Annotated in this window: 52 protein-coding genes (2 of these 52 running past the window's edge); 28 read left to right on the top strand and 24 right to left on the bottom strand. The window is 68.2% G+C overall.

Annotated features, from left to right (window positions below; all coding sequences use genetic code 11):
- Positions 1–769 carry the 3' portion of a DMT family transporter gene (locus BSY19_RS24505; protein ID WP_069056444.1) on the top strand. 149 nt of this gene lie to the left of the window's left edge, so 769 of the gene's 918 nt are visible here — the last part of the coding sequence; the start codon falls outside the window, past its left edge; its stop codon occupies positions 767–769.
- A 97-nt stretch (positions 770–866) separates the two neighbouring features.
- Here the strand turns inward: BSY19_RS24505 and BSY19_RS24500 are convergent, their stop codons facing one another.
- The 3 genes from BSY19_RS24500 to BSY19_RS24490 all read right to left on the bottom strand — a co-directional run bounded on the left by BSY19_RS24500 (position 867) and on the right by BSY19_RS24490 (position 4,829).
- The gene (locus BSY19_RS24500; protein WP_069057368.1) at positions 867–2,810 is read right to left on the bottom strand and encodes a potassium transporter Kup; all 1,944 of its coding nucleotides are present in this window, start codon (positions 2,808–2,810) and stop codon (positions 867–869) included.
- Positions 2,811–2,983: 173 nt separating this feature from the next.
- Entirely contained in the window at positions 2,984–4,258 is a 1,275-nt protein-coding gene (gene ispG / locus BSY19_RS24495) for a flavodoxin-dependent (E)-4-hydroxy-3-methylbut-2-enyl-diphosphate synthase (RefSeq protein ID WP_069056443.1), read from the bottom strand.
- Between the two features lie 28 nt (positions 4,259–4,286).
- Positions 4,287–4,829: a transcriptional repressor gene (locus BSY19_RS24490; RefSeq protein WP_236840445.1), complete on the bottom strand. Its 543-nt coding sequence runs from the start codon at positions 4,827–4,829 to the stop codon at positions 4,287–4,289.
- A gap of 128 nt (positions 4,830–4,957) precedes the next feature.
- On the opposite strand from BSY19_RS24490, the gene BSY19_RS24485 reads away from it, so the two are divergent.
- Together BSY19_RS24485 and BSY19_RS24480 are read left to right on the top strand one after the other, a co-directional pair.
- Complete coding sequence (locus tag BSY19_RS24485) at positions 4,958–5,743, top strand: 3-hydroxybutyrate dehydrogenase (protein WP_069056442.1); 786 nt, start codon at positions 4,958–4,960, stop codon at positions 5,741–5,743.
- Complete coding sequence (locus BSY19_RS24480) at positions 5,740–6,810, top strand: patatin-like phospholipase family protein (RefSeq protein ID WP_069056441.1); 1,071 nt, start codon at positions 5,740–5,742, stop codon at positions 6,808–6,810. The genes BSY19_RS24485 and BSY19_RS24480 overlap by 4 nt, the downstream gene beginning before the upstream one ends.
- 13 nt (positions 6,811–6,823) lie before the next feature.
- Here BSY19_RS24480 and BSY19_RS24475 read toward each other — a convergent pair whose 3' ends face one another.
- Both BSY19_RS24475 and BSY19_RS24470 read right to left on the bottom strand, forming a co-directional pair.
- Positions 6,824–7,114: a type II toxin-antitoxin system RelE/ParE family toxin gene (locus BSY19_RS24475; protein WP_069056440.1), complete on the bottom strand. Its 291-nt coding sequence runs from the start codon at positions 7,112–7,114 to the stop codon at positions 6,824–6,826.
- Positions 7,107–7,376, bottom strand: a complete 270-nt coding sequence (locus BSY19_RS24470) for a type II toxin-antitoxin system ParD family antitoxin (RefSeq protein WP_069056439.1) — start codon at positions 7,374–7,376, stop codon at positions 7,107–7,109. Before BSY19_RS24470 ends, BSY19_RS24475 begins: the two co-directional genes overlap by 8 nt.
- A gap of 131 nt (positions 7,377–7,507) precedes the next feature.
- On the opposite strand from BSY19_RS24470, the gene BSY19_RS24465 reads away from it, so the two are divergent.
- A complete protein-coding gene (locus BSY19_RS24465) occupies positions 7,508–7,921 on the top strand; it encodes a DUF3830 family protein (protein ID WP_069056438.1) in 414 nt (137 codons plus the stop codon).
- A 169-nt stretch (positions 7,922–8,090) separates the two neighbouring features.
- On the opposite strand, the gene BSY19_RS24460 is transcribed toward BSY19_RS24465, so the two are convergent.
- The 3 genes from BSY19_RS24460 to BSY19_RS24450 form a co-directional block, all read right to left on the bottom strand.
- On the bottom strand, positions 8,091–9,845 hold the full coding sequence (locus tag BSY19_RS24460) for a cation:proton antiporter domain-containing protein (RefSeq protein ID WP_069056437.1): 1,755 nt from the start codon (positions 9,843–9,845) through the stop codon (positions 8,091–8,093).
- 162 nt (positions 9,846–10,007) lie between these two features.
- The gene (locus BSY19_RS24455) at positions 10,008–10,328 is read right to left on the bottom strand and encodes a polyhydroxyalkanoic acid system family protein (RefSeq protein WP_069056436.1); all 321 of its coding nucleotides are present in this window, start codon (positions 10,326–10,328) and stop codon (positions 10,008–10,010) included.
- A 155-nt stretch (positions 10,329–10,483) separates the two neighbouring features.
- Positions 10,484–10,696, bottom strand: coding sequence for a hypothetical protein (locus tag BSY19_RS24450; protein ID WP_069056435.1), 213 nt, complete (start codon positions 10,694–10,696; stop codon positions 10,484–10,486).
- 252 nt (positions 10,697–10,948) lie between these two features.
- On the opposite strand from BSY19_RS24450, the gene BSY19_RS24445 reads away from it, so the two are divergent.
- Positions 10,949–11,596, top strand: coding sequence for a hypothetical protein (locus tag BSY19_RS24445; protein ID WP_069056434.1), 648 nt, complete (start codon positions 10,949–10,951; stop codon positions 11,594–11,596).
- A gap of 106 nt (positions 11,597–11,702) precedes the next feature.
- Here BSY19_RS24445 and BSY19_RS24440 read toward each other — a convergent pair whose 3' ends face one another.
- Both BSY19_RS24440 and BSY19_RS24435 read right to left on the bottom strand, forming a co-directional pair.
- On the bottom strand, positions 11,703–12,005 hold the full coding sequence (locus BSY19_RS24440) for a hypothetical protein (RefSeq protein ID WP_069056433.1): 303 nt from the start codon (positions 12,003–12,005) through the stop codon (positions 11,703–11,705).
- Between the two features lie 151 nt (positions 12,006–12,156).
- Positions 12,157–12,414 carry a hypothetical protein gene (locus BSY19_RS24435; protein ID WP_069056432.1) on the bottom strand — a complete coding sequence of 86 codons (258 nt, stop codon included), beginning with the start codon at positions 12,412–12,414 and terminating at the stop codon, positions 12,157–12,159.
- A gap of 314 nt (positions 12,415–12,728) precedes the next feature.
- On the opposite strand from BSY19_RS24435, the gene BSY19_RS24430 reads away from it, so the two are divergent.
- From BSY19_RS24430 to BSY19_RS24395, 8 genes are all read left to right on the top strand, one after another.
- Positions 12,729–13,718 carry an NAD-dependent epimerase/dehydratase family protein gene (locus BSY19_RS24430; protein WP_069056431.1) on the top strand — a complete coding sequence of 330 codons (990 nt, stop codon included), beginning with the start codon at positions 12,729–12,731 and terminating at the stop codon, positions 13,716–13,718.
- The gene (locus BSY19_RS24425; protein WP_069056430.1) at positions 13,715–14,476 is read left to right on the top strand and encodes an SDR family oxidoreductase; all 762 of its coding nucleotides are present in this window, start codon (positions 13,715–13,717) and stop codon (positions 14,474–14,476) included. The genes BSY19_RS24430 and BSY19_RS24425 overlap by 4 nt, the downstream gene beginning before the upstream one ends.
- Before the next feature lie 53 nt (positions 14,477–14,529).
- A complete protein-coding gene (locus BSY19_RS24420) occupies positions 14,530–15,954 on the top strand; it encodes an FAD/NAD(P)-binding protein (protein WP_069057366.1) in 1,425 nt (474 codons plus the stop codon).
- A gap of 86 nt (positions 15,955–16,040) precedes the next feature.
- The gene (locus tag BSY19_RS24415; RefSeq protein WP_069056429.1) at positions 16,041–17,648 is read left to right on the top strand and encodes an ABC transporter substrate-binding protein; all 1,608 of its coding nucleotides are present in this window, start codon (positions 16,041–16,043) and stop codon (positions 17,646–17,648) included.
- Between the two features lie 170 nt (positions 17,649–17,818).
- Entirely contained in the window at positions 17,819–18,850 is a 1,032-nt protein-coding gene (locus tag BSY19_RS24410; protein WP_069056428.1) for an ABC transporter permease, read from the top strand.
- A 247-nt stretch (positions 18,851–19,097) separates the two neighbouring features.
- Positions 19,098–19,946: an ABC transporter permease gene (locus BSY19_RS24405; RefSeq protein WP_069056427.1), complete on the top strand. Its 849-nt coding sequence runs from the start codon at positions 19,098–19,100 to the stop codon at positions 19,944–19,946.
- A gap of 157 nt (positions 19,947–20,103) precedes the next feature.
- Positions 20,104–21,843, top strand: coding sequence for a nickel ABC transporter ATP-binding protein NikE (gene nikE, locus BSY19_RS24400; RefSeq protein WP_069056426.1), 1,740 nt, complete (start codon positions 20,104–20,106; stop codon positions 21,841–21,843).
- An 82-nt stretch (positions 21,844–21,925) separates the two neighbouring features.
- The gene (locus BSY19_RS24395; protein WP_069056425.1) at positions 21,926–22,243 is read left to right on the top strand and encodes a hypothetical protein; all 318 of its coding nucleotides are present in this window, start codon (positions 21,926–21,928) and stop codon (positions 22,241–22,243) included.
- A 152-nt stretch (positions 22,244–22,395) separates the two neighbouring features.
- Here the strand turns inward: BSY19_RS24395 and iolB are convergent, their stop codons facing one another.
- From iolB to BSY19_RS24370, 5 genes are all read right to left on the bottom strand, one after another.
- The gene (gene iolB / locus BSY19_RS24390; protein WP_069056424.1) at positions 22,396–23,193 is read right to left on the bottom strand and encodes a 5-deoxy-glucuronate isomerase; all 798 of its coding nucleotides are present in this window, start codon (positions 23,191–23,193) and stop codon (positions 22,396–22,398) included.
- A 163-nt stretch (positions 23,194–23,356) separates the two neighbouring features.
- A complete protein-coding gene (gene iolE / locus BSY19_RS24385; protein WP_069056423.1) occupies positions 23,357–24,241 on the bottom strand; it encodes a myo-inosose-2 dehydratase in 885 nt (294 codons plus the stop codon).
- Between the two features lie 118 nt (positions 24,242–24,359).
- Entirely contained in the window at positions 24,360–26,207 is a 1,848-nt protein-coding gene (gene iolD, locus BSY19_RS24380; protein WP_069056422.1) for a 3D-(3,5/4)-trihydroxycyclohexane-1,2-dione acylhydrolase (decyclizing), read from the bottom strand.
- Positions 26,208–26,373: 166 nt separating this feature from the next.
- Positions 26,374–28,308, bottom strand: coding sequence for a bifunctional 5-dehydro-2-deoxygluconokinase/5-dehydro-2-deoxyphosphogluconate aldolase (locus BSY19_RS24375; RefSeq protein ID WP_069056421.1), 1,935 nt, complete (start codon positions 28,306–28,308; stop codon positions 26,374–26,376).
- A gap of 138 nt (positions 28,309–28,446) precedes the next feature.
- Positions 28,447–29,325: a MurR/RpiR family transcriptional regulator gene (locus BSY19_RS24370; protein ID WP_069056420.1), complete on the bottom strand. Its 879-nt coding sequence runs from the start codon at positions 29,323–29,325 to the stop codon at positions 28,447–28,449.
- 179 nt (positions 29,326–29,504) lie between these two features.
- On the opposite strand from BSY19_RS24370, the gene BSY19_RS24365 reads away from it, so the two are divergent.
- Positions 29,505–30,251, top strand: a complete 747-nt coding sequence (locus BSY19_RS24365) for an aspartate/glutamate racemase family protein (RefSeq protein WP_069056419.1) — start codon at positions 29,505–29,507, stop codon at positions 30,249–30,251.
- Between the two features lie 171 nt (positions 30,252–30,422).
- Here the strand turns inward: BSY19_RS24365 and BSY19_RS24360 are convergent, their stop codons facing one another.
- From BSY19_RS24360 to BSY19_RS24350, 3 genes are all read right to left on the bottom strand, one after another.
- Positions 30,423–31,226 (bottom strand): SDR family NAD(P)-dependent oxidoreductase, encoded by an 804-nt coding sequence (locus tag BSY19_RS24360; protein ID WP_069056418.1) that lies wholly within the window; start codon positions 31,224–31,226, stop codon positions 30,423–30,425.
- A 132-nt stretch (positions 31,227–31,358) separates the two neighbouring features.
- On the bottom strand, positions 31,359–32,378 hold the full coding sequence (locus BSY19_RS24355; protein ID WP_069056417.1) for a TRAP transporter substrate-binding protein: 1,020 nt from the start codon (positions 32,376–32,378) through the stop codon (positions 31,359–31,361).
- 69 nt (positions 32,379–32,447) lie between these two features.
- Positions 32,448–34,316 (bottom strand): TRAP transporter large permease, encoded by a 1,869-nt coding sequence (locus BSY19_RS24350; protein WP_083247811.1) that lies wholly within the window; start codon positions 34,314–34,316, stop codon positions 32,448–32,450.
- Positions 34,317–34,614: 298 nt separating this feature from the next.
- Between BSY19_RS24350 and BSY19_RS24345 the strand changes: the two genes are divergently transcribed.
- From BSY19_RS24345 to BSY19_RS24335, 3 genes are all read left to right on the top strand, one after another.
- Positions 34,615–35,478, top strand: a complete 864-nt coding sequence (locus tag BSY19_RS24345; RefSeq protein WP_335622313.1) for an IclR family transcriptional regulator — start codon at positions 34,615–34,617, stop codon at positions 35,476–35,478.
- A gap of 73 nt (positions 35,479–35,551) precedes the next feature.
- Positions 35,552–37,189, top strand: a complete 1,638-nt coding sequence (locus BSY19_RS24340; protein ID WP_083247980.1) for an acyl-CoA synthetase — start codon at positions 35,552–35,554, stop codon at positions 37,187–37,189.
- Positions 37,186–38,040: a PCC domain-containing protein gene (locus BSY19_RS24335; RefSeq protein WP_069056415.1), complete on the top strand. Its 855-nt coding sequence runs from the start codon at positions 37,186–37,188 to the stop codon at positions 38,038–38,040. Before BSY19_RS24340 ends, BSY19_RS24335 begins: the two co-directional genes overlap by 4 nt.
- Positions 38,041–38,125: 85 nt before the next feature.
- On the opposite strand, the gene BSY19_RS24330 is transcribed toward BSY19_RS24335, so the two are convergent.
- Positions 38,126–39,748 (bottom strand): acyl-CoA synthetase, encoded by a 1,623-nt coding sequence (locus BSY19_RS24330; protein WP_069056414.1) that lies wholly within the window; start codon positions 39,746–39,748, stop codon positions 38,126–38,128.
- Complete coding sequence (locus BSY19_RS27185; protein WP_171905201.1) at positions 39,742–40,212, bottom strand: MaoC/PaaZ C-terminal domain-containing protein; 471 nt, start codon at positions 40,210–40,212, stop codon at positions 39,742–39,744. Before BSY19_RS27185 ends, BSY19_RS24330 begins: the two co-directional genes overlap by 7 nt.
- Before the next feature lie 199 nt (positions 40,213–40,411).
- Here BSY19_RS27185 and BSY19_RS24320 point away from each other — a divergent pair, with 199 nt between their 5' ends.
- The 9 genes from BSY19_RS24320 (at position 40,412) to BSY19_RS24285 (ending at position 51,381) form a co-directional block, all read left to right on the top strand.
- On the top strand, positions 40,412–40,672 hold the full coding sequence (locus BSY19_RS24320; RefSeq protein ID WP_069057362.1) for an AbrB/MazE/SpoVT family DNA-binding domain-containing protein: 261 nt from the start codon (positions 40,412–40,414) through the stop codon (positions 40,670–40,672).
- A complete protein-coding gene (locus BSY19_RS24315; protein WP_069056413.1) occupies positions 40,669–41,073 on the top strand; it encodes a type II toxin-antitoxin system death-on-curing family toxin in 405 nt (134 codons plus the stop codon). Before BSY19_RS24320 ends, BSY19_RS24315 begins: the two co-directional genes overlap by 4 nt.
- Before the next feature lie 10 nt (positions 41,074–41,083).
- Positions 41,084–41,965, top strand: a complete 882-nt coding sequence (locus tag BSY19_RS24310; protein WP_069057361.1) for a beta-keto acid cleavage family enzyme — start codon at positions 41,084–41,086, stop codon at positions 41,963–41,965.
- 7 nt (positions 41,966–41,972) lie between these two features.
- Positions 41,973–43,577: a phytoene desaturase family protein gene (locus BSY19_RS24305; protein ID WP_069056412.1), complete on the top strand. Its 1,605-nt coding sequence runs from the start codon at positions 41,973–41,975 to the stop codon at positions 43,575–43,577.
- A 768-nt stretch (positions 43,578–44,345) separates the two neighbouring features.
- On the top strand, positions 44,346–46,763 hold the full coding sequence (locus BSY19_RS24300; RefSeq protein WP_083247809.1) for a methyl-accepting chemotaxis protein: 2,418 nt from the start codon (positions 44,346–44,348) through the stop codon (positions 46,761–46,763).
- Positions 46,764–46,879: 116 nt separating this feature from the next.
- Positions 46,880–47,671 (top strand): hypothetical protein, encoded by a 792-nt coding sequence (locus BSY19_RS27725; protein WP_150129718.1) that lies wholly within the window; start codon positions 46,880–46,882, stop codon positions 47,669–47,671.
- Between the two features lie 480 nt (positions 47,672–48,151).
- Positions 48,152–49,519 carry an ABC1 kinase family protein gene (locus BSY19_RS24295; protein ID WP_069056410.1) on the top strand — a complete coding sequence of 456 codons (1,368 nt, stop codon included), beginning with the start codon at positions 48,152–48,154 and terminating at the stop codon, positions 49,517–49,519.
- 258 nt (positions 49,520–49,777) lie between these two features.
- Positions 49,778–50,278 (top strand): 5-(carboxyamino)imidazole ribonucleotide mutase, encoded by a 501-nt coding sequence (gene purE, locus BSY19_RS24290; protein WP_069056409.1) that lies wholly within the window; start codon positions 49,778–49,780, stop codon positions 50,276–50,278.
- Positions 50,275–51,381: a 5-(carboxyamino)imidazole ribonucleotide synthase gene (locus BSY19_RS24285; protein ID WP_069056408.1), complete on the top strand. Its 1,107-nt coding sequence runs from the start codon at positions 50,275–50,277 to the stop codon at positions 51,379–51,381. Before purE ends, BSY19_RS24285 begins: the two co-directional genes overlap by 4 nt.
- A 6-nt stretch (positions 51,382–51,387) precedes the next feature.
- Here BSY19_RS24285 and BSY19_RS24280 read toward each other — a convergent pair whose 3' ends face one another.
- Positions 51,388–51,819: a hypothetical protein gene (locus BSY19_RS24280; RefSeq protein ID WP_069056407.1), complete on the bottom strand. Its 432-nt coding sequence runs from the start codon at positions 51,817–51,819 to the stop codon at positions 51,388–51,390.
- 129 nt (positions 51,820–51,948) lie between these two features.
- Between BSY19_RS24280 and rpsU the strand changes: the two genes are divergently transcribed.
- The gene (gene rpsU, locus BSY19_RS24275; RefSeq protein ID WP_054140900.1) at positions 51,949–52,182 is read left to right on the top strand and encodes a 30S ribosomal protein S21; all 234 of its coding nucleotides are present in this window, start codon (positions 51,949–51,951) and stop codon (positions 52,180–52,182) included.
- Between the two features lie 232 nt (positions 52,183–52,414).
- Positions 52,415–53,263, top strand: coding sequence for a tetratricopeptide repeat protein (locus tag BSY19_RS24270; RefSeq protein WP_236840444.1), 849 nt, complete (start codon positions 52,415–52,417; stop codon positions 53,261–53,263).
- Here BSY19_RS24270 and BSY19_RS24265 read toward each other — a convergent pair whose 3' ends face one another.
- From BSY19_RS24265 to BSY19_RS24255, 3 genes are all read right to left on the bottom strand, one after another.
- Entirely contained in the window at positions 53,264–54,109 is an 846-nt protein-coding gene (locus tag BSY19_RS24265; protein WP_069056405.1) for an alpha/beta hydrolase, read from the bottom strand.
- Positions 54,110–54,150: 41 nt separating this feature from the next.
- Positions 54,151–54,630, bottom strand: coding sequence for a GNAT family N-acetyltransferase (locus tag BSY19_RS24260; RefSeq protein WP_150129717.1), 480 nt, complete (start codon positions 54,628–54,630; stop codon positions 54,151–54,153).
- Between the two features lie 70 nt (positions 54,631–54,700).
- A protein-coding gene (locus BSY19_RS24255) for an NAD(P)(+) transhydrogenase (Re/Si-specific) subunit beta (RefSeq protein WP_069056403.1) crosses the window boundary here: on the bottom strand, positions 54,701–55,976 show its 3' portion. The gene runs 131 nt beyond the window's last position; the window shows 1,276 of its 1,407 coding nt (coding positions 132–1,407); its start codon lies off the right edge, out of view; the stop codon is at positions 54,701–54,703.

Raw genomic sequence — 55,976 nt, 5'->3', positions numbered from 1 at the left:
CGTGCGCTATGCCGGCAGCATGGTGCTGGTGCTGGTGCTGCTGAATCCGTGGAGCCGGCCGGGCGTGCTGCGGACGAAGCGGCCGGTGCTGCAGGGCGTGCGGTCGCTGCTGCTGCTCGGCTCGACCGTCCTCAACTTCATCGCGATCAAGTATCTCCAGCTCGCGGAGACCGTCTCGATCATGTTCGCGGGACCGCTGCTGGTGGCGCTGGTGGCGGGACCCCTGCTCGGCGAATGGCCGGGGCCGCGCCGCATGGCGGCAATCGCGGTCGGCTTCCTCGGCGTGCTGGTGATCACGCGGCCGGGCTTCGGCGGCATGCATCCGGCTGCGATCCTCAGCGTCTTCGGCTGCATCTGCTACAGCTTCTATGTGCTCGCGACGCGCCAGCTCGCCGCCCATGATCCGCCCGAGACGACGATGGTCTATTCCGGCGTCGCCGGGACGCTCGTCATGCTGCCGGTGATCCCCTTCGTCTGGTCGATGCCGCAGACGCCGCTTGCCTGGGCGATCCTGCTGGGGACCGGGCTGCTCGGCGGCTTCGGCCACTGGCTGCTGATCCTGGCGCACCGGCTCGCGCCGGCAACCGTGCTGGCGCCCTTCATCTATTCGCAGATCGTCTGGATGATCGTGCTGGGCTGGTTCGTCTTCGGCCAGTTCCCGGATGGCTGGACCTTCGCCGGCGCGACGATCGTCATCTCCTCCGGCCTCTACCTGCTCTATCGCGAGCGCGTGCGGAAGTTGCCGGAGACGGCGGCGCGGATTGATTGACTTTAGGCCGTCATTGCGAGCGTAGCGAAACAATCCAGGGGACGTCGAGCGCTGCGGCTCTGGATTGCTTCGCTACGCTCGCAATGACGGCGAGCTGTTACACCGTGACCTGAGTCCCGACCTCGACGACGCGGCCGGTCGGGATCTGGAAGAAGCTCGTGGCGTCGGTCGCGCTCTTGGTCAGCGAGATGTAGAGGTTGTCCTGCCAGACCGGCATGCCCGATTGCGGCGAGGCCTTGATCGAGCGGCGCGAGAGGAAGAACGAGGTCGACATGATGTCGAACTTGAAGCCCTGCTTGCGCAGCACGGCCAGCCCCTTGGGCACGTTCGGGCTCTCCATGTAGCCATAGACCAGATCGACCCGCCAGAAGTCGTCGGTGATGCGGGAGAGGCGCACGCGCTCCTCCTCGGCGACGCGCGGCGTGTCGGCCGAGCGCACGGTGAGGATGACGTTGCGCTCGTGCAGGACCTTGTTGTGCTTGAGGTTGTGCAGCAGCGAGGCCGGCGCGGTCTCGGGGTCGCTGGTCAGGAACACGGCCATGCCCTTGACCCGGTAGGGCGGGCTCTTGGAGAGCATGCCGACGAGCTCGAGCAGCGGCACGTCGGTCTTGCGGGTCTTGTCGAAGAGGATCTTGGTGCCGCGCACCCAGGTCCACATCAGGACGACGAGGATGACAGCCAGCAGCACCGGGACATAGCCGCCGCTGAAGAGCTTCAGCATGTTGGCCGAGAAGAAGGCCACGTCGATGATCAGGAAGGGCGCGACCACGGCGAGCGTCGCGGCCAGCGACCAGCGCCAGCCCTTCCAGATCACGATGAAGGCCAGCAGCGAATCCACCATCATCGCGCCGAAGACCGAGATGCCATAGGCGTGGGAGAGGTTCGACGAGGTCCGGAAGGTCCAGACCAGCAGCAGCACGACGACCAGCAGCATCATGTTGATGCGCGGGATGTAGATCTGCCCGGAGGTGGTCTCGGAGGTGTGGCGGATCTCGAGGCGCGGCAGCAGGCCGAGCTGGATCGCCTGGCGGGTCAGCGAGAAGGCGCCGGTGATCACCGCCTGGCTGGCGATGATGGTGGCGATCGTCGCCATGATCACGAGCGGCAGGATGAAGCCGTCCGGAGCCAGCTTGTAGAACGGGTTGTCGATCGCGGTCGGGTCGGACAGGATCAGCGCGCCCTGGCCGAGATAGTTCAGCCAGAGGGCGGGGAAGACCATCCAGATCCAGGCGCTGCGGATCGGCCCGCGGCCGAAATGGCCCATATCGGCATAGAGCGCCTCCGCCCCGGTGACCGCCAGACAGACCGAGCCGAGCACGGCCAGCGAGACGCCGGGATGGTCGTAGAAGAAGCGGAAGCCCCAATAGGGGTTGATCGAGGCGAAGACGCCGACATCGTCGGCGATGTGGTAGATGCCCAGCCCCGCCAGGGTCAGGAACCAGATCATCATCAGCGGGCCGAAGAAATTCGCCACCTTCGCCGTGCCGCGGCTCTGGACCAGGAACAGCGCGATTAGGATGCCCGAGGCGATCATCACGACATAGTCGTTCAGCGCCGGCGTCACGAGCTTGATGCCCTCCACCGCCGAGAGAACCGAAATCGCCGGGGTGATGACGGCATCGCCGTAGAACAGGGCAGCGCCGGCCATGCCGAGGAAGAGCACGACGCCGCCGCGCATGCGCCCGAGCGCGCGCTGCGCCAGGGCGACGAGGGTGAGCGTGCCGCCCTCGCCGTTGTTGTCGGCGCTGAGCAGCAGGACGACGTATTTGAGCGTCACCACGATCACCAGCGACCACAGGATCAGCGACAGCACGCCGATGATGACCTCGCGCGGAACCGGGGCCGCCAGCATGACGGCGCTTCCGCCGCCATGGCCACCCGAGGCCGCGCCGGTGGCGGCCAGGACGGTCTCGCGCAGCGCGTAGAGCGGGCTCGTGCCGATGTCGCCATAGACGACGCCGAGCGCGCCCAGCGCCAGCGCGGCATAGCTGCCATGGCTGTGCTTGGACGGGCCGTGCTGCCCGTTCTGTCCGTTGTCCAGGCCGAAACGGGAATCCTCCCCCTGAGGGGTCGGAGGATTCGTCAGGTCATGCCCCATCGGGGATCTCCGCGCGCGCTGCGCTGCAGCGAAAGGCCGGGGCCTCTAGCACAATGCCGTGATCACGCAAAGGCACTGTCATGCATTCGGCACAGGGCCGCTGTCCTGCCGCGTCGCTATTCCGCCGCATCGACACGCCGGCCGTAGCGTTGCGTGACGTAATCCTCGACCATCGTTTTGAATTCGGCGGCGATGCCGGGGCCGCGCAGCGTCTTGACCTTCTTGCCGTCGACGAAGACCGGGGCGGTCGGCTCCTCGCCGGTGCCCGGCAGGGAAATGCCGATATCGGCGTGCTTCGATTCGCCCGGCCCGTTGACGATGCAGCCCATCACCGCGACGTTCAGCGCCTCGACGCCGGGATAGCGCGTCTTCCAGTCCTGCATCGAGCCAGCGATCCAGTCCTGGATGTCGCGGGCGAGCTCCTGGAACACGGTCGAGGTGGTGCGCCCGCAGCCGGGGCAGGCCGCGACCTGCGGCACGAAGGCGCGGAAGCCCATGGTCTGGAGCAGTTCCTGCGCCGCCTTGACCTCGAGCGTGCGATCGCCGCCGGGCTCGGGCGTCAGCGAGAAGCGGATCGTGTCGCCGATCCCCTCCTGCAGGAGGATGCCGAGCGCCGCCGAGGAGGCGACGATGCCCTTGGAGCCCATGCCGGCCTCGGTGAGGCCGAGATGGATGGCGTAGTCGGAGCGCTGCGCCAGCATGCGGTAGACCGTGATCAGGTCCTGCACGCCCGAGACCTTGGCGGAGAGGATGATCTGGTCCTTGCCCAGCCCGATCTCCTCGGCCCGCACGGCCGAGAGCAGGGCGGACTGGACCATCGCCTCGCGCATGATGGCGCGGGCGTCGAGCGGGCGCGGCTGGAGCGCGTTCTCGTCCATCAGCGCGGTCAGCAGTTCCTGGTCGAGCGAGCCCCAGTTGGCGCCGATGCGGACCGCCTTGCCATGCTTGATCGCGAGTTCGACGATCTGGCCGAACTGGCGGTCCTTCTTGTCCTTGAAGCCGACATTGCCGGGGTTGATGCGGTATTTCGCCAGGGCCTCGGCGCAGGCGGGATGCTCCGCCAGCAGCTTGTGGCCGATGTAGTGGAAGTCGCCGATCAACGGCACGTCGATGCCGATACGGTCGAGCCGTTCGCGGATCTTCGGCACGGCGGCCGCAGCCTCGTCCCGGTCCACGGTGATGCGGACGAGCTCGGAGCCCTGCCGGGCCAGCGCGGCGACCTGCGCGACGGTGCCGGCGATGTCTGCGGTGTCGGTGTTGGTCATCGACTGGACGACGATCGGCGCGCCGCCGCCGACCAGCACGTTGCCGACGCGCACGGGCACGGTCAGGTGCCGTGGCTGCGGCCCGGACTGTTCGGCACCCAGGCAGGGAAGGGCCCGCTCGTTCATCGGCCGTGCTCCGTCTCGTGCGATCCGCTCATGATTGCAGGTTCCGGCAATGCTCGCAGCGCCCGACGATCTCGACGACCTGATGGGAGGGTGCAAACTGGCGTGACTGGGCGATGGCGGCGACGGCCTGCTTCATCGCGGGCGAGGAATCCTCGTCGACGCCGCCGCAGGCCTCGCAGATCAGGAAGGCGACGACCTCGTCGGCGCCATGGCCGTGCAGGCAGGCGACATAGGCGTTGCGCGAGGAGAGGCGGTGCACGAAGCCCTGCTCGACCAGGAAATCAAGCGCGCGATAGATCGAGATCGGAGCGAGGCGCCGCCCGCCCTCCGGCGAGATGCGGTCGGCGAGATCATAGGCTCCGACGGGGCGGTGATCGGCATGGAGCGCCTGCAGCGCCTTGGCGCGGATCGGCGTCAGGCGCAGGCCGCGCTCGCGGCAGATCTGCTCGGCCCGGGCCAGGGCTTGCGCCGCATGGGTGCGGTGATCATGGGCGTGCCGGCACCCGCCGTCATCGTGGGAGGCATGGTCATGATCGCCATGGCTGTGGGCGTGCGGCTGCATTTTGGTCATGTTGCGTTGCGAAGGGTCATCGGGCAACGTGCGCGCGTTCCTGTCCGGGCGGTCGCGCCGCGGCGGCGCTGCCCTGTCCGGCCCGAACCTAAGCATTTTCGAAGCGATTGTCAGGAGCCTTGACGCCGATGTTTCTCAAAGACCGCGCGGCTGCCATCACCGGTTCGACCTCGGGCATCGGGCTCGCCTATGCGAGGGCGCTGGCCAAGGAAGGGGCCCATCTCGTCATCAACGGCATCCTGCCGGCCGACGAAGCCGAGAAGCTGCGCTCCGAGCTGGCCAACGAGTTCGGCGTCAAGGTGCTGTTCTCGGCTGCCGACATGACCAAGCCCGAGGAGATCGCCGGCTTCATCGCGCAGGCGGAGGCCGAGTTCGGGGCGGTCGACATCCTCGTCAACAATGCCGGCATCCAGCATGTCGCGCCGGTGGACGAGTTCCCGCTGGCGAAATGGGACCAGATCATCGCGATCAACCTGTCCTCGGCCTTCCACACCACCCGCGCCGCGCTGCCGAAGATGAAGGCGAAGGGCTGGGGCCGGATCATCAACACCGCCTCGGCGCATGCCTTCGTCGCCTCGCCCTTCAAGTCCGCCTATGTCGCCGCCAAGCACGGCATCGCCGGCTTCACCAAGACGGTGGCGCTCGAGGTCGCGACCAAGGGCATCACGGTGAACGCGATCGCGCCCGGCTATGTCTGGACGCCGCTGGTCGAGAAGCAGATCCCCGACACGATGAAGGCGCGCGGGCTGACCAAGGAGCAGGTCATCAACGACGTGCTGCTGACGGCGCAGCCGACCAAGGAGTTCGTCACGGTCGAGCAGGTCGCGGCGCTCGCCGTCTTCCTCTGCACCGACGCGGCCAAGTCCATCACCGGCACGACGCTGCCGATGGATGGCGGCTGGACCGCCGCGTGAGCGGCCGCAAGACGGCGGCGGCGCCCCGTCTCGGGCTCGCCGGCCCGAAGGCGCGGAAATCGGTCTCGCTCGCCCTGCAGGGCGGAGGCGCGCATGGCGCCTTCACCTGGGGCGTGCTCGACGCGATCCTCGAAGACGGGCGGCTCGCCATCGAGGCCCTGTCGGGCACCAGCGCCGGGGCGATGAACGCGGTCGTGCTGGCGGAGGGCTGGATCGAGGGCGGCGCGGACGGTGCGCGCGGCAAGCTCGAGGCGTTCTGGCGGGCGATCAGCGTCGACGGCAAATATGGCGGTTCGGAGCGCTCGCTGATCGACACGATGCTGGGTGCCTGGGGCGGCTCCAACGGCGTGCCGCCGGGCATGATCTGGTTCGAGATGTTCTCGAAGGTGGCGAGCCCCTACGACATCAACCCGCTCAACATCAATCCGCTGCGCGGCGTGATCGCGGACCTGATCGATTTCGACAAGGTGCGCGCCTGCACGCAGGTGAAGCTCTTCATCGCCGCCACCAATGTCCGCACCGGCAAGATCAGGCTGTTCAACGGCCCGGAGCTGACGCCCGACCATCTGATGGCCTCGGCCTGCCTGCCGATGCTGTTCCAGGCGGTCGAGATCGGCAAGGAGGCCTATTGGGACGGCGGCTATATGGGCAATCCGGCGCTCTTCCCGCTGTTCTACGAGGCGGCGGGCGACGACATCCTGCTGGTGCAGATCAACCCGCTGCTGCGCAAGGACCTGCCGACCAAGGCGCGCGACATTCAGGACCGGCTGAACGAAATCACCTTTAACGCTTCGCTGCTGCGCGAGCTGCGCGCGATCGACTTCGTCAACCGGCTGGTCGATGGCGGCAAGCTCGACAAGACCGAGTACAAGCGCGTGCTGATGCACCGGATCGACGGCGGCCCGCCGCTGGCGGAGATGACCTCCTCCTCGCGGCTCAACGCGGACTGGGATTTCCTGCTGCGTCTGCGCGACATCGGCCGGGCTGCGGCCAAGCGCTGGCTGAAGCGCAATTACGAAGCGATCGGACAGGTCGGGACCCTCGACCTGAAGGCGGCGTTCTCGTAGCGGCCGAGCGCTGTCACAGCGTCAGTCTGCTCAGGCTGCTGCCGTGAATGACGGCGAGGATCCGGACGCCAGTCTGCATCTCTTCATAGAGGATGACGTGCGCGCGATGCTCGTGGCGCCGCACACCTGGCGCGATCGCCTCAGCCCGGCGGCCCATGCGTGGATGGTCAGCCAGCAGGCTGAAGACGTGATCGAGTTCGGCGAGATAGGCTTCGACCTGTCGTTCGCCGAACCGTTCCAGGCCGAACAGGGCGAGGTCGTAGAGATCGGCCTCCGCTCGTTTCGTCAGGACGAATTCAGCCATTGCGGCCGGCCTTGCCCTCCGCCGCGCGTTTCGCCTGCGCCAGAATGTCCGGCAGTGTCTTGTCGCTGGTGCCGCTGGCACGCGATTCCGCCACGATGCGCTGGAGATCGGCCAGGGTCAGTTCGGGGTGGGCGCGTCGCTCGCGATCCCGCCTGACGAGGTCGCGCACATAGTCGCTGGTGCTGGCATATTCGCCCTGCCTGATCTGGGCCTCGATCCATTCCTTCATCGGATCGGGCAAGGAAATCGTCATTGTCGCCATGGCGCACCTCCTTATGCTAGGGTAGTCTGGATAAGATTATTTCACAAATAATCTTATCCTACCGTCTCGCGGCGCGGCCCCGGAGGGCGTTTCCCGGCGGTAACGGCATCCATCTCAGAGGCGCAACCCGCATGTCCCAGCTCATCGTCACCGCCGGCCCCTTCACCTTCGAAGCCAAGCTCGAGCTCGAGAACGCGCCCAAGACCTGCGCCGCCTTCCTTCGGCACATGCCGTTCACCAGCAAGATCGTGCATGTGCGCTGGAGCGGCGAGGGCGTCTGGATGCCGCTCGGCGATCTCGATTTCGGTGTCGGCTACGAGAACCACACCAGCTATCCGGCGCCGGGCCAGATCATCCTCTATCCGGGCGGCATCAGCGAGACCGAGATTCTGCTCGCCTATGGCGGCGTGCATTTCGCCAGCAAGATGGGCCAGCTCGCCGGCAACCACTTCATCACCCTGACCTCGGGGCTGGAGAACCTCTACACGCTCGGCCGCAAGACGCTCTGGGAGGGCGCGCAGGACATCAAGTTCGAGATGGTCTGAGGATCAGCCTGGGCACCGGTCGCGACGGACCCCGTCATCCTGGACCAGCCGCGGAGCGGCGCAGGCCGGGATCCCTCATAGGGCCCTGTCGAGTTCTATGATGGATCCCGGGACGGCCTGCGGCCGCCCAGGATGACGGTCTTGGTTCCGCATCCGACGATCCTTCGCGTCACCCCGCTGGCGTCGCGTCCTGCGCCTGCGGCGGTTCTCCCGCCCCGCACAGCGCCAGCATGGCGCGGGCGATCTCGGCTTCGCCCATGATCGTCAGCGTCGCGCCGCAGCGCGTCAGATGCGCGACCTCGGCATCCGAATGGGCGCGGGCGACGATCGGCAGGGCCGGGTTGTCGCGCCGCGCCTGTTCGCAGACCTGCCCGGCCTCGAAGCTCTGCGGAATGGCGACGAAGAGGCGCTTCGCCCGCGCCAGCCCCGCCGCGGCGAGCACCGCCGGGTCCGCCGCGTTGCCGCGCAGGAGTTCGGCGCCGTCGCGGCGTGCCGTGGCGACGGCGTCGCCCTGTTCCTCGATCACCAGCAGCTTCTCGCCGCGCGCCAGCAGCCCGGCGCCCAGCAGCGCGCCGACGCGGCCATAGCCGACCACGATCATGTGGTCGGACAGCGCCGTTGGCACGATGTCGAGATCGGGCGTGGCCTCGGGAGCCGGCGCGGGTTGGGGCGGATCGGCGCCAGGACCCGGACCGGGCTTGGCCTTGGCGGCGGCCGCGGGCTCGCCGGCGAAGCGGTCGACCAGCGCGAACAGGACCGGGTTCAGCAGGATCGAGAGGATCGCGCCGGCCAGGATGAGGTCGCGCCCCTGGGGCGGCAGCAGCGCCAGGGAGACGCCGAGCCCCGCCAGGATGAAGGAGAACTCGCCGATCTGCGCCAGCGAGGCCGAGATGGTCAGCGCCACGCCGTTCGACTTGCCGAAGGCGCGCACGATCAGCCAGGCGGCAAGCGACTTGCCGATGAGGATGATCGCCAGCGTCGCCAGCAGCGGGCCGGGCGCCCGCAGCAGGATCGCGGGGTCGAACAGCATGCCGACCGAGACGAAGAAGAGCACCGCGAAGGCATCGCGCAGCGGCAGCGATTCCTCGGCCGCGCGCTGGCTCAGCGGGGATTCGCTCAGGATCATGCCGGCGAAGAAGGCGCCGAGCGCGAAGGAGACGCCGAACAGGCTGGCCGCGATGAAGGCGACGCCGAGCGCCACCGCCAGCACGGCGAGGCGGAACAGCTCGCGCGAGCCGGTATGGGCGACCCAGTGCAGGATCCAGGGGATGACGCGCCGGCCGACGACGAGCATGAAGGCGATGAAGGCGACGACCTTCATCAGGGTGAAGCCGAGCACGCCCCAGAGGCCGAGATCGAACTGGCCCGACAGCGGCGAGGGGATGCCGGGCTGGGCGCCCCGGACGGCGTCGGCGACGGCGGGGATCATGACCAGCGCCAGCACCATGGCCAGGTCTTCCACGATCAGCCAGCCGACGGCGATCTTGCCCTTTTCGCTCTGGACGAGACGGCGCTCCTGCAGGGCCCGCAGCAGCACGACCGTGCTCGCCACGGAGAGGGCGAGGCCGAAGACCAGCCCCGCGACCCAGCCCCAGCCCATCAGCAGGCCGAGCACCATGCCGAGCAGCGTGGCGGTGCCGATCTGGACGATGGCGCCGGGCACGGCGATCGCCTTCACCGAGAGCAGGTCCTTCAGCGAGAAATGCAGGCCGACGCCGAACATCAGCAGGATGACGCCGATTTCGGCGAGCTCGTTGGCGAGGTTCTGGTCGGCGACGAAACCGGGCGTGAAGGGGCCGACGGCGACACCCGCGACGAGATAGCCGACCAGCGGCGAGATGCGCAGCTTGTGGGCGAGCGCGCCAAAGACGAAGGCCAGGCCGAGGCCCGCGACGAGAATGGCGATCAGCGGGCCGTGATGCATGGTTCTCCCAGATGGTGCGCGAGAGGAGGGTGGATGTCGGGGGCGGGCTCGACCATGGCGGCCGCACCCTGCGATTTCAACCAGTCGGATGCGGTCTGGCATCAGGGGCCGCGGCGCCGCGGAGGCCAGTTCAGCCTGGCGACAGCTCCGCCCCCTGGGCGGTCAGGCGCGCGGCTTCTCCAGCAGGACCTGCCCCTGTTTCTCGACGCCGATCTTGAGCTTCTCGGCGAACATGGCGAGCATCCAGGGCAGCATCACCTCGACCCGGACCAGAGCCTGTTCCACGTCGAGCCGGCCGCGGACGGTGTAGCCGAGGGCCGCGACGCCGAAATGCAGGCTGTCGCCCTCCCAGCGTTCCTCGACGAGCTGCATCTTCACCATGCCGAGCCGGTCGCGGATGCGATCGATGCCGTCGCGCAGACGGGCCACGGCCCCTTCACGGCCCAGTTCATGGGAGACGGTGATGCTGACGGGTTTGGCCATGCTGCTCTCTGTGCGCCGGGGTCGGCATGATCGGGGTTTCGCCCCGGAGAATGGGAACGGCCCCCGGCGATGTCCAGAAGGGGCGCTTCGTCATGAAAAGGGCCGGCCCGCGCGAGGCGCGAGCCGGCCCTGATGTCACCGCTGCGCTGCCGGCTTCAGCCGGCGCGCTCGCTCAGGCGGCGCTGGCCGCTCTCCGTGATGCGCCAGCGCTGGCCCGCGGTCTCGACGAGGCCGCGGTCCTCGAGCAGGTGGAGCATCGAATCGTCGAAGACGAAGCGCGAGGTCTCCTCGCCGATGCTCTCGAGCGCGATCCATTCGGGATCGGACAGCACGCCGGGCTGCCGGATCAGGAGGTGCTGGATGTCCATGAGCGTCTCCTTTCGTCGCAAGGAATGAAGCGGGCTTGTCGCAGGCAATCGCGGCCTCGTCATGGCCGCGGCTGCCGCAGGCTGGCCGCAAGTGTTTCGGACAGTCTCCCCGGCCGGCAGAGGCGAGCCTTTCTTCATCGGGAGGGAACTCTGTCGGCGATGGCCGGTTCTGTTTCCATCAGCTCACGAGGCATCGCGGGCCGACGCTTCCGCCCGTGCCCTCCGCCCAACCGCATGATGGAGACTTTCGCCATGGCGACCATGAACAGCTTTCCGCCCGATGTTCCCAGGGACATTAATGATGCGCGCGAGGATATCGAGGGCGCCGTCGGCACCGTGCGCGCCAAGGCGGCGCATCTCGCCGACAAGGCGACCGAGTCCGTCCGCGACGGCTACTATCGCGCCAAGGACGCGCTGACCGAGGCCGATCCGATCGAGATGGCGCGCGAGGGCGGCGAGGCCGTGAAGGGCGCCGTCGAGCGCCATCCGCTGGCGGCTTTCGGACTGGGTGCGCTCAGCGTCGGCCTGATCGCCTGGGCGACGATGCGCGGCTCCTCGCAGCCCCGCTACGCGCGCTACCAGCCCGATTTCGGCCGCTGGAGCCGCCTGCTGCAGGGCTATGGCAGCGAGGCCGCCGACACCGGCGAGGGCCTGCTGAAGAGCGGCGAGAGCTGGCTGCGCAGCCAGTCCGGCACGGCGCGGGATCAGGCGCGGGATTATGCGGCCCAGGCGCGCGACTATGCCGATTTCGGCGGGCGTGTGATCGCCCATCGCGCCGAGCGCGAGCCGATCGCGGCGATCATCGGCGTCGGCATCGCCGTCTATGTGATCGGCTCGCTGATCGCCTCGGCCACGACCAGCGACAGCGCGCCGGCGCGCCGTCGCGCTGCCAAGCGCTGAGCGCGCGTCACGCTCCACCCCAAAGAGAAGCCCTGCCGCATCGCTGCGGCAGGGCTTTTTTCGTCGGCTCGTTCCTCGCGCCCCCCGCAGCGGGAGGCGCGCAGGCTCACCACCAGTAGCCGGGGCCGCCGTAGTAATAGCCGCGGCGGTAATAGCCGCGATTGGCCGAGGCCGCGATCGCGCCACCGACGACACCGGCGGCGACGCCGGCCGCAACGGCGCTGCTGGCTTCGTTCGAGGCGCGGCGGTTCTCCACGTAATTGGCGGAGCGGCACTGCTGATAGGCGCGGGTGCCGGGGCGGAAGCCCTGCGACTCGCAGGTGATCTCGGCGTCAGCGAGCGATTCCTGCGCCGTCTGGCAGCCGGCAAGCACAGCCGCCAGAGCTCCGACAATCAGAATGGTACGCATTTCTTGTCCCTTTTTGCAGCCTCCCAAAGGCTGATCGGACTAAAATGCAGGACCTCCTACAGGTCAAGACAAACAGCGATACATCCAGCAATACGTCGGCCGTGGTTGCAGCCGTGTCGCCGCTGGGCTTCGGCTGCAGGCGAGGCGCCGTTCAGCCGGCCTTGCGCGCCGGCTTCTCGATGGGCTTGCCCGAACGCGTCAGGCTGGCGATCTCGAGCGGGGGCATGCCGGACTTCTCGGCGATGATCCGGTCCTGCTCCATGATGGCGTCGCGGGCCGGCTCGTCGCCGTCGAGGCCGCCGAGCAGTTCCGTCGGCACGCGCCGGTTGGAGCGGCGCGAACCGTCGACATAGACGACGTCGAACATCACGAACTCGGCCTCGAGCGGCTTCGATTTCTTCCGGGCCATGGCAGGCTCCTCTCAACGATGGTCATGTCGGCGCCGCAGGGCGATGGCGCGCCACGCCCTGCGAGGACGCGCAAGGCCAGTGCTGGGACGGGGCCGAAGGGTGATGAGGGGACGCCTAGCCCATGAGGCGGTGCCTTGCAATGCGCCGGGACGTGCCGAATCCGCAGGCGCCCCCGCAGGATACGGGCTTGCGGCGGTCCCGGCGGCGGCCTTAGCTCATGGCGCTCCCGGCTGTCCGACGACGGAACCGGGGCGTGAACCCGCCCGTCCTGTTCCGCCGCCGGCGGAGCCCCTCCCGCTGCGTGAGGCCAACCGTGAGAACCCTGATCTTCGGCGGCGCCGGCTTCGTCGGCCTCAACATCGCGGAGACGCTGCTGCGGGCTGGCCACGAGGTCGTGGCCTTCGACCGCTCGCCGATCCCCGTGGCGGCCACTGACGCCTTCGCCGCCCTGCCGGGTCATTTTACCGCGCTGGCGGGCGACGTCACCGACGAGGCCGCGGTGGCGTCGGCGGTGTCGGCCGGGACGGATCTCGTGGTCATGGGCGCGGCGATCACGGCCGGGCGCGAGCGGGACGCGAGCGACCCGGCGACGACGCTGAAGGTCAATCTGCTTGCGCAGGTGCCGATCCTGGCGGCGGCGCGGGCGGCGGGGGTGAGGCGGGTGGTCAATCTGAGCTCGGCGGCCGCCTATGGCGCGGCCGGCGAGCGCCTGCCCGAACTCGACGAGGCGACGCCGGGCGACCCGGTCGGGCTTTATGCCATCACCAAATGGGCGAGCGAGCGCGTCGGGGCGCGGCTCGGCGATCTCTGGGGGCTCGACGTCGTCAGCCTGCGGCTGAGCGGCGTCTTCGGCCCCTGGGAGCATGCAACCGGCGTGCGCGACACGCTGAGCCCGCATTGCCAGGTCCTGGCGGCGGCGGTGGCGGGGCAGCCGGCGATCCTGCCGCGGCCGGGCCTGCGCGACTGGATCTACGCGCCCGACGTGGCGGATGCCGTGCTGGCGGTGGCGGCGGCCGAGAAGCTGGGCCATGGCGTCTACAATGTCTCGACCGGCCGGCGCTTCACGCTGCTCGATTGGGGCCGGCGGCTGGCGCAGGCCTTTCCCGGCTTCGTCTGCCGGTTGGCGGAGCCGGGCGAGGTGGCGACGATCGATTTCCACGGCCCCTCCGACCGTGCGCCGATGGCGGTGGCCCGGATCGCGCAGGACCTCGGCTGGGCGGCGAAGACGGAGGGGCTGGACTCGGCCGACCGGCTCGCCGCCTGGTGGCACAGTCACGGACGGACCATGGAGACGGGACGATGAAACTCGCCGGCAAGACGGCACTGGTGACGGGCGCGGGCTCCGGCATCGGCCAGGCGATCGCGCTTCTGTTCGCCACCGAGGGAGCGCAGCTCGCGCTGATCGACCGCGACGAGGCCGGGCTCGCCGGGACGCAGGCGCAGATCGCGGCTGCGGGGGGCGCGGCGATCATCCAGTGCGGCGATGTCGGCGCTCCCGGTTTCGCGGAGGCGGCGGTCGCGGCCTGCGCCTCGCGCTTCGGCGGGCCCGACGTGCTGGTGACGGCGGCGGGTTTCTCCTGCGGCGGCACCGTGACGACGACGGCGCCGGACGATTGGGATGCCGTGTTCCGCGCCAATGTCGGCGGCACCTTCCTGTTCGCACGCGCCGCGATCCCGCTGATGCAGGCCCGCGGCGGCGGGGCGATCGTCACCTTCGCCTCGCAGCTCGCGCTGGCCGGCGGGCGCGGCAACAGCGCCTACATCGCGGCCAAGGGCGCGATCCTCTCGCTGACGCGGACGATGGCGCTGGACTATGCAGCGGACGGCATCCGCGTGAACGCGATCGCGCCGGGCGCGATCGACACGCCGATGCTGCGGCGCAGCTTCGCCCGCCATGCCGATCCGGAGCCGGTGCGCGAGGCCTCGCGCAGCCGCCATGCGATGAAGCGCTTCGGCCGGGCGGAGGAGGTCGCGCAGGCCGCCCTCTATCTCGCCAGCGATGCCTCATCCTTCAGCACGGGCACCACGATGGTCGTCGATGGCGGCTGGCTGGCGGCCTGACGCCGGCGATGGAGGGCGTGATGGACGGCATGAACGCTGCATCGAGGGACGACATGAAACATGACGGTCTCTCCCTGCTCGAAAGCCGCGTCGCGGCCGATCTCGCCCGCACCGCCCATCCGCGTGCGCCCTGGCTGAAGCCCGTGACCGGCCCGGACGGCCAGTCGGCCCATGACGTCGTCATCGTCGGCGGCGGCCAGTCCGGCCTCGCCACGGCCTTCGGGCTCTTGCGCTCGCGCGTCGACAATATCCTGGTGCTGGACAAGGCCCCGGCCGGGCAGGAGGGGCCCTGGCGGACCTATGCGCGCATGCACACGCTGCGCAGCCCGAAGGACTTCACCGGCCCCGACCTCGACATGCCCTGCCTGACCTACCAGTCCTGGCACGAGGCGAAGTTCGGCGCCGACAGCTGGGACGAGCTTGCCCTGATCCCGAAGGGGCACTGGGCGGATTATCTCGACTGGTTCCGCCATGTCACCGGCCTGCCGGTGCGCAACGAGGCCGAGGTCATCGACATCGCGCCGGCCGAGGGTCTGCTGGCGGTGACCGTGCGCAGCCGGGGCGTCGAGAGCCGGCTCTATGCGCGCAAGGTCGTGCTCGCCACCGGCCAGGAGAGCATGGGCGACTGGAGCCTGCCGGCCCCGATCGCAGCCCTGCCGGCGCAGCGCCGGGCGCATTGCGCGCAAGCCATCGACTTTACGGCGCTGGCGGGAAAGCGCGTGGCGGTGATCGGCGCCGGGGCCTCGGCCTTCGACAATGCCGCGACCGCGCTCGAAGCCGGGGCTGCTGAGGTTCACCTGCTCTGCCGGCGCAAGGACATTCAGGTGGTGCAGCCCTATCGCTGGCTGACCTTCCGGGGCTTCCTACGCCATCTCGGCGATCTCGACGACGCCTGGCGCTGGCGCTTCATGAGCGCGGTGCTGGGGCTGCGCGAAGGCTTCCCGCAGGCGACCTATGACCGTTGCGCCGACCACGCGGCGTTCCGGCTGCACCTGGGATCGCCCGTCGTCAGCGCCATCGACGGTCCGGGCGGGGTCGAACTGGCGACGCCGTCGGGCTCTGGCACGGCGGATTTCGTGATCTGCGCGTCGGGCATCGAGATCGACCTCGCCGCGCGGCCGGAGCTCGCGCGCTTTGCCGGCAACATCGCCTCCTGGGGCGACCGCTACACGCCGCCGGCGGCCGAACGGGACGAGCGGCTGGCGCGCTTTCCCTATCTCGGCGACGATTATGCGCTGAGCGAGCGCGTGCCCGGCGCGACGCCCTGGATCGCCGACATCCATCTGTTCAGCATCGCCTCGACGATGAGCTTCGGCGCCTCGGGCTCCTCGATCAATGCGATGACCACCGCCGTGCCGAAGCTGGTCTCGGGTCTGACGCGCGGGCTGTTCCGGGCCGACATCGAGACGCTCTGGCAGGAGTTCCAGGCCTACGACGTGCCGCAGGCGGTGCTGCGCTCCCCGGCGCGGGGCGGGTGATACGGGCCTGCATGGCACCGGGCTTGCATCCTGTTCCGTTCGGAACCAACCTGTCGCCTGCAACCATAAAAACGAGGGGATCAAACATGAGCATCCTGAGGAACGCCGGCCTGGTGGCGGCGCTGCTGGCATCCACGGCCCTGCCTGCGCTGGCCCAGACCCGCGCCGAGACGCTGCGCCACGTCACCGGCGCTGCGATCAACACGCTCGACCCCAACATCCCCGGCTCGACCCGCGAGGCCTTCGGCCTCTCGCTCCTGACCTATGACCGCCTGCTCTCGTTCGGCAAGAAGCAGCTCGACGGCAAATGGGTCTTCGATCTCGATACCTTCAAGCCGGAGCTCGCCGAGAGCTACACGGTCAGCCCCGACGGGCTGAAGATCACCTTCATCCTGCGCAAGGACGCCAAGTTCCACGACGGGACGCCGGTGACGGCCGATGACGTGAAGTGGTCGCTCGACCGCGCCGTGACCGCCAATGTGCTCGGCAAGGGCCAGCTCCTGACCGGCTCGCTGACCAGCCCCGACCAGTTCAAGGTCGTCGACGCCCATACCTTCGAAGTCACGCTGCCCAAGCCCGACAAGCTGGCGCTCGCCAACCTCGCCGTGGTCTATCCGGTGATCTTCAACTCCAAGCTCGCCAAGTCGAAGGCGACAGCCGAAGATCCCTGGGCGCTCGCCTGGCTGAAGGAGAACACCGCGGGCTCGGGCGCCTACATCATCGAGAGCTTCAAGCCGGGCGAGACCACGATCCTGCGCCGCAATCCGGACTGGAACCGCGGCTCGGCCGAGAAGCCCGCCGCCTTCAAGCGCATCATCACCCAGACGATCCCCGAGGCGGCGACCCGCGCCAACCTGGTCGAGAAGGGCGATGCCGACATCGCCATCGACCTGCAGGCGACGGACGCCGCCGATCTCGAGAAGAAGGCCAAGCTGAAGGTCATCTCGACCCCGCAGTACAACGCCATCACCTTCGTCTCGTTCAACAACCAGATGCCGCCCTTCGACAAGATCGAGGTGCGCAAGGCGATCGCGGCTGCGCTGCCCTATGAGGACATGTTCAAGGCGGCGCTGTTCGGGCGCGGCGCGCCGCTCTACGGCGCGACCTGGGCGGACGGCCAGGCCCCGACGGGCGCAACCTTCCCGATCCCGCAGCCGGTGAAGACCGACCTCGTCGAGGCCAAGAAGCTGCTGACCGCGGCGGGCTTCCCCGACGGGTTCTCGACGACCTTCTCCTTCAATGTCGGCCAGGCCGGCACGGCCGAGCCGATGGCGGCGCTGCTGAAGGAATCGCTCGCCAAGATCGGCATCAAGGTCGACATCCAGAAGCTGCCGGATGCGCAGATGTCGACGCTGATCAACGAGAAGAAGGTGCCGTTCTTCACCGAGGGCATCGTCGCCTGGCTGCCCTCGATGGATTACTTCTACCGCAACTTCTACATCGGCCCGATCCGCTGGAACTACTCCTCGCTGAACGACGCCCAGATCACGGAATGGGCGCAGGCCGCCCGTTTCGAGCCGGATGCGGCCAAGTATGCGGCGCTGGGCAAGCAGCTGAACACGCGGCATTTCGAGCTGATGCCGCAGATCCCGCTCTGGCAGCCCTCGCAGGACGCGGTGATGGCGCCCTCGATCGAAGGCTATGTCTACCAGTACCACCGCCAGATCGACTTCCGGGATCTGAGCCGGAAGTGATATCGGCCTGAGTGGCTCGACAACCTACGACGTCATCCTGGGCTTCGCGTCAGCGAAGTCCCAGGATCCATCGTAAAGCACGACAGTGCCCTCGGATGGATCCCGGCCCGCGCCGCTTTGCGGCTTGGCCAGGATGACGCTGCAGGGGTGAGCCAGGCGAGCGAGAACCCATGTCGCAACTCTCCACCACCGCCAAACGGGCCGGCTGGCGCTTCGCCTCGTCGCTGCCGGCGCTGTTTGGCGTGCTGGTCTTCACCTTCCTGCTGATGCGGGTGCTGCCGGGCGATCCGGCGGTGTTCTTCGCCTCCGGGCCCACTGCGGGCAAGGAAGAGATCGAGATGATCCGCAAGCAGATGGGCCTCGACAAGCCGGTGCCCGAGCAGCTGCTGCGCTATCTCGGCGACATCGGCTCGGGCAATCTCGGCCGCTCGCTGACGACCGGGCAGCCGGTGCTGGCGGATCTGAGGTCTCGGCTGCCGGCCTCTCTGGAGCTGACCTTCTCGGCGCTGCTGATCGCGCTCCTGACGGCGATCCCGCTCGGCGTCGCGGCGGCGCTGCGGCAGGGCTCCTGGATCGACCATGTCGTGCGCTTCATCTGCGCGCTCGGCGTCTGCGTGCCGACCTTCGTCTCGGGGCTTTTGCTGATCTATGCCTTCTACTACCTGCTGGGCTTGGCGCCCGATCCGACCGGCCGCGTCGACATCTTCACCTCGCTGCCGCCGCGACTGACCGGCTTCCTGCTGATCGACTTCGCGCTGGCGGGCGACTGGGAGGGCTGGCGCGCCGCGGCGGCGCAGCTCGTGCTGCCAGCGATGACGATGGCGCTGTTCGTGGTGGCACCACTGGCGCGCATCACGCGGGCGGCGATGCTGGCCTCGCTCGGCAGCGATTTCGTCCGCACGGCGCGTTCGCTCGGCCTGCCACCGGCCAAGGTCATCGTCACCTACGCGCTCAGGAACGCGCTTTTGCCGGTTCTGACCATCGCCGGCATCGTGTTCTCGACCATGCTCGGCGCCAATGTCCTGGTCGAGAAGGTGTTCTCCTGGCCCGGAGTCGCTTCCTACGCGCTCGATGCGCTGCTCTCCTCCGACTACGCGCCGGTGCAGGGCTTCGTGCTGCTGATGGCCTCGATCTTCGTCGTGGTGAACCTGACCGTGGACGTGCTTTACGGCATCGCCGATCCCAGGGTGTCGGTGGAATGATCACCTGCGCTCACAATTGTCATTCGGGGGCATCGCGCAGCGATGAACCCGGAACCCACGACCGGGTGAGGCTGTCCCGTCATTGCGAGCGCAGCGAAGCAATCCAGACAAGCGCCGAACTCTGCCGCTCCTGGATTGCTTCGTCGCTGGCGCTCCTCGCAATGACGGTGGGCATGGGCTCGTCCGGTCGTGGGTTCCGGGTTCACGCCCTTGGCGCGCCCCGGAATGACAGGGGAGGAGCCATCTCATGACCTCCTCCACGCTTCGCCACACCGTCTGGATCCTGCGCGGCAATCCGGTCACGGCGGTCGCGGCCGCCGGCGCCTTCATCCTCTGCGTGCTCGCCGTGATTGGGCCCTGGATCGTGCCCTTCGATCCGATCGCGTCCGACGTCGCCAATGCATTGCAGCCACCCAGCGCCAAATACTGGGCGGGCACCGACCAGCTCGGCCGCGACGTGTTCAGCCGGCTCATCGTCGCGGCGCGGCTCGATCTCGCCATTGCCGCGTCCGCCGTGAGCCTGTCCTTCGTGCTCGGCGCGGTGGTCGGCGCGCTCTGCGGCTATACCGGCGGGCGGCTCGACCGCTATGTCGGGCGCTTCGTCGACGTGCTGATGGCCTTCCCGCTCTTCGTGCTGGCGATGGCGATGGTGGCCGCGCTCGGCAACCGGGTCGAGAACATCGTCATCGCCACCGCGATCATCAACCTGCCGTTCTACATCCGCTTCGCGCGGGCCGAGGTGAATGTCCGCCGCAATGCCGGCTGGGTCGAGGCCGCGCGCGCCAGTGGCGACAGCCATGTCTCGGTGGTCCTGCGCTTCCTGTTGCCGAACGTGCTGCCGGCGATGGCGGTGCAGGTCTCGCTCAATCTCGGCTGGGCGATCCTGAACGCGGCGGGGCTCTCCTTCATCGGGCTCGGCGTCTCCGCCCCGACGCCGGAATGGGGCATCATGGTCGCGGAGGGCGCGCGCTTCATCTCCACCGGCAAATGGTGGCTCGTCGCGTTTCCGGGGCTGGCGCTGATGCTGACGGTCTTGTGCTTCAACCTGCTCGGCGACGGCCTGCGCGACATCCTCGACCCGCGGATGCGGACGTGAAGCGCTTGATGATTGATCTCGGAACCAAAGCGTCATCCTGGACAAGCCGCGCAGCGGCGCAGCTCCGGGATCCATCGGAGGGCTCCGGCGCCCTTCGATGGATCCCGGGCCTTCGTCCCAGGATGACGGTGCGTTTCGATTGGCAGGCGTCAGAGTTTTGACCGTGAGCGCTTCACCAGACGCCCCGCTTCTCGCCATCGACGACTTGCACGTCACCTTCTCGACGCGGCGCGGGCTGGTCGAGGCGGTGCGCGGCGTGTCCTTCTCGGTCGCGGCCGGTGAGACGCTCGGCGTCGTCGGCGAAAGCGGCTCGGGCAAATCGGTGACGGCGTTTGCGGTGACACGGCTGCTCGATGCGTCGGGCCGGGTCAGCCAGGGCCGCATCCGTTTCGCCGGCGAGGACATTACCTCGGCCTCCTCGAAGCAGCTGCGTCGCATCCATGGCGCGGCGATCTCGATGATCTTCCAGAATCCGCGCGGGGCGCTGAACCCGATCCGCACGGTCGGCCAGCAGATCGCGGACGCGATCATGGCGCATGAGCCGATCTCGGCGGGCGAGGGCCGGGCGCGGGCGCTCGAGCTGCTCAAGGCCGTACTGATCCGCGAGCCCGAGAAGCGGCTCGACGCCTATCCGCACGAGCTCTCGGGCGGCATGTGCCAGCGCGTCATGATCGCCATGGCGATCGCCTGCGCACCCAAGCTCCTGATCGCCGACGAGCCGACGACGGGGCTCGACGTCACCACGCAGAAGACGGTGATGGACCTGCTCGCCAGGATCACCGCCGAGCGCGGCATGGCGATGATCCTGATCACGCACGACCTCGGGCTGGCCTCGCGCTACTGCCAGCGCGTCTGCGTGATGGAGCAGGGCAAGGTCGTCGAGGAGGCGCAGCCGCTCTCGCTGTTCAGCGCGCCGCAGCACCCCTACACCAAGCGCCTCGTCGCGGCCTCGCCGACCGCGACCTCGACGATCGCCGATCTGGCGCCGTCGTCATTGCGAGGAGGCGCAGCCGACGAAGCAATCCAGGGAGAATGGGCGCCGAGCCCGGCTGGATTGCTTCGCTCCGCTCGCAATGACGGCGAGGAGCAGTCCGCGGACAAGCCAGCCCCCGGCACGCCGCTTTTGCTCGAAGTCCAGAACCTGGTGAAGCGCTACGACCGCGGCGTCGTCGCGGTGAACGACGTCTCCTTCGCGATCCGGGCCGGCGAGAGCCTCGGCCTCGTCGGCGAGTCCGGTTCGGGCAAGAGCACGATCTCGCGGCTGGTCTGCCGGCTGATCGACGCCAGCGAGGGCGAGATCCTGTTCGACGGCCAGGCGATCGGCACGCTGCCGGCGCGCGATTTTCACCGCTCGCCGCTGCGCAAGGACATCCAGATCGTCTTCCAGGACCCGACCGACAGCCTCAATCCGCGCTTCAACGCCTTCGACTGCATCGCCCATCCGCTGCGGCGCCTGCTGAACATGAAGGACGGGGCCGCGCTCACCGCCCGCGTCAGCGAATGCGCCGAGCGCGCCGGTTTGCCCAGCGGGCTCCTGGAGCGCTTCCCGCACCAGCTCTCGGGCGGGCAGAAGGCGCGCGTCGGCATCGCGCGCGCCATCGCCTGCCGGCCGCGGCTCCTGATCCTCGACGAGCCGACGGCGGCGCTCGACGTTTCCGTCCAGGCGGTGATCCTGCAACTGCTCGACCGCTTGAGGCGCGAGGACGATCTGGCGCTGCTCTTCGTCAGCCACGACCTCAACGTCGTCCGGATGATGTGCGAGCGCACCGTGGTGATGCAGAACGGCGCCATCGTCGAGCAGGGCGAGAGCCTGGCGCTGTTTGCCGCGCCGCAGACCGATTATGCCCGCACGCTGCTGGAGGCCGTGCTGCATCTCGGCGGCCCGACCGTTCGCTGAGGCGGTCGATCCGGCCTTGAATTTGCGGCAAAGCGGCGGATCATGGCGCACGATGTTTCGCCACCGCCCGAGGACAGCCTTCATGCCCCGTCTCCCGCTGCTGCCCGCTCTGGCGCTGCCCCTCCTGCTCGGCGCCTGCGCGATCCCGACCGCGCGCTCCAACATCGTCGTGCTGACGGACAACAAGAGCGTGGTCGAGCCCTGCACGAAGCTCGGCGAGATCGACGGCGCCTCGGAGCTGCACGCCGTGCTGATCCTCGACAAGGCGCGCGATGCGGCGCTGGCGCGGCTCAAGACGCGAGGTGCCGACATGGGCGGCACCCATGTCCTCAGCAGCGTCGCCGACATCAAGTGGAAGGGACCGTCGACGACCGGGACGGTCTACAAATGCGGGGTGTGAGGAGGGGCGTCACGGACTGTCTCGCCTCAGGCCGTCATCCTGGACCAGCGGCGCAGCCGCGCAGGCCGGATCCATCATAGAGGACCGGCCCTCCCGATGATGGATCCCGGTCGGCCTTCGGCCGCTCAGGATGACACCTTACAATCGTGGGCTCACAGCTTCGTCAGCCACTCGTGCTCGGCGGCGTTGTGGAACTTCCAGGTCCGCTTCGGGCCGGCCATGACGTTGAGATAATAGAGATCGTAGCCATGGCAGGTGGCGCAGGGGTGGTAGCCCCTGGGCACCAGCACGACGTCGCCATCCTCGATCGCCATGGCCTCGTCCAGGCTGCGGTCGTCGGTGTAGACGCGCTGGAAGCCGAAGCCCTGCGGCGGGTTCAGCCGGTGGTAATAGGTCTCTTCCAGATAGCTTTCGCGCGGCAGGTCGTCCTGGTCGTGCTTGTGCGGCGGATAGCTCGAGGTGTTGCCGGCGGGGGTGATCACCTCGACGACGAGGAGCGAATCCGCCGGCTCGCCCTCTGGGAGGATGTTGGTGACGTGGCGGGTGTTGGAGCCCTTGCCGCGGACCTCCTGGCCGAGCGCATCGGGCGCGATCACCCGCACCGGCAGGCCGCCGCCCAGGCCGGGCGCGGTGCAGACCGCGAGTTCCAGATCCGTGGTCGCGGTCACCGACCAGTCCGCCCCTTGCGGGACATAGACCGACCAGGGCTTGCCCTCGAAGGGGCTCATGCGCTGGCCGAGGGTGCCGAGCGGCTTTCCGCCGGCCGTGACCTCGCCCTTGCCCGTGACGAAGACGAGGCAGGCCTCGCGATCCCCCGTCGCCGCTGACACGCTCTTGCCGGCTTGGAGCCGGTGCAGCTCGAAGCCGACATAGGTCCAGCCGGCGCTCTGCGGCGTGACACGGGTCACGAGCCCTTGGCGGCCGGAGGGGCGGATCTTGAGGTGGGACATGGGGTGCGTCCTTGATGTCTCAAAGCCTGTTGCAGAACACGACCGTCATTCCGGGCAAGCGAAGCGCAGACCCGGATTCCATCGTAGGGTACGATGGCGCTCTATAATGGATTCCGGATCGGCGCCGCTGTCGCGGCTTGTCCGGAATGACGGCGGAGGTTGATCAGCCCAGCCCCGCTTCCTTGACGAAGCGGCTGAGATTGGCGTGGCCGAGCCTGGCGTACGTCTTGGGCTCGGCCTTCTTCGGGTCCTGCTCGGCCTCGACGACGATCCAGCCGGAATAGCCCTGCAGTTCCTTGAGCACGCGGACATAGTCGATCAGTCCGTCGCCCGGCACGGTGTAGACGCCGGCCAGCACCGATTGCAGGAAGGACCAGTCCTCCCTGTTGGACTGCCACATCACCGCCTCGCGGATGTCCTTGCAATGGACATGGTGGATGCGCGCTTTCCAGTGCCTTGCGATGCGGGCGGGATCGCCGCCGCCCCAGGTGGCGTGGCCGGTGTCGAGCAGGAGCCCGACGGCGTCGCCGGTGACGGCCATGAAGCGGTCGATCTCGGATTCGGTCTGCACCACTGTGCCCATATGGTGGTGATAGACGAGCTGGAGGCCGTATTCGGCTTTCAGGCCCTCGGCGAAGTTCGTGTAGCGCGCGCCGAACGACGCCCAGTCGTCCTTTGCCAGCACCGGGCGGGCCGAGAGCGGCTTGGCCATGTCGGAATGGATGGCGTTGGAGGTCTCGGCCGCGATCAGAACGTTGCAGCCCATGTCGCGGAGCAGGGTGGCGTGGGCCTTCGCGGCTTCCATCTCGGCGGCGACGTCGCGGATCAAAAGCTCGGTCGAGTACCAGCCGGAGACGAGCGCATGGCCATGGGCGTCGAGGATCGGCTTCAGCGCCGCGGCGCTGCGCGGGAACTTGTTGCCGAGCTCCATGCCGGTGAAGCCGGCCGTGCGGGCCTCGCTCAGGCAGGTCTCGAGCGGAATGTCGCCGCCAATCTCCAGCATGTCGTCATTCGACCAGCCGATGGGGTTTGCGCCGATGCGGATCATGTGTGGGGTCTTTCTCGTCCATGGTTTGCGTCGTCATTGCGAGCGCAGCGAAGCAATCCAGTCTCGTTGGGCTCTACGCCCCCCTGGATTGCTTCGCTGCGCTCGCAATGACGACCCGTCAATCGCCGATCGTCTGCCGCTTGCGGCGCTCGTCATAGCTTGCTCGCGCGGCGCGGACTTCGGCACGTTCGCTGACCTCCGGCACCGCGACATCCCACCAGGCGCCGCCAGCGCCGGTCGAGACCAGCGGGTCGGTGTCGATGACGACGACCGTGGTGCGGGTGTTTGTCTTCGCCTGGGCGAGCGCGGTTTCCAGCTCCGCGATCGAGCCGGCCTTGAGCGCGATCGCGCCGAGGCTTCCGGCATGGGCGACGAAGTCGATCTCGGGCAGGGTCTCGTGCCGGGCGTCCTTGAGAAGGTTGTTGAAGGAGGCGCTGCCGGTGGCGTTCTGGAGGCGGTTGATGCAGCCGAACCCGCGGTTGTCGAGCAGCACGATGGTGAGCTTGAGCCCGAGCATCACCGAGGTCGCAATCTCGGAGTTCATCATCAGATAGGAGCCGTCGCCGACCATGACGACGACCTCGCGGTCGGGCCGTGCCATCTTGGCGCCGAGCCCGCCGGCAATCTCGTAGCCCATGCAGGAGAAGCCGTATTCGGCGTGGTAGGAGCCGGGCGAGCCCGCCTGCCAGAGCTTGTGCAATTCGCCGGGCAGCCCGCCGGCCGCATGCAGCAGGATGACCTCCGCGCCGAGGCTGCGCTGGACGGCGCCGATGACCTGGGCGTCCGAGGGGAGCGCCGCGTTGGTCGCGGCGGTGACGGCCTGCGCCTCCTTCCGCCACGCCGCCTTGCCGGCCTTGGCGTCGCTGGTCCAGCTGGCGGGGGCCGTCCAGCCACCGAGCGCGTCGCGCAGCTCGGCCAGGCCTTCGCGGGCGTCAGCGACCAGCGGCAAGGCGCGGTGCTTGCCGGCGTCGAAGGCCTGGACGTTGAGGCCGATCACGCTCTTGCCGGCGGCGAAGAGGGCCCAGGAGCCTGTGGTGAAATCCTGCAGGCGCGTGCCCACCGCGAGGATGAGATCGGCCTCCGCGGCGAGGCGGTTGGCGGCGCCTGTGCCGGTGACGCCGATGGCGGCCATGTTCAGCGGCGCGTCATCGGGCAGGGTCGACTTGCCCCCTTGAGTCTCGCAGACGGGGATGCCGGTCTGCGTCGCAAAGCGGGCGAGTTCGTCGCTGGCGCCGGAATAGAGCACGCCGCCGCCGGCCACGATCAGCGGCTTCTTCGCGGCCTTCAGCGCGGCCGCAGCCGCTGCGAGTTCTGCCCGGTCGGGCCGCGGGCGGCGCGGCGTCCAGAGGCGCTCCTCGAAGAAGCTCTCGGGATAGTCATAGGCTTCCGCCTGCACGTCCTGGCAGAGCGCGAGCGTCACCGGGCCGCATTCGGCCGGGTCGGTCAGCACCTGCAAGGCGCGCTGCAGCGCCGGGATGATCTGCTCGGGCCGGGTGATGCGGTCGAAATAGCGCGAGACCGGCTTGAAGCAGTCATTGGCCGAGACCGTGCCGTCGCTGAAATGCTCGACCTGCTGGAGGACGGGATCGGGAATGCGGTTGGCGAAGACGTCGCCGGGCAGCAGCAGCACCGGCAGGCGGTTGACATGGGCGAGCGCCGCAGCCGTCACCAGATTGGTCGCGCCGGGGCCGATCGAGGTCGTCGCCGCCATGAAGCGGCGGCGCATGTTCGTCTTGGCATAGGCGATGGCCGCATGGGCCATGGCCTGCTCGTTATGGGCGCGGAAGGTCGGCAGGCGATCGCGCTCCTGCCAGAGCGCCTCGCCGAGGCCTGCGACATTGCCATGGCCGAAGATCGCCCAGACGCCGCTGAAGATGGGCAGGCGCTGCCCGTCGATCTCGGTCATCTGGCGGCTGAGATAGCGCGTCAGCGCCTGGGCCATGGTGAGGCGGATGGTGGCGGTCATTTCGGTTTCCGACTCTCTGTACGATAACCGGCTGTCATCCCGGGCGACCGGAGGGAGACCCGGGATCCATTCCGGAACCTAACCCGCAAAGGCTCCGGAATGGATCCCGGATCTCCGCTGCGCTCCGTCCGGGATGACCCGCGCGGGTTGGATGTCGGCATGGAGCCTACGCCGCCTTGCGGTCGCGGGTGGCGATCCAGAGTTCGGTCAGCGCGCCAAAGCGGCGGGCCATGTCGGCGATCGCCGCCTCGTCGTCCATGCGGCCGGCAAGCCAGGCCTCGGCGGCGGCCATGAAGATGGTGCGACCGACGGCGAAGCCCTTGACGATGGGGGTGGCGGCCGTGGCGGCGAAGCCGGCCTCGAGCTCCTCGGCGGGGGCGTCGAGCCCGAGCAGCAGCACGCCGCGGCACCAGGGGTCATTGCGGGCGATGGTCTGCTCGATCGCGGCCCAGGCGGCGGGGGAGGCCTGCGGCTCGAGCTTCCACCAGTCGGGCTTGATGCCGAGGCCGTAGAGCTCCTGCATCGCACGGGCGATCGTGTCGGGGCCGAGCGGGCCGTTGCGGCCGGCGATGATCTCGACCAACAATTCGCGGCCGACCTTGCGGGCGGCCTCGAAGAGGGCCCGCAGCGTCTCCTGCTGGGCCTGCTTGAGCGCGGGCTCGTCGTCGGGGTGGTAGAAGCAGAGCGCCTTGATGCAGTGATCGACCGGCCATTCCGGCAGAGCCGAGCCGATGTCCTGGCTGCCCTCGAAGCGCAGCGGCCGCGAGCCCGGCTGCTCGACCGGGCGGCCGAGCCAGGAGAAGGGGTGGCGGGCGAATTCGAACATCGCCTCGCGGCCATGCTTCTCGTCGAGCAGCATGCCGTAGCCCGGCCGGCCGGCCGCGACGCGGGCGGCAGCCTTGACCGCCAGCACCTTGAAGTCGCGGATGCGGGCGGGGTCGGCACTGACCTTCTGCGCGACTTCCTCGAGCTGGGCGCGGTGGTCGCAGGCGAGCGCCATCAGCGAGGGGATGTCGCGGCGCCGCGTCGTCGCCCAGTGGATGTGGTTGATCGCCTCGTCCTTGCGGAGCGCGCGATGCGGGCTGCCGTTCCTGAGGAAGTACTGCAGCTCCGCGAAGGTCGGGCTCTCGGGCGAGCAGAGCAGCCGCGAGACGGCGAAGGCGCCGCAGGCATTGGCCCAGGTCGCGGCCGTCTGCAGGCTCTCGCCGCCGAGCCAGCCGCGCAGGAAGCCGGACATGAAGGCATCGCCCGCGCCCAGCACATTGTAGACCTCGATCGGGAAGCCCTTGCCGATGATGCCGTCCTCGAGATCGTCGGAGATTTCGCCCTCATAGACGATGCAGCCCATCGGGCCGCGCTTGAGCACGATCGTGGCGGGGGTGAGCGCGCGGATCGTCTTCAGCGCCGGCAGCAGCTCGCTCTCGCCCGAGGCGATCAGCACCTCCTCCTCGGTGCCGACGACGAGGTCGCAGCCGGGCAGGACGCTCTTCATCCGCTCGGAGACGGCGACTGATGCGATGTAGCGGTTGTCGCCGGCGGCATGGCCGGCGAGCCCCCAGAGATTGGGGCGGTAGTCGATGTCGAGGATGACCTTGCCGCCCTGCGCCCGCATCAGCCGCATCGCCTTGCGCTGGGCGGCCTCGGTGTTGTGCCTCGCGAAATGGGTGCCGGTGACGACGACGGCGCGGGCTGTGGCGAGGAAGGCCGGGTCGACGTCCTCCTCCTCCAGCGCCATGTCGGCGCAGTTCTCGCGGTAGAACAACAGGGGGAAGGACTTGTCGCTCTCGACCGAGAGGATGGCGAGCGCCGTCAGCCGCTGCGGGTCGGTCTTCAACCCGCCGAGATCGACGCCCTCACGGGCCAGCTGCTCGCGCAGGAAGCGGCCGAACTGCTCGTCGCCGACGCGGGTCAGCAGGGCCGAGCGCAGCCCCAGCCGCGCGGTGCCGATGGCGATGTTGGCCGGGCAACCGCCGACCGATTTGGCGAAGCTGCCGACATCCTCGAGCCGCGAGCCGATCTGCTGGCCGTAGAGATCGACCGATGCGCGCCCGATGGTGATGACGTCGAGCGACGGCGCGGGTCCGCCCTGCGATGCCGCCATGTCGTTCTCCCGCCTCGTCCTGCCCCTGGTCCCGGCTGCGCTGCGCGTTCCGGCGATCCGTCGTTTACGAAATAACAGTTCTACTTTCCAGTCAATTCGGAATGGATGTTCCCGATCTGGACGGCGGAGCCGAGGGCGTCAGGCGGGGCTGCGCGCGCGTCCGCGCGGCTTGCCGGGCTTGCGGTCCCGGCGCGCGTCGCCGATGCCGACAGCGAGCGCCATCGACAGTGCCATGGTGGCCGAGAGCGTGCGGAAGCCGCCGAAATCGGCCTCTGCGACCTCGAACCAGAGCGTCGCGAACTGGACCAGCGGTGAGAAGGCGCTGTCGGTGATGGCGACGACCGGCACGCCGCGCTCCGAGAGCTGGCGGGCCTCATCGATCGTCTCGGCCGCATAGGGCGAGAAGCTGACGGCGAGCGCGACGTCGCGCTGCGTCGCGAAGGAGAGGATCTCGGGGCTCAAGCCCGCAGCCGATTCGACGAGCTGGTTGCGCACGCCGAGCTTGCCCAGCGCATAGGCCATGTAGCTCGCCACCGGGTAGGAGCGCCGCCGCGCCAGGATGAAGACCGTCTCCGCGCCCGCGAGCGCCGCGATGGCGCGGTCGAGCTGCGCCTCGTCGAGCGAGCGGGCCAGAAGGTCGAGCGAGGTGCCCGAGGCGGTCAGGAAGCCCTCGAGGATGCGGTGATTGGCGCCGTTGTCGCCGACATCGGCCCGCAGCGCGCTGAGCCGCTCCTCATAGCTCGAATTGCGCTCGCGCAGGCGCTCGCGGAAGACGCTCTGCAGGCTGGTGAAGCCGTCGAAGCCGAGATGCTGGGCGAAGCGTACCAGCGTCGAGGGCTGGACGCCCGCAGCGTCCGCGATGCTGGCCGCCGTGCCGAAGGCGATCTCGTCGGGATTGTCGAGCGCATAGGCGGCGACCTGGGCGATGCGCTTGGGCAGCGACTGGCGGCGGGCGAGGATCAGCGATCTCAGGCCGTCGAAATCGCGAGGGGCCGCAAGGGCCGTCTCGTCCGTCATGCCATCTCTCTCCCGGCCGCGCGCCGCGCGTCAGCCCTTCTGGCAGCGCGCGCGGAATGGATCAAGTGTTCCAGCGATGGAACGCGCTGCGCCGTGCGCACGATCCGGGCTGGATCGGAGGGCGGCGCCATGGCACGCAGCCTGCAGGCGCGGCGCGCCATCCCGAGAGAGCGAGCCCGATGAAGATCCTGCTGCTGAACCCGAACACCAGCGAGAGCCTGACGACGCGGCTGCTCGCTGCGGCGGTGCAGGTCGTCGGCCCGGACACGCAGATCGTGCCCGCGACCGCGCCGCGCGGGGTCCCCTACATCTCGACGCGGGCGGAGGCGCAGATCGGCGGGGCGATGGCGCTCGAGATGCTGGCGGAGCGGGCGGGGGGCTATGACGCGGCGGTGATCGCGGCCTTCGGCGATCCCGGCCTGTTCGCGGCGCGAGAATTGTTCGAGGTGCCGGTGGTCGGCATGGCGGAGGCGGCAATGCTGACGGCCTGCATGCTCGGCCGGCGCTTCGCCATCGTCACCTTCGCGAGCGCGCTGGGGCCCTGGTATCAGGAATGCGTCGAGATGCATGGCATGGTCGATCGCTGCGCCGGCATCCGCATGCTCGACGGCGCCTTCCGCTCGATCTCCGACGTGCAGGAGGAGAAGGAAGACCTGCTGGTCGCGCTCGCCAACGAGGCGGTCGCGAGCACGCAGGCCGATGTGGTGATCCTGGCCGGGGCGCCGCTGGCGGGGCTGGCGGCGAAGGTTCGCGAGCGCATTCCCGTGCCGGTGATCGACCAGGTCCAGGCGGCGGTGCGGCAGGCGCAGACGCTGGCGCTGCTGCGGCCGCTCAAGGCGCGTACGGGCAGCTTCGCGCGGCCGGCGGGCAAGGAGAGCGTCGGGCTGGCGGGACCGCTGGCGGACTGGATCGCAAGGCGGGGGTAACCGTCGCAACTTGCAGCCAGAACCACCCCCGTCATCCTGGACAAGCCGCGCAGCGGCGCAGGCCGGGATCCATCATCGGGCTCCGCGGCGCCCGATGATGGATCCCGGTCGGCCTTTGGCCGCCCAGGATGACGGCGCGTTTCAGAGCATGATCGGAATGACGGCAGACCTCTACCCCACCCCGCTCGCGCCGCAGGTCTGGCCGCCGTCGACCGGCAGGCAGACGCCGGTGATGAACTTCGCCTCGTCGGAGGCGAGGAAGACGGCGGCGTTGGCGATGTCCCAGGCGGTGCCCATCTTGCCCATCGGCACGAGCGCGTCGCGGGCGGCGACCATCTCCTCGACGGAGGGGTACTGCGCCGAGATCTGCTTGTAGATCATCGGCGTGTCGATCAGGCCCGGCATGATGCAGTTCGCCCGGATGCCTTGCCTTGCGTATTGCATGGCGAGCGCCACCGTCGCCTGGTTCACGGCCGCCTTGGTCGCGTAATAGGCGAAATAGGGATAGCCGACCCAGCGGATCGCGGCGATCGATGAAATGTTGACGATCGCGCCGCCGCCGCCGGCCAGCATATGCGGGATCACGGCCTTGGAGCAGCGATAGACCGGGCCGAGATTGAGGTCGATCGCCGCCTGGAACTGCTCTTCCGACAATTCGACCGGGCCGCCCATATGGGTGACGCCGACATTGTTGTGGAGGATGTTGATGCGGCCGAAGCGCGTCATCGTCGCGGCCACGGCTGAGTCGATCGAGGCCTGCCGCGTGACGTCGGCGGCCAGCGCGATGGCGATGCCACCCTCGCCATTGATGATCGCCGCGGTCTCCTCGGCCGCCGCCTGGCTGATGTCGATGCAGGCGATGCGGGCGCCCTCGCGGGCGAAGGCGACAGCCGCCGCCTTGCCATTGCCCCAGCCCTCGCCGGAGGAGCCGGCGCCGAAGACGATGGCGATCTTGCCCTTGAGCCGGTCGGCCATGGTGGACGCTCTTCGATCAGTTGGAGAAACGGGCCGTCATTGCGAGGAGGCGCAGCCGACGAAGCAATCCAGAGCGGCAGAGCGCTTCAGTCTGGATTGCTTCGCTGCGCTCGCAATGACGGCTGAGCAGCCTCAGCTCAGCGAGCCGCCGACGGCCTTCTCGAGGATCGCCCAGGCCTCGTCGCCATACTTCTTCTTCCACTCGGCGTAGAAGCCGGCCTTGCGCAGGGCGTCGCGGAAGGGGTCGGCCTTGGTCTCGTTGAAGACCATGCCCTTGGACGTCAGGTCGTCGCGCAGGCCGGCATTGAGCTTGGCGACGTCGGCGCGCTCCAGCTCAGCGGCGGCGTTGAGGTTCTTGGCGACGATGGCGCGCAGATCCTCCGGCAGACGCTCCCAGGCGCGGCGGTTGCCGAGGAACCAGAAGCCGTCCCACATGTGGTTGGTCAGCGAGCAGAACTTCTGCACCTCGAAGAGCTTGGCGGTCGAGATGATCGCCAGCGGGTTTTCCTGTGCGTCGACGATCTTGGTCTGCAGCGCGGTGTAGACCTCGGCGAAGTTGATGCTGGCGGGGGCCGACTGGAAGGCGGTGAACATCGAGGTCCAGAGCGGCGAGACCGGCACGCGGATCTTCAGGCCCTTGAGGTCGTCGGGGGTGCTGATCGGGCCCTTGGACGAGGTCATCTGGCGGAAGCCATTGTCCCAGATCTTGTCCATGACGACGAGGTTGGCCTTGCCGATCTGGCCGCGCACATAGCTGCCGAGCTCGCCGTCCATGGCCTTCCAGACGGCGTCATAGTTCGGGAAGGCGAAGCCGATGCCCGAGACCGAGGCGTTGGGCACCAGGGTCGAGAGGATCAGCGGCGAGAGCGTGAAGAACTCGACGCCGCCGGAGCGGACCTGGCTCAGCATGTCGGTGTCGGAGCCGAGCTGGTTGTTCGGGAAGATCTGGATGACGACGCGGCCGTTGGTCTCGGCCTTGATCTTCTCGACCGCCTCGTTGGCGCGCACGTTCAGCGGGTGCGCCAACGGCAGGTTGTTGGCGTATTTGTAGGAGAATTCAGGCGTCTGCGCGAAGGCGGAACCGATGTGGAAGGTGCCGATCGCCGAGGTGGCGGCGGTGCCCTGGAGCAGGGTGCGGCGTGAGATGGTCATGGTCGTTTCTCCCTGTGGTTTATTGTGGTGGTCTTGTTCGACGAACCGGTGGCGTGGCGGCGGTCTTCTTCACAGCACCCAGGTCGAGAGGCCGGGCACGAAGGCGATGACGAGCAGGCCCGCGAGCAGCGCGATCAGATAGGGCCAGATCGCGCCCATCGCCTCGTCGGGCGAGACGTTGCCGATCTTGCAGGCGATGTAGAAGCCGATGCCGATCGGCGGGGTCATCAGGCCGATGTTCATCGCGGTGACCACCACCATCGAATAATGCACGTCGTTGATGCCGAGGCTCTTGGCAATCGGGAACATCAGCGGCGCCATCAGCACGATCGCGGGAAGCCCCTCGAGCACGCAACCCAGCACCAGGAACACGACGATCGTCACCACCATGAAGGTCAGCCAGCCGCCGGGCAGTCCGGTCATGAAGGTCGCGAGGTCGCGGGCGAAGCCGGTCTGCGTCAGGGCCCAGGCCATGGCGAGCGCGGTGCCGAGGATCATCAGGATGGCGCCCGAGAGGGCCGCCGTCTCGACGAACATCGCGTAGAATTTGCGCCGGCTGATGCCGCCGTAGAGCACCATGCCGATGATCAGCGCGTAGAGCACTGCGATGGTCGAGACTTCCGTGGCGGTGGCGACGCCGCCGCCGACCGCCGCACGGATGATGAAGGGCAGCACCAAAGCGGGGCCCGCGATCAGCGCGGTCTTGCCGATGACCGAGAGCGAGAGCCGGCGCACGCCCGCGAGGTCCTCATGGCGTGCCTTCCAGCGCGCGAGGATGGCGAGCGCCAGCAGCAGCACCATGGCGATGGCGAAGCCGGCGTTGAACAGGCCGGCGATCGAGACGCCGGCGACGGAGCCCAGCACGATCAGCACGATCGAGGGCGGCACCGTGTCGGCCATGGCCGCGCCGGTGGAGAGCAGCGCGATCAGCTCCTTGGGCTTGTAGCCGCGCCGCTTCATCTCCGGAAACAGCGCGGGCGCCACCGTTGCCATGTCCGAGACCTTCGAGCCGGAAATGCCCGAGACCAGGAAGAGCGAGCCGAGCAGGACATAGGACATGCCGGCACGGACATGGCCGAGCATGGAGGCGAGGAAGTCCACGATCGCCTTGCCCATGCCGGTGGCGTCGAGGATGCAGCCGAGCAGCACGAAGATCGGCACCGAGAGCAGGATGATGCTCGACATGCCCTCGTCCATGCGGCCGACCATCACCAGCATCGGCACATTGGTCGAGAAGACGAGGAAGCACAGGGTGCCCATGCCGAAGCAGAAGGCGATCGGCACGCCGGCGACCAGGCAGAGCGCGACGACAACGACGAGGAAGATCAGGATGTTGCCGTAGCCCAGCCCCTTCAGCGTCGGCGTCAGCCACCAGAAGGCGGCGCCGATGGCGAGGATCAGCGCCGCCGCCAGGACGAGATCGCGCAGCGTCGAGGTGCGCCAGGCGTGGCGCAACGCCAGCAGCGACATCAGGACGATGCCCGTTGCGAGCGCCGAGACGCGCCAGCTGTTGGGAATGTTGAGCGCGGCCGAGGTGACGTAGCTTTCCTCGATCGCATAGTCGATCGCCGGGTAGATCATCGCCAAGAGGAAGGCGGCGACGACGAGCAGCGCGAAGCTGTTGGCGAAGCCGCGCAGGCGCTCCGGCATCATGCCGATGAAGAGCGTCAGCCGCAGATGCTCGTTGCGGTCGATCGCGATCGCGGAGCCGAGCATGGCCAGCCAGAGGAAGGAGATCGAGGCGACCTCGTCGATCCAGATCACCGGCAGCGAAAAGACGTAGCGCGAGGTGACGCCGAGCAGCAGGACACCGATGATCAGCGCGACGAGGCCGGCGGCGACCGCCTCGACCGGGCGCATGAAGGGCGAGCCCGGGCGGACATCCTCGAGCTCCGCGATGGCCTCGGGCAGGGCGATCCTGTCGGCGACGTCGACCATGGCGGTGCTCAGCGCCAGCAGCGCGCGACGGCCAGGCCGACCGGCGACGTCACGGTTGCGGGCGTGGGGCCGGACCCCTCGCAGGGTGCCTGCGTCGACATTGGTTCGTCCTCCCGTCGCATCGATCTTGTCTGGCCTGTCGGGCGGCCGTCGATGCGGTCCACACTGTGATCAAGGTCACTGTGGATCGGGCCGGAGATTACACGAGGTAACCTGCATTGCAATCGGCAATCGGGCGAACTAGGCTGAAGACATAAAAATGAGGTCCACATCATGGACCTTTGGTGAGGACGCCAGGGTGCCAGGAAGCGACGAGGCGCGGGCCGGGATGTCCGGCTCGCAGAGCGTGGACCGCGCGCTGCAGCTGCTGGCGCTGATCGGCCGCGAGCCGGCGGGCGGGCTGCCGCTGGTCGAGATCGTCGCCGGCAGCGGCCTGAACAAGCCGACCGCGCGACGGCTGCTGCTGGCCCTGATCCGGGCCGGCCTCGTCGAGCAGGAGCCGCGGACACGTCATTACTGCCTGGGCGAGGAGGCCTTCGTGCTCGGCGTGCTGGCGGCGCGCCGGCACGGCCTGCTCGAACTGGCGATGGAGAGCCTGCGCCGCCTCGCCGCGGTGACGATGGACACCAGCTTCCTCTCCGTGCGGCGCGACCACTACTGCGTCTGCCTGCATCGCGAGGAGGGCACCTATCCGGTGCGCACCCATGCGCTGCAGATGGGCGACCAGCATCCGCTCGGTGTCGGCGCGGGGTCGCTCGCCCTGCTGGCGGCCTTGCCCGACGACGATGTGGACCGCCTCCTCGCCGCCAACGAGCCCGCCTTGCGCGCCCGCTATCAGGGGTTCGCGCCGGAGATCCTGCGCGACGATCTCGCGCTGGCCCGCCAGCGCGGCTTCGCCCTCAACCCCGGTCGGCTCGTCGCCAGCTCCTGGGGCGTCGGCATGGCCTTTCGCTATCCGGACGGGCGCGTCGCCGGCGCGCTCAGCCTGGCGGCGATCGACAGCCGCATGGCGCCGCAGCGACAGGACGAACTGGCCGGCCATCTGCGCGCCGAGGTGACGCGGATGGAGCGGGTGCTGGCGGACATGTTCGTGCCGGGTCGCACGGTCGCGGACCGGGCCGGGCGCTTCACCGCGCCGGCGCTCGAAGCGAGGCGGGCGTGATGGACGCGCGCATCGCCTCATGGGCCGGCACCGACCGATTTCACCCTGCGTTCTCGTCGAGGGAGACACTGGAATGACCGCAACGAAGGCCTCCGCCCCCGCCGGCGGCGTCGCGCCGATGACGCGGCGCGTGATGAATCTCGGCCACATCGTCGCGCAGAACGGGCGGCGGCTGGCCGCTCACCCCGCCTTCGTCTGGGGCGACCTGACGCTGAGCTGGGCCGATCTCGACGCGCAGGTCTCGGCGCTGGCGGCGGGCTTGCGGGCGCGCGGCATCGGCAAGGGCGACCGCATCCTGGTGCATTCGAAGAACTGCGACGCGATGTTCGTCTCGATGTTCGCGACCTTCCGGATCGGCGCCGTCTGGGTGCCGACGAATTTCCGGCTGCTGCCGGACGAGGTCGCCTATCTCTCGACCTCCTCGGGCGCGAAGGCGTTTCTCTGCCATGGCGATTTCCCCGACCATGCCACGGCCGTCGCGAAGGCTGCGCCCGCCCCGGACTTCACCTGGCGGATCGGGCCCGCGGCCTTCGGCGAGGACGAGGTCGGCGCGGTGATCGCGCGCCATCGCGGCGAGCGCGTCGCGGATGTCGCGGTCGAGCATGACGACCCCTGCTGGTTCTTCTTCACCTCCGGCACCACCGGGCGCTCGAAGGCCGCGGTGCTGACCCATGGCCAGATGGGCTTCGTCATCACCAACCATCTCTGCGACCTCGTGCCCGGCACGACGGAGGCCGATTGCTCGCTGGTGGTGGCGCCGCTCTCGCATGGCGCCGGCGTCCACCAGCTGATGCTGGCGGCGCGCGGGGCGGCCTCGATCCTGCTGCCGACCGAGCGCTTCGACATCGACGAGGCCTGGCGGCTGATCGCCCGCCATCGCGTCACCAGCCTGTTTACCGTGCCGACGATCCTGAAGATGCTGGTCGAGCATCCGGCGGTCGAGCAGAACGACCATTCCTCGCTGCGCTACGTCATCTATGCGGGCGCGCCGATGTATCGCGAGGACCAGAAGCGGGCGCTCGCCACGCTGGGCTCCGTGCTCGTGCAGTATTTCGGGCTGGGCGAGGTCACCGGCAACATCACTGTGCTGCCGCCCTCGCTGCATGTCGCCGAGGACGGGCCGGGCGCCCGCATCGGCAGCTGCGGCTATGCCCGCACCGCGATGCAGGTCCAGATCCAGGACGAGGCCGGCGAGGAGGTCGCAACCGGCGTGCAGGGCGAGATCTGCGTGATCGGGCCGGCCGTCTTCGCCGGCTATTACGACAACCCGGAAGCCAACGCGAAGTCGTTCCGGAACGGCTGGTTCCGCACCGGCGATCTCGGCCACATGGACGAGGAGGGCTTCGTCTACATCACCGGGCGCGCCTCGGACATGTACATCTCCGGCGGCTCGAACATCTATCCGCGCGAGATCGAGGAGAAGATCCTGACCCATCCCGCCATCGCGGAGGTCGCGGTGCTCGGCCTGCCCGATCCGGTCTGGGGCGAGATCGGGGTCGCCGTCTGCGTCTGCCGCGGCGGGGCCAGGGCCGACGAGGCGGAGATCGCCGGCTTCCTCTCGGAGAAGATCGCTCGCTACAAGATGCCCAAGCGCTTCTTCTTCTGGGAGGCGCTGCCGAAATCGGGCTACGGCAAGGTGCCGAAGCGCCTGGTGCGCGATGAGCTCGAGGCGCGCGGGCAGCTGGACTGGCTGAGGGGGCAGGGCTCGTGAGGCGCATCCAGCAGCCCGGGCCGGAGACGCCCGGCCGCATCCAGTGGGCGGAGTGCCACGGCCTGCGCTTTCCGCTGACACTGCAGCCCGGCCTGACGCTGCTCGAGGCCGTCCGGCGCGGCTTCGCGGCGGCCGGCTTCGTCAGCGGGACGGTCAAGCTCGACGGGCTGGCGCTCTCGCCCTTCGCCTATGTGATGCCGGCGCTGTCGCAGACGCCGGAGCATGCCGCCTTCTACAGCGACACCTTCCGGCCCGTCGGCGTCGCCCGCATCGAGGTGGGCGCGATGACCTTCGGCCTGCGCGACGGCGCACCCTTCTTCCACGCCCATGCGCTCTGGATCGAGGGCGACGGGCGGCGCAGCGGCGGCCATATCCTGCCCGACGAGACGATGGTGGCGGAGCCGATCACGCTGGCGGCGGTCGGGCTCGATGGCGCCGCCTTCCTGGGCGAGACCGACCCGGAGACGCATTTCAAGCTGTTCGGGCCGCAGCCGGCCGAGCCGCTCGGCGCGACGCGCGAGGGCCGCTTCTTCGCGCTGCGCGTCAAGCCGAACATCGATTTCTGCGGGGCGCTGGAGGGCTTCTGCGCCGAGCGCGGCATCGCGCGGGCGACGATCCATGGCGGCGTCGGCTCGACCATCGGGGCGCGCTTCGCGGAGGGCGGGGTCGTCGAGAACTTCGCCACCGAGGTCGCGATCACCGGCGGGTTGATCGTCGATGATGGCGCCGGACCGCAGGCGCAGATCGACGTCGCGCTGGTCGATTACACCGGGGCGATGGCGGCCGGGCGCTACCGGCGCGGCGACAACCCGGTGCTGATGACCTTCGAGCTGGTGCTGGAGGTGGGGTAACGCCATCCGTCATTGCGAGCGCAGCGAAGCAATCCAGAAAGCGTGCGCGTGGCTCTGGATTGCTTCGCTGCGCTCGCAATGACGATCAGGTGATCTTGCCTCGCGCCATCTCCATGTCCCGCAGATCCTTGCGCCGGATCTTGCCCGTCGCGGTCAGCGGCAGTTCGGTGACGAACTCGACATGGCGCGGATACTGATAGGCGGCGAGGCGGTCGCGGACGAAGGCCTGGATCTCGGCGGCCAGCGCCGCCGACGGCGCGATTCCCGGCATCGGCAGCACGAAGGCCTTGATCGCCTCGGTGCGGATCGGATCGGGCACGCCGATGACGGCCACCATCAGCACGGCGGCATGGCGGATGATGCAATCCTCGATGTCGCCCGGCCCGATCCGGTAGGAGCCCGAGGAGATGATGTCGTCGTCGCGACCCTGGAACCAGAAATAGCCCTGCTCGTCGCGCGCCCCGGTATCGCCGGTGACGAACCAGTCGCCGATGAACTTGGCCGCCGTCGCCTCGGGCTGGTGCCAGTATTCCAGCATCATCACGGGGTCCGGCCGCGCCACCGCGATCAGGCCCTGCTCACCGGCGGGCAGGATCTCGCCGTCGGCCGAGATCACCGCGACCTTGTGCCCCGGTACGGCGCGGCCCATCGAACCGGGCACGACGGGGAACAGGCCGGCGCAGTTCGACACGATCAGGTTGGCCTCGGTCTGGCCGTAGAATTCGTTGAGATCCAAGCCGAAGCTGTCCCGGCCCCAGGCGAGCATGTCGGCGCCCAGCGTTTCCCCGCCGGTGCCGACCGAGCGCATCGCGAAGCCGGGGCGACGCGGGTTGGCGACCTGCCGCATGAGTTTCAGCGCGGTCGGCGGCAGGAAGGCGTTGCGGACCCTGTGCCGCGCCATCAGGTCGAAGGCGGCCTCGGGGTCGAATTTCCGGGCCCGCGAGGCCAGCACGGGGACGCCGAAATACAGGCTCGGCAGCAGGACATCGAGCAGCCCTCCCGCCCAGGCCCAGTCGGCCGGGGTCCAGAACAGGTCGCCCGGCTGCGGGAAGAACTCCTGCGGCAGCTGGACGCCCGGCAGATGGCCGAGCAGGACGCGGTGGGCGTGGAGCGCGCCCTTGGGCTTTCCGGTCGTGCCCGAGGTGTAGATGATCAGCGCCGGATCCTCGGCATCGGTCTCGCGCGGTGAAAACGCGTCCGATGCCTTCGCCATCTCGGCGTCGAGGTCGGGATGGCCGTGGCCGCCGATCACGAGCAGCCGTCGCAGCTCCGGCAGGGCGTCGCGGATCGCCTCGATCTTGGGCAGGTTCTCGCCGTCGGTGATCAGCAGGCTCGCGCCCGAATGCTGCAGCCGGTGCTCGAGCGCGTCGGGCCCGAACTGGGTGAAGAGCGGCAGGGCGATCGCGCCGAGCTTGTAGATGGCGAGATGGGCGATCGCGGTCTCCGGCCGCTGCGGCAGCAGGATGCCGACGCGGTCGCCCGGTCGCACGCCCTGCGCCACCAGCAGATTGGCGAGCCGGTTGGACTGGCGCTTGAGCTCGTCGAAGCTCAACGTGGCGACGCCCGCCTCGTCCTCGTAGACCAGCGCCGGCCTGTTGGTCCCGTCGGCGTGGCGGTCGCAGCAGGCGACGCCGATGTTGAAGCGCTCCGGAACCCGCCAGACGAAGCGCGCGACGGTCTCGTCATAGCTGCCGTGGCGGGTCAGCATCGGTTCGGGTCCTGGTCGCGGCGCTTCATCAGCAGCTTCATCTGCCCGGTCTGGACCTGTTCGCCGCGCTGGTTGACGACAGCGAGCTTCAGCGTGACGACGCCGCGGTCGGGCTTGCGCGAGGGCTTGCGCTCCACGGTCGTCACGATCGCATGGACGGTATCGCCGATCCGGACCGGGCCTGAGAACGACCAGTGCAGGTCGAGCAGGCCCATGGTCGTGGCGTCGATCAGATTCTGCTGCGACATCAGCCCGATCGCCATGGCGAGCGTCAGCGGGCCATGGGCGATGCGCTCGCCGAAGGGTGTCGTGGCGCAATACTCGGCATCGACATGCAGCGGGTTGAAATCCCCCGACAGGCCGGAAAACAGGGTGATGTCGCCTTCCCCGACGGTTCGCCCGCGGGTGACCACACGCAGTTCGTCGGTGAAGTCCTCGAAGTAGAGCCCCATCGCGTCGTCCACCCCGGCTTGTCTCGTTGCCGCATTAGGCGCGCGCTGGTCGCGTGCTGGCAAGCAGCGCGGGGCGGGTATTCGCTCACGCCCGGCTTGCGCCGGTGGGGCGGCGCCCGAGCCCCTGTCGGCCCCACGGGCAGCGCCGGCCGACGTCTGGCGATCAGGAACGGCGCCTGTTATACAAGTCGTATAACGGATGGAGCCCGATATGAACGAGACCATGAAGCCTTCTGGGGCCACTCCTGCCATCTTGCAGGTCCGAAAGATCGGCAACTCGATCGGTCTGATCCTCCCGAAGGAGTTGCTGGCACAGACCGGGTTTGCCGAAGGTGACAAGGTCGAGGCGATCCTGCAGCCGGATGGCGGAATTCGGCTCAAGCCGCATGACGATCTGCATGCCCGCAGCATGGAGATCGCGCGACGGGCCATGAAGCAATACGCCGGAGCACTGCGCGAGCTTGCGAAATGAGCCAGTCGCCAGAACCGATCTGGCTTTTGACCGAGGCGGTGATCGATATCCATACCGAGCAGCTCGCTATGTTCGGCGGCCCGGACGGCGTCCGTGATCTCGGTCTTCTGGAGTCGGCCCTCGCACGGCCAAGAAACAGATTCGCGTATGGCGAAACTGATCTCGCGGCGCTGGCCGCCAGCTATGCGTTCGGCATTGCGCGCAATCACCCGTTCATCGACGGCAACAAGCGAGTTGCGCTGCTCGCTATGGTGACATTTCTGGGGCTGAACAACGTTGCCTTGGACGTCTCGAACGCGGCCGCGGCGGCTGCGATCCTTGCTCTTGCAGCGGGCGAGGTCGATGAAGACGGGCTGACCCAGTGGCTGCGCGACAACTGGCCGAAGGATGCGCCGGCATGAGGAAGATGCGATGAGCCGACCGATCTGGATCGAGGCCGCGATCAACGGGCCCTGGGGCGTCACGCGCCAGCCGGGCATCCCGATCGCCATTCCCGACATCGTCGCCGACGGGATCGCGGCGGTGGAGGCCGGCGCGGCGATCGTGCATCTGCATGTCTACGACCTCGAAACCGGGCGCCAGCGCGACGACTGGGAGCTCTACGCAAAGGCGATCGAGGGCATCCGCGCGAAGGTCGACGCCATCGTCTATCCGACCATTCCGATCGTCGGCTCGGCCTATGCCGGGGACATCATCGGGTCGGGCCGCTACACCCATCTGGAGGAACTGGCCAGGCGCGGTCTGGTCGAATGGGGCGTGCTCGACCCCGGCTCCTGCAACTGGCTGACCTTCGACGGCATTCCCGCTGGCGAGGCCGGCTTCATCTACCAGAACCCCGGCGAGCATATCCGCGAGGGCATGGCGGTGGCGCAGGCCCACAACATCCATCCGAGCTATGCGATCTACGAGCCCGGCTTCACGCGACTGGGCGCGGCGCTGGCCAAGGCCTATCCGGGCATGCCCTGTCCGATCTACCGGCTGATGTTCTCGGACGCCTTCGCCTGGGGCTTCCCGCCGCGCGACTGGGCGCTCGATGCGCATCTGAAGCTCCTGGCGGAGGATGCCCCCGAAGCGCCGGTGATGATCGCGGGGCTGGGTGTGGATCTGACAGGGCTGATTCCGGCGGCGGTCGCGCGCGGGGTGCATGTGCGCGCCGGGCTGGAGGATGCGCCCTTCGGCTGCGGGCGGACCAATGCCGATCTGGTGGCGGAGACGGTGCGGCGGGTCGAGGCCGCCGGCGGGCGCCCGGCCAGCGTCGCCGAGGTCAGGGCCCGGCTCAAGGCCGTGGGCTGAGCCGGCCATGGCGACGACAACCTGCGATGTCGTGATCCTCGGCGCGGGCCACAACGGGCTCGTCTGCGCGCACCGGCTCGCCCAGGCGGGGCTGTCGGTCACGGTTCTGGAGCGGCGCGGCGTCGTCGGCGGCGCGGCCGTGACCGAGAGCTTCCATCCCGGTTTCCGCAACTCGACCGCGAGCTACACGGTCAGCCTGCTGCGGCCCGAAATCATCGCCGCGATGGAGCTGCACCGGCACGGCCTGCGCATCGTCGAGCGGCGGATGGCCAACTTTCTGCCGCTGCCGGATGGGCGCCATCTCGCGGCCGGGCCGGGCCGGACGGCGGCCTCCGTCGCCGCCTTCTCGGAGCGCGATGCGCAGCGTCTGCCGGCCTATGAGGCGCGGCTGGAGACGGTGGCTGCGGTGCTGCGCGAGCTCGTGCTGCAGGCGCCGCCCAATCTCGGCGATGGCGGCTGGCTGGCGGCGCTGCCGGATCTGATCGATGCCGGCCGGGTGGCGCGGCGGCTGTCGCGGCTCGATCTCACCGCCAAGCGCGACGTGATGGACCTCTTCACCAAATCGGCGGGCGACTGGCTCGATGGCTGGTTCGAGAGCGAGCCGATCAAGGCGCTGCTCGGCTTCGACTCGGTGGTGGGCAACTATGCCAGCCCCTATACGCCGGGCTCGGCCTATGTGCTGCTGCACCATGTCTTCGGTGAGGTGAACGGCAACAAGGGCGCCTGGGGCCACGCCATCGGCGGCATGGGCGCGATCACCCAGGCGATGGCGAAGGCCTGCGCGGAAGCCGGCGTCGCCATCCGGCTCGACAGCCCGGTCGCGCAGGTGCTGAGCGAAAAGGGCCGGGCGTTCGGCGCGGTGACGGAGGCCGGCGATATGGTGCGGGCGCGCGCGGTCGTCTCGAACCTGCATCCGCGGCTGCTCTTCTCCAAGGTCGATCCCGCGATCGTGCCTGCGGATTTCACCGAGCGGATGACGCGCTACGCCTCGGGCTCGGGCACCTTCCGGATGAATGTCGCGCTGTCGGAGCTGCCGCGCTTCACCAGCCTGCCGGAGCCCGGCGACCAGCACACCGCCGGCATCATCATCGCGCCGAGCCTCGGCTACATGGACCGGGCCCATGCGCAGGCGCGTCTCTCAGGCTGGTCGCAGGAGCCGATCGTCGAGATGCTGATCCCGTCTACGCTGGACGACACGCTGGCGCCGCAGGGCGGCCATGTCGCGAGCCTGTTCTGCCAGCATGTCGCGCCTGATCTGCCCGAAGGGCTGGACTGGGAGACCTGCCGCGACAGGGTCGCCGATCTCATGATCGAGACGGTCGATCGCCATGCGCCGGGCTTCAGGGCCTCGGTGGTCGGGCGGCTGGCGCTCTCCCCCGCCGATCTGGAGGCGCGCTTCGGGCTTATCAGTGGCGACATCTTCCATGGCCGGCTGACGCTCGACCAGCTCTTCTGCGCCCGGCCCGTGCTCGGCCATGCCGATTACCGCATGCCGGTGCCGGGGCTCTATCTCTGCGGCTCGGGCGCCCATCCCGGCGGCGGCGTCACCGGCGCGCCGGGGTATAACGCGGCGGCCGCCGTGCTGGCGGATTGGCGGCGCAGGCGGGTTTGAGGGGCGATGCGGGTTGATGCGCCCTCGGAGGGTGGGTGGAAGGGTACTGATTGGGTGGGGGAGATAGTGCGGGGGCAGGCGTAGCGATGGCCGTTGTGCGCCGATAGCTGACCTGAAGGCCCTGCCCAAAAGCTGACATTCCACGATTCGCGAAAAGGACCCGCTGTCGATCCAATATCCGCGGGCCATAGCTTTCGACCGTCGCGCAGGCCTCGCCTCCATTGCAGGCTAAAGCGTCGGCTCATGACGTGTTGCAGGGGACCGCTGAGCCGTTACCGCGTCGTCGGCGTAGCCGCTTCGACCCGCGCGTACAGGGCCAGCTCAGGGATCACTCGCTCCCAGCCTCATGCAAATCGGTGCCCTGCGCTCGGGACATGCCCCCTCGGCGCTCAGCTCATTCGGACGTGGAATCGAAGCCCCGCCGCCTAACCCTCACAATCGGCAGAGCCATTCGTCTTGCGACGATGAGGGATTTTACGGGCGCTTCGGCGCCCAAATTGCGCCATCTCGGCCGGGACATCCAGTTGGGTCACCTCGGCTGTGAGAGGGAGCTATTGCTTTTGATCATGGACTGAATGCCTAAGAAGTAATCACAAATGCCTCAAAATTAATCATTTCTTAGCCGTCGGCAGGGCATCGGAGACAGTGTGGCTTGGGCGAGGATGCGTCGAACACGTATATCGTGACACCCCCAGCGTACAAACTAAGACGTCGAGATATGAAATCGACGATTTTTGAATCAATGCGTGCCTGAACGAGGAATACATCATGTTGTCGGCAATTCAACGGACACGTATTGTTCATCGTGTCATGATCGGATTTTCAGCGACGCTGATCCTTGCAGCCGTGCTCGGGTTCATCAGCATCAACCGGGTCGACCTGATCAATCGGGGCCTGACGACCATCAATGATCTGAATTCGGTCAAGCAGCGCTTCGCGATCAATTTCCGCGGCAGCGTTCATGATCGCGCGATCAGCCTGCGCGACGTCACGCTCGTGGACAGTGCTGCCGATGTGCAGGCGAATGTCGCTGACATCGAGCGCCTGGCCGAAGCCTATCGCCAGTCGGCTGTGTCTCTGGATCGGATGCTTGCAGACCCCACGCAGGTCTCGCCTGATGAGGCGCGCATCCTCGCGAGCATCAAGGCGACCGAAGCCAAGACTCTTCCCGTCTCGGAGCGCGTCATTGCCCTGCGCAAGGCCGGCGATGTGGCGCAGGCCAAGCAGGTGATGATGGCGGAGGCGCGTCCGCTCTTCACCGAATGGCTGGCGCGCATCAACCAGTTCATCGATCTCCAGGAGGCCAACAACCAGAAGCTCGGCCAGAGCGTGCGCGGCGTCTCCGCGAACTTCACGGCGATGACGCTGCTTCTGCTGGGTTCGGCGCTGCTGATCGGCCTTGCCTTCGCGTGGTGGTCGATTCGCGCAATCCGGCCGTTGAGTGGCCTCACCCAGGTCATGACCCAGTTCGCGAATGGCGATCTCCAGGCGAGCGTGCCCCATAGCGATCGGGCCGATGAAGTCGGCGCCATGGCGAAGGCGCTGCAGATTTTCCGCAGCAATGCGCTGGCGATGCGGACGATGGAATCCGAGGCCGCGGCGGCGCGCCAGGCGGCCGAGGACGAGCGGCTTTCGACCGATGAGCAGCGGGCCCGGACGGTCAAGGAGCAACTCGACGGCGCCCGCCAGCAGGAGCAGATCGTCGATCTCCTCGCATCCGGGCTGCAGCGGCTCGCTCAGGGCGATCTGACCTGCCGGATCGAGGCTCCGGTGCCGGCGGATTATCTGAAGCTGCGGGACGATTTCAACGTGATGGTCGACCGCTTGAGCGGGATGGTCGGCATGATCCAGGCGACCTCGGCCGATGTTGGGCTGGCCGCCCGCGAAATCACCACGGGCGCTGCCGATCTGTCCAAGCGCACCGAAGAGCAGGCCTCGAGCCTGGAGGAGACGGCTGCCACGACGGAAGAACTCGCAGCCTCGGTGAAGGCTTCCGCCCAGGCGTCGCGTCAGGCCGCCGCTGTTGCCGATGAGGCGAAGCAGGCTGCTCAGGCAGGCGGGACGATCGCCGGCAAGGCGGTCGAGGCCATGGCGCGCATCGAGGACGCCTCGACCAAGATCTCCGACATCATCCGGGTGATCGACGACATCGCCTTCCAGACCAACCTGCTGGCGCTGAACGCGGCCGTCGAGGCGGCGCGGGCTGGCGATGCCGGCAAGGGCTTCGCCGTTGTCGCATCTGAGGTTCGCACCCTGGCGCAGCGTTCGGGCGAAGCAGCCAAGGACATCTCGGCGCTGATCTCGTCCTCGAACATGGAGGTGGGCGAGGGCGTGAAGCTGGTGCGTCAGGCCGGTGAGTCGCTCGACCGTATCCTCGCGGCCTCGCAGAAGGTCGCCGCGACGATCGCCGATATCTCCGCCGCCTCGGGCGAACAGGCCAACGGCATCGATGAGATGAGCCAGGCCGTCGCCCATCTCGACGAGATGACACAGCAGAATGCCGCGCTGGCCGAACAGAGCGCTGCCTCGGCCGGTTCGCTCTCGGGCAAGATCGCCCAGCTCAACGATCTCGTCGCCGCCTTCAAGACCGGGCCGGACGACGGCCGGGCCGGCAGCGCTCCCGCGCCGCGGCCCGTCGCGCCTGAACCGGCGCGCCTGCGCCAGCTCGCGGAAGTCGCCTTCAGCCAGACGAGGGCGCCGGCACCCCGCGCCGCCGCGCCGGCCGTCGCTCCCGCCAAAATCATGACCGAAGCGTTCGATTTCGACCGTGCGGTTCGCGCGCATTCGGACTGGAAGATGAAGCTGGGCGCATATATCCGGCGGCCTGACCAGACCTTGCGCGCCGTCGAGGTCGCGCGCGACGACGTATGCGAACTCGGGTGCTGGATCCATGGGCCCGGGCGCAACATGGCAGGGGCCAAAGAGTATGCGGAGCTGAAAAGCGCCCACGCCGCGTTTCACCGGACGGCCGCCGATATCGTGCGTCGTGCCGATGCCGGAGAGACGGTTTCGGAAGACATCGCTCTGTCTGCGACCAGCCCCTACAGCAACGCGTCGAGCCATGTCATCCAAGCGATCGTCGCGATGAAGCGCAGGACTGCCAGCCCATCCTCCACGAGTGCCAACCCTGCACCTCGGAAGGTCGCCAACAGCCGCGCCGGCGACAGCGGCTGGGAAGAGTTCTGAGCCGGTCCCGCCCGTCGCCCACGGGAAGCGCGCCCCCCCTCCGTCGGGGCGCGCTGGGACTAGCCAATGGATCAGAGCTTTATGGTCGCCAACAAAATGTGTCGAGGCCAGGTCGAATGTTCACCACACACTCTCTCACGATCGACATCGTCCAGAGATCGGCTATCCCAGCCTGCCTCTCGACAGTCGGCCTTTACGACTCGTTCTACGTCACTACAAACGAGAGTTATCTCAAGCTCATCGAGCGGGTTTGGGCTGAGATCGAACACAAGAACCTCGTCTCGGACGGGTCAGCCGTTAGCAACCCGCAACGAGATCGCCGGCTTTGGCTGCTGGATACGCAGGGGTTCTACGATGCTGAACCTGCTCAGATTCGCATCGCGACAGGCCGATTCGTCACGGTAGAGATAAGCGCCCAGAGGGTTTGGTGCAGTGGCACTGCGTGTGACCTGGAGTTCTTCTCGCCTCTTTCTGTTCCTGAGCGGGAACCGCCCGTCATCAGAGTAGGCGACGCCGCCAAGAAAGCGGAATTCTCGGGACGCCTTAGGCGGAGCGTACCAGCTATGAACACGCTCGACCGTGAAATCCTGATGCGCCGAATGTTATCCCTGACTGCTGAAGGAACTCTCTTGGCTGCTCGCCTTTGTGACTCGGCCGATGTGCGGGCGTCTCTGCAAATGATTGTTGATCGCCTCGCTTCATTTCAAGTCGAAAATGAAATGATCGCTACAAAAGTGAGCTTCGATTTTAATAGAATTGGTTCAGATTCAGTCGAGGATATTCTACTTCACGTCGCTGGTGAAATTTGGTCATTGATCGTAAATTGCAGCAGCATTGAGACTGCTGATATGCTAAAAAATTTGGTTGCCGGCTATTCTGTGCCAAAATTGAGCGTGATCCGCAGTTAATTAGATTCAATATAAAATATCATTTTTATTTATTTCAAATAATCAAATACAATAACTTAATCTTCATATGCATAATTACATTTTGCTGATTTATTTCAGTCTACATAATATTATATCTCATCGTTGATGTTATTATATTGAGATGTTATGCTGTATAATAGATCATAATCTTCTCTCGTGCCCACAATATTGGGCGAAAAAATGGATAAGGATGACGGTTTGCAGATGGCGATCTGCCATACACTACGCGAATTCGCCTCGCCTTGGTGGCTTGGGCGGCACGATCAAGCCGCCTGACAGCAGCCGTCGGCAGAGTCGGTTTTGGGCCAGAAGCACCCATTCGCGAATGTCAGGGCCAGACTACCGCCCCCCCCCCCCCATCTGCCATCCTCTCGCCCCGCGAGACCACCCGCCGCATTGGCCCCGGGACGACGCCACCCTACATAGGAGCCCAGCCCGCCCCCGAAAGCGCCCCGCCCCATGTCCGACCGCGACTCCGAAGCCAACCGCTTTTCTGCCCGGGCAGTGCGCTATGTGCGTGTCGGGGCCAATGTCGGCGGGGTGGCGGCGCGGATTGCGGGCGCCCGGCTGTTCGGGATGGAGGGGCGCAACGCCTCCAATGCCGAGGCGCTGGCCAAGGCGCTGGGGGGGCTGAAGGGCCCGATCATGAAGGTGGCGCAGCTCGTCGCCACGATCCCCGATGTCGTGCCGCCGGAATATGCCGCCGAACTGCAGAAGCTGCAGTCGCAGGCGCCGCCGATGGGCGCGGCCTTCGTCAAGCGCCGGATGATGGCGGAGCTCGGGCCGCAATGGCGCGAGCGCTTCGGCTCCTTCGATCTGCAGCCGGCGGCGGCGGCCTCGCTGGGGCAGGTGCATCGGGCGACGACGCTGGAGGGCGTCGCGCTCGCCTGCAAGCTGCAATATCCGGATATGGAATCGGCCGTTGAGGCCGACATCTCGCAGCTCGACATCCTGTTTGCGCTGCACCGGCGCATGGACCCGGTGATCGACACCAGCGAGATCGCCACCGAGATCGGCGCGCGCGTCCGCGAGGAGCTCGACTACCAGCGCGAGGCCAAGCATATCGCGCTCTATCGGGAGGTGCTGGCGCAGACGCCGGAGATCCGCGTGCCGGCGCTGGAGACCTCGCTCTCGACGAAGCGGCTGCTGACCATGCACTGGCTCGAGGGCGACGGCATCCTCACTCACAAGCAGGACGAGCAGCAGGCGCGCGACCGGATCTCGACGGCGATGTTCAAGGCCTGGTGGCGGCCCTTCAGCCATCACGGCATCATCCATGGCGACCCGCATCTCGGCAATTACACGGTCTTCTCGGAGGACGGCGCCCCGCAGGGCATCAACCTGCTGGACTATGGCTGCATCCGCATCTTCCCGCCGTCTTTCGTGGGCGGGGTCGTCGATCTCTATCGCGGCCTGCTGGAGGGCGACGAGGCGCGCGTCGTCCATGCCTATGAGGTCTGGGGCTTCAAGGGGCTGACGAAGGAGCTGGTCGACACGCTCAACATCTGGGCGCGCTTCATCTACGGGCCGCTGCTGGAGGACCGGACGCGCCGCATCGCCGAGGATGTCAGCCCGGCCGAATATGGCCGCCGCCAGGCCTTCGAGGTGCATCAGGCGCTGAAGAAGCGCGGGCCGGTGACCGTGCCGCGCGAATTCGTCTTCATGGACCGCGCCGCGATCGGGCTCGGCGGGGTGTTCCTGCATCTCGATGCGGAACTGAACTTCCACCGGCTGTTCGAGGCCGAGATCGAGGGTTTCCAGATCGAGACGGTGGCGGCCGACCAGGCCTCGGCGCTGGCGCGGGCGGGGCTGGTGGCGACGGCTTAGGGCCCGACACTGCCGCGCTGAAACATAGCGTCATCTGGACAAGCGGCGCAGCCGCGCAGGCCGGGATCCATCATAAGGCTCCGTCGATGCCCTATGATGGATCCCGGGACGACCTGCGGTCGCCCCAGGATGACGCGGCTGTTGCCGGGGGTGGATCGCTGGATTCGGTCCCTTTCCCGATTCGGCGCTTGCTTGTGCGGCACGGGGCAGTCTAGATCGCGCGCTTCCCGTCCAGCGTTTCCGGAAGCGCTTCCCGCCATGGCCACCACCTCCGCGCCCGTCGCCATCATCATGGGCAGCCAGTCCGACTGGGCGACCATGCGCCATGCCGCCGAGACGCTCGATGCGCTCGGCATCGGCCATGACGACCGCATCGTCTCCGCCCATCGCACGCCGCAGCGCATGGTCGAGTTCGCGACCGGCGCCAAGGCGGAAGGCTTCAAGGTGGTGATCGCGGGGGCAGGCGGCGCGGCGCATCTGCCGGGCATGACGGCGTCGCTGACGCCGCTGCCGGTCTTCGGCGTTCCCGTCGAATCCAAGGCGCTGTCGGGGCAGGACTCGCTGCTCTCGATCGTGCAGATGCCGGCGGGCATCCCGGTCGGCACGCTCGCCATCGGCCGGGCCGGCGCGGTCAATGCGGCGCTGCTAGCAGCCGCCGTGCTGGCGCTGTCGGACGAGGGCCTGGCGGAGCGGCTCGACGCCTATCGCGCCCGCCAGAGCGCGGCGATCGCGGAACGCCCCGTGAAGGACGAGGCGTGAGCGCGCCGGTGGTCGAGGGGCGGCCGCTGGCGCCCGGCGCCGTGCTCGGCATCCTCGGCGGCGGCCAGCTCGCCCGGATGATCGCACTCGCCGCGGCCGATCTCGGCGTCGCCAGCCATATCTTCGCGCCCGAGCCCGAGAACCCGGCCTTCGACGTGGCGGCGGCGAAGACGGTGGCTCCTTACGAGGACGAGGCGGCGCTCGCCCGTTTCGCGGATGCCGTCGATGTCGTGACCTATGAATTCGAGAACGTACCGGCGGCAACCGCGGCCTTCCTCGCCGCCCGCAAGCCGCTGCATCCGGGCGCGCATGCGCTGGCGGTGACGCAGGACCGGCTGAGCGAGAAGCGCTTCGTCTCCGAGCAGGGGCTGACGGTGGCGCCCTTCCGTGCGGTGGACTCGCTGGCGGATCTCGAGGATGCGGTCGCCGCGCTCGGGCGGCCTTGCGTGCTGAAGACCCGCCGCTTCGGCTATGACGGCAAGGGCCAGGTCAAGATCCTGCCCGGGACCGATCTCGCGGAAGCCTATGAGGCGATCGGCCGTCAGCCTGCGGTGCTGGAGGGCTTCGTCAGCTTCGCCCGCGAGGTCTCGGTCGTGGCGGCGCGCGGCACGGATGGCAGCTTCGCGGCATTCGATCTCTGCGAGAACGAGCATCGCGACCATATCCTCGCCTTCACCCGCATCCCGGCGCAGGTCTCGGCGGCGACGGAGGCCGCCGCCATCGAGGCGGCACGGCGGATCGGTGCGGCGCTCGGCTATGTCGGCGTCTTCGCGGTCGAGATGTTCGTCGTCGGCGAGGGGCCAAGCGAGAGCGTCGTCGTCAACGAGATCGCGCCGCGCGTCCACAACTCCGGCCACTGGACCAGCGAGGGGGCCCAGACCTCGCAGTTCCACCAGCATGTCCGGGCCGTCTGCGGCTTCCCGCTGGGCTCGGCCGCCCGTCGCGGCCGTGTCGAGATGGAGAACCTGATCGGCGACGCCGCGCTGCGCTGGCGCGAACTCCTGGCCGAGCCCGGCGCGCATCTGCATCTCTACGGCAAGCGCGAGGCCCGTCCGGGGCGCAAGATGGGCCATGTCACGCGGGTTGTCCCCGAGCAGGGCTGAGGCGGCTCAGAGCACCCGCTGCAGCGGCTCGCCGCGCGCCAGCCAGAACGCCTTCAGCGGGCCCGGGACGATGCCGAGCTTGCGGTAGAGGAACAGGGCGAAGGCGCCGGGCTCGGCGCCGCCGCTTGCGCGATAGGGCTCCATCAGCCGCTCCAGCACGATCTTGCGATGGCGCTGGCGTGCGGCCGGCCGCAGGGCCGAGGGCGGCGTCTGCATGATCAGCTGCACCAGCCGGTCGAGGATCGCCTCATCGGTCGTGCCGGCGAGGCTGGCGAGATCGGCCTCCAGCACGGCATGCTTGGCCTCGAGGAAGGTCGCGCCCTTGGCATAGGCCTGCTCGACGCGCTGCCAGGCGGGGATGGCGAGGTCGTTGGCGAGAATCATGATGCGCCGTTCGACCTCGGAATCATGGGGCTGCTCGGGGCCGGCGTTTGTCATCGATTTTCCCGGTTTGGCGGCGTGGACAGCCGCAGGCTTTTCTGTTATCCGCACGAACCTTCGAAGGGTCTGCTTCGCCGATCCTCCGTCCACCCTTATTAGACCAACCCGCTAAAGACGGACACTCACGTGCAGGTTCTCGTTCGCGACAACAACGTCGATCAGGCTCTCCGCGCTCTCAAGAAGAAGCTGCAGCGCGAAGGCGTCTTCCGCGAGATGAAGCTCCGCGGCCATTACGAGAAGCCCTCCGAGAAGAAGGCCCGCGAGAAGGCGGAAGCCGTTCGTCGCGCCCGCAAGCTGCAGCGCAAGAAGCTCCAGCGCGAAGGCCTGCTGCCGGCGCCGGTGAAGCCGAAGCGCCCCTGATCCTCGCCAGGGCTGCGGCGTTTCGCCCGCCCTCGATGATCTGAAAAGACCCGACTGCGCCTGGAGCCGTCTCCGGGCGCTGTTGCTTTTCCGGCGGCGTTAACCAACTCTTGTCACAAGCGGGCGCTTTCCTCAGCGGAGCGCTGTCGGTTGGGGAGCGCGACGAGGCGGCGTCGATCCGGATGGGTCGGCGCGGCGGACGAGGCACGAAACCGGACCGATGAGGCGAAGCATGATGCGTGGCAGGAACTGGCTTGCGGCGGCGGGCCTGGCGGTGGCGCTGGCGGGTTGCGACACCGTTTCGACCATGACGGCCCAGCCGATCGCCGAACTCGACACCGCCTCGGCGGCCGAGGCCAGCGTCAACATCGGCTCGCTGAGCGAGGTCATCGCCCGCAACCCCAACGATCCCGGCGCCTACAACACGCGCGGCGCGGCCTATGCCCGCGTCGGCCGCTTCTCGGATGCGATCGCCGACTTCACCAAGGCGGTGCAGCTCGATCCCAACCTCGCTTCGGCCTACACCAATCGCGGCCTGGCGCTGCGCCAGAGCGGCCGCAACGATGCCGCGCTGGCCGATTTCAACAAGGCGACGAGCGTCGCGCCGAACTATGCGCCGGCCTTCATCGCGCGGGCCAATCTGCTGCGGGCTCAGGGCAACAGCCCGCAGGCGCTGGCCGACCTCAACACCGCGATCCGCCTCAATCCGGAATCGGCGGAAGCCTTTCATGCGCGCGGGCTGGTCTACCAGCGCGAGGGCCAGCACCAGTATGCGATCTCGGATTTCGATTCGGTGATCGACCGCAATCCCTACAACGCGCCGCCCTATATCGCCCGCGGGCAGAGCCTGAACGCCATCGGCAAGTACGATTCGGCGCTCGAGGATTTCACCGCCGCGCTCAATGTCGACAACCGCAACGCCGATGCCTGGGCCGGTCGCGGCTTCGCGCAGGAGAAGCTCGGCCAGCGCTCGGAAGCCTCGCAGAGCTACCAGCGGGCGCTGGGGCTGGACGGCAACAATGCGGCCGCGCGCGCCGGGCAGGGCCGTCTCGGCGGCGGCGGCGGGCTGTTCCGCAGCTGATCACTCGATCGTGCGGCTTTCCGCCGCCTGGACGGCCCCGCGCGTCACCTCGGCGAGGAAGCGCCGGACCTCGGGCAGCGAGCCATGCGCCGGCAGATCCTCATGCCCGCCTTTGGGGAAGCGCAGGAAGCGCTTGGGGGCGTTGGCGAGGCCGAAGAGGGCCTCGCCCTGGGCGAAGGGGATGACCCGGTCCCGCTCGCCATGCAGCACCAGCAGCGGCGCCCTCACCGCGCCTATCACCGTGTCCGAGCGGAAGCTGTCGAGCATCAGCCAGGACACGGGCACGTAAGGATAGATCCCCTGCGCCACCGCGACGGTGGAGAGATAGGGCGCCTCCAGCACGACGGCCGCCAGCGGCGCCTCGGCTGCGAGCTTCAGCACCACGCCGGTTCCCAGCGATTCGCCGTAGCCGATCAGCTGCGCCGCGCCGAAGCGCTCGGCGGCGAAGCCATAGGCGGCGCGGGCGTCGAGATGCAGCCCCGCTTCGCTGGGGCGGCCCGTCGAGCCGCCATAGCCGCGGTAGCTGACGGCGAGCAGGCCGCTGCCGTCCTCCGTCAGGGCGCGGAAGCGGGCGACGCGGCCGGGGCTGCCGAGATGGCCGGCATTGCCGTGGAAATAGAGGATCACCGGCTTGCCCGAGCGTGGCGGCACCGCCCAGGCGACAAGGCGCTCGCCATCGGCGGCGGTCAGGGTCAGTTCTTCGGCCGCGGGCAGCCCGGCGGCGGCGAGGTCGGCCCGGGCCGGATTGCGCGGAAAGACCAGATCGCGCTGCCGGACGAAGAGCAGCCCGAGGACAGCGAGATAGACGGCGAGGGCGAGGCCGAGGAGGCGGGTCAGGATCATCATCGCATCGCTTCTCCCCCAGCAAGGTGGCGATCGCGCGACGCTCAGTCGAGCCGCTTGAGCATCTCGTAGGAGACGGCCTCGAAACCGGCGCGGCGATAGGCCCGCAGCGCCGGGTCGTTGCCGGTCAGCGCGCCGAGCTGGAGCGCCCCGTATCCGCGCTCGCGGGCGAAGCGCTCCGCCTGCGCCAGCAGGATCTGGCCGACGCCGGTGCCGCGCTGGCCGGCATCGACGACGATGTTCTCGATCAGGACATGGTCGCGCAGGTCGTCATGGACATAGGGGCCGGTGCGGCCGAGTCGCAAGGCGAGATAGCCGATGCAGGCGCCCGCCAGCTCGGCGACGAACTGCGCGCCGTCGTGGTCCCGCGTCTGCGCGCTGTCGGCCTCGAGCAGCGCCTGGGCGGTGGCGAGGCCGCTGGCGCGCGTCGGGCTCAGATGCGCCTCATGGGCGGCGAGCTGCATCAGCAGGCCGGTCACGGCGGCGCGGTCGCCGTCCCGCATCGGGCGGAGGGTGATGCTCACGGTTTCAAGGCTCCAAACGAAAAAGACCGGCACGAGGCCGGCCTTTCGCAGCGGGACGGGCGAGGGCGCCTCAGTGCGCCATCGCCTTGACGATGTCGTCGGTGACCTTCTTGGCGTCGCCGAAGAGCATCATCGTGTTGGGGCGGAAGAACAGCTCGTTCTCGACGCCGGCATAGCCGGCGGCCATGCCGCGCTTGATGAAGAGCACGGTCTTGGCCTTCTCGACGTCGAGGATCGGCATGCCGTAGATCGGCGAGGCCTTGTCGGTCTTGGCGGCCGGGTTGGTGACGTCGTTGGCGCCGATGACGAAGGCGACGTCGGCCTGGCCGAATTCCGAGTTGATGTCCTCGAGCTCGAAGACCTCGTCATAGGGCACGTTGGCCTCGGCCAGCAGCACGTTCATGTGGCCGGGCATGCGGCCCGCGACCGGATGGATGGCGTACTTCACCTCGACGCCCTCCTTCTTGAGGAGGTCGGCCATCTCGCGCAGCGTGTGCTGGGCCTGCGCCACCGCCATGCCGTAGCCGGGCACGATGATGACCTTGCCGGCGTTCTTCATGATGTAGGCGGCATCGTCCGCCGAGCCCTGCTTGACCGGGCGCGCCTCGACCGCACCACCGGCGCCGGCCGCGGCATCGTCGCCGCCGAAGCCGCCGAGGATGACCGAGAGGAAGCTCCGGTTCATCGCCTTGCACATGATGTAGGACAGGATGGCACCCGAGGAGCCGACCAGTGCGCCGGTGATGATCAGCGCCATGTTGCCGAGCGTGAAGCCGATGCCCGCGGCCGCCCAGCCCGAATAGGAGTTGAGCATCGAGACGACGACGGGCATGTCGGCGCCGCCGATCGGAATGATCAGCAGCACGCCGAGCGCAAACGAGACCAGCACGATCAGCCAGAAGACGACATGGCTCTCGGTCTTCAGGAAGATCAGCAGCAGCACGACGAGCGCGATGCCGAGCCCGATGTTGATGCCGTGGCGCTGCGGCAGCATGATCGGCTTGCCGCTCATGCGCCCGTCGAGCTTGAGGAAGGCGATGATCGAGCCGGTGAAGGTGATCGCGCCGATGGCGACGCCGAGCCCCATCTCGAACAGGCTGGCGCCGCTGATGCCGCCGACCTTGCCGATGCCGAAGGCGCTCGGCGCATAGAGCGCCGCCGCCGCCACCAGCACCGCGGCAAGGCCGACGAGCGAGTGGAAGAAGGCGACGAGCTGCGGCATCTGCGTCATCTGGACGCGCTTGGCCATGAAGGCGCCGATGCCGCCGCCGATGGCGATGCCCGCGATGACCAGGAGCCAGCCCGAGAAGCCGGCCGGCGGGAAGAAGACGACCGTGGTGGCGATG

It is taken from the genome of Bosea sp. RAC05, from assembly GCF_001713455.1.
GTDB lineage: Bacteria > Pseudomonadota > Alphaproteobacteria > Rhizobiales > Beijerinckiaceae > Allobosea.
This window is presented reverse-complemented; position numbering and strand designations above follow the sequence as displayed.

What these genes read in the sequence shown, in the direction of transcription:
- ispG (WP_069056443.1), bottom strand. Translation starts at nt 4,258, where the DNA reads ATGAACGAGCGGGCCCTTCCCTGCCTGGGTGCCGAACAGTCCGGGCCG.
- BSY19_RS24490 (WP_236840445.1), bottom strand. Translation starts at nt 4,829, where the DNA reads ATGACCAAAATGCAGCCGCACGCCCACAGCCATGGCGATCATGACCAT.
- BSY19_RS24485 (WP_069056442.1), top strand. Translation starts at nt 4,958, where the DNA reads ATGTTTCTCAAAGACCGCGCGGCTGCCATCACCGGTTCGACCTCGGGC.
- BSY19_RS24475 (WP_069056440.1), bottom strand. Translation starts at nt 7,114, where the DNA reads ATGGCTGAATTCGTCCTGACGAAACGAGCGGAGGCCGATCTCTACGAC.
- BSY19_RS24470 (WP_069056439.1), bottom strand. Translation starts at nt 7,376, where the DNA reads ATGGCGACAATGACGATTTCCTTGCCCGATCCGATGAAGGAATGGATC.
- BSY19_RS24465 (WP_069056438.1), top strand. Translation starts at nt 7,508, where the DNA reads ATGTCCCAGCTCATCGTCACCGCCGGCCCCTTCACCTTCGAAGCCAAG.
- BSY19_RS24460 (WP_069056437.1), bottom strand. Translation starts at nt 9,845, where the DNA reads ATGCATCACGGCCCGCTGATCGCCATTCTCGTCGCGGGCCTCGGCCTG.
- BSY19_RS24455 (WP_069056436.1), bottom strand. Translation starts at nt 10,328, where the DNA reads ATGGCCAAACCCGTCAGCATCACCGTCTCCCATGAACTGGGCCGTGAA.
- BSY19_RS24450 (WP_069056435.1), bottom strand. Translation starts at nt 10,696, where the DNA reads ATGGACATCCAGCACCTCCTGATCCGGCAGCCCGGCGTGCTGTCCGAT.
- BSY19_RS24445 (WP_069056434.1), top strand. Translation starts at nt 10,949, where the DNA reads ATGGCGACCATGAACAGCTTTCCGCCCGATGTTCCCAGGGACATTAAT.
- BSY19_RS24440 (WP_069056433.1), bottom strand. Translation starts at nt 12,005, where the DNA reads ATGCGTACCATTCTGATTGTCGGAGCTCTGGCGGCTGTGCTTGCCGGC.
- BSY19_RS24435 (WP_069056432.1), bottom strand. Translation starts at nt 12,414, where the DNA reads ATGGCCCGGAAGAAATCGAAGCCGCTCGAGGCCGAGTTCGTGATGTTC.
- BSY19_RS24425 (WP_069056430.1), top strand. Translation starts at nt 13,715, where the DNA reads ATGAAACTCGCCGGCAAGACGGCACTGGTGACGGGCGCGGGCTCCGGC.
- BSY19_RS24420 (WP_069057366.1), top strand. Translation starts at nt 14,530, where the DNA reads ATGAAACATGACGGTCTCTCCCTGCTCGAAAGCCGCGTCGCGGCCGAT.
- BSY19_RS24415 (WP_069056429.1), top strand. Translation starts at nt 16,041, where the DNA reads ATGAGCATCCTGAGGAACGCCGGCCTGGTGGCGGCGCTGCTGGCATCC.
- BSY19_RS24410 (WP_069056428.1), top strand. Translation starts at nt 17,819, where the DNA reads ATGTCGCAACTCTCCACCACCGCCAAACGGGCCGGCTGGCGCTTCGCC.
- BSY19_RS24405 (WP_069056427.1), top strand. Translation starts at nt 19,098, where the DNA reads ATGACCTCCTCCACGCTTCGCCACACCGTCTGGATCCTGCGCGGCAAT.
- BSY19_RS24395 (WP_069056425.1), top strand. Translation starts at nt 21,926, where the DNA reads ATGCCCCGTCTCCCGCTGCTGCCCGCTCTGGCGCTGCCCCTCCTGCTC.
- iolB (WP_069056424.1), bottom strand. Translation starts at nt 23,193, where the DNA reads ATGTCCCACCTCAAGATCCGCCCCTCCGGCCGCCAAGGGCTCGTGACC.
- iolE (WP_069056423.1), bottom strand. Translation starts at nt 24,241, where the DNA reads ATGATCCGCATCGGCGCAAACCCCATCGGCTGGTCGAATGACGACATG.
- iolD (WP_069056422.1), bottom strand. Translation starts at nt 26,207, where the DNA reads ATGACCGCCACCATCCGCCTCACCATGGCCCAGGCGCTGACGCGCTAT.
- BSY19_RS24375 (WP_069056421.1), bottom strand. Translation starts at nt 28,308, where the DNA reads ATGGCGGCATCGCAGGGCGGACCCGCGCCGTCGCTCGACGTCATCACC.
- BSY19_RS24370 (WP_069056420.1), bottom strand. Translation starts at nt 29,325, where the DNA reads ATGACGGACGAGACGGCCCTTGCGGCCCCTCGCGATTTCGACGGCCTG.
- BSY19_RS24365 (WP_069056419.1), top strand. Translation starts at nt 29,505, where the DNA reads ATGAAGATCCTGCTGCTGAACCCGAACACCAGCGAGAGCCTGACGACG.
- BSY19_RS24360 (WP_069056418.1), bottom strand. Translation starts at nt 31,226, where the DNA reads ATGGCCGACCGGCTCAAGGGCAAGATCGCCATCGTCTTCGGCGCCGGC.
- BSY19_RS24355 (WP_069056417.1), bottom strand. Translation starts at nt 32,378, where the DNA reads ATGACCATCTCACGCCGCACCCTGCTCCAGGGCACCGCCGCCACCTCG.
- BSY19_RS24350 (WP_083247811.1), bottom strand. Translation starts at nt 34,316, where the DNA reads ATGGTCGACGTCGCCGACAGGATCGCCCTGCCCGAGGCCATCGCGGAG.
- BSY19_RS24340 (WP_083247980.1), top strand. Translation starts at nt 35,552, where the DNA reads ATGACCGCAACGAAGGCCTCCGCCCCCGCCGGCGGCGTCGCGCCGATG.
- BSY19_RS24330 (WP_069056414.1), bottom strand. Translation starts at nt 39,748, where the DNA reads ATGCTGACCCGCCACGGCAGCTATGACGAGACCGTCGCGCGCTTCGTC.
- BSY19_RS24320 (WP_069057362.1), top strand. Translation starts at nt 40,412, where the DNA reads ATGAACGAGACCATGAAGCCTTCTGGGGCCACTCCTGCCATCTTGCAG.
- BSY19_RS24315 (WP_069056413.1), top strand. Translation starts at nt 40,669, where the DNA reads ATGAGCCAGTCGCCAGAACCGATCTGGCTTTTGACCGAGGCGGTGATC.
- BSY19_RS24310 (WP_069057361.1), top strand. Translation starts at nt 41,084, where the DNA reads ATGAGCCGACCGATCTGGATCGAGGCCGCGATCAACGGGCCCTGGGGC.
- BSY19_RS24305 (WP_069056412.1), top strand. Translation starts at nt 41,973, where the DNA reads ATGGCGACGACAACCTGCGATGTCGTGATCCTCGGCGCGGGCCACAAC.
- BSY19_RS24300 (WP_083247809.1), top strand. Translation starts at nt 44,346, where the DNA reads ATGTTGTCGGCAATTCAACGGACACGTATTGTTCATCGTGTCATGATC.
- BSY19_RS27725 (WP_150129718.1), top strand. Translation starts at nt 46,880, where the DNA reads ATGTTCACCACACACTCTCTCACGATCGACATCGTCCAGAGATCGGCT.
- BSY19_RS24295 (WP_069056410.1), top strand. Translation starts at nt 48,152, where the DNA reads ATGTCCGACCGCGACTCCGAAGCCAACCGCTTTTCTGCCCGGGCAGTG.
- purE (WP_069056409.1), top strand. Translation starts at nt 49,778, where the DNA reads ATGGCCACCACCTCCGCGCCCGTCGCCATCATCATGGGCAGCCAGTCC.
- BSY19_RS24280 (WP_069056407.1), bottom strand. Translation starts at nt 51,819, where the DNA reads ATGACAAACGCCGGCCCCGAGCAGCCCCATGATTCCGAGGTCGAACGG.
- BSY19_RS24270 (WP_236840444.1), top strand. Translation starts at nt 52,415, where the DNA reads ATGATGCGTGGCAGGAACTGGCTTGCGGCGGCGGGCCTGGCGGTGGCG.
- BSY19_RS24265 (WP_069056405.1), bottom strand. Translation starts at nt 54,109, where the DNA reads ATGATGATCCTGACCCGCCTCCTCGGCCTCGCCCTCGCCGTCTATCTC.